This is a genomic window from Meiothermus sp., from assembly GCF_026004115.1.
In the GTDB taxonomy this organism is placed as follows: Bacteria; Deinococcota; Deinococci; order Deinococcales; family Thermaceae; genus Meiothermus.
The window spans coordinates 2238978-2296648 of sequence record NZ_BPIM01000001.1; the positions used below are offsets into that span (position 1 = coordinate 2238978).

At 62.5% G+C, this 57671-nt stretch carries 44 protein-coding genes and 1 riboswitch (2 of these 45 cut by a window edge); of the genes, 20 read left to right on the forward strand and 24 right to left on the reverse strand.

What is annotated here, in order from left to right; translation table 11 throughout:
* From Q0X23_RS10890 to Q0X23_RS10900, 3 genes are all read right to left on the reverse strand, one after another.
* Positions 1 to 174, reverse strand: partial view of a BTAD domain-containing putative transcriptional regulator gene (locus Q0X23_RS10890; RefSeq protein ID WP_297860311.1) — the 5' end (the start) only. Its footprint begins 3114 nt before the window's first position; 174 of the gene's 3288 nt are visible here — the first part of the coding sequence; its start codon is at positions 172 to 174; the stop codon falls past the left edge of the window.
* A 104-nt stretch (positions 175 to 278) separates the two neighbouring features.
* Positions 279 to 2798: a S8/S53 family peptidase gene (locus Q0X23_RS10895; RefSeq protein ID WP_297860312.1), complete on the reverse strand. Its 2520-nt coding sequence runs from the start codon at positions 2796 to 2798 to the stop codon at positions 279 to 281.
* Positions 2799 to 2945: 147 nt separating this feature from the next.
* On the reverse strand, positions 2946 to 4271 hold the full coding sequence (locus tag Q0X23_RS10900) for a hypothetical protein (protein WP_297860313.1): 1326 nt from the start codon (positions 4269 to 4271) through the stop codon (positions 2946 to 2948).
* A gap of 114 nt (positions 4272 to 4385) precedes the next feature.
* On the opposite strand from Q0X23_RS10900, the gene Q0X23_RS10905 reads away from it, so the two are divergent.
* Together Q0X23_RS10905 and Q0X23_RS10910 are read left to right on the forward strand one after the other, a co-directional pair.
* A complete protein-coding gene (locus tag Q0X23_RS10905) occupies positions 4386 to 6758 on the forward strand; it encodes an SARP family transcriptional regulator (RefSeq protein WP_297860314.1) in 2373 nt (790 codons plus the stop codon).
* Positions 6759 to 6828: 70 nt separating this feature from the next.
* Positions 6829 to 8415, forward strand: a complete 1587-nt coding sequence (locus tag Q0X23_RS10910; protein WP_297860315.1) for a S8 family serine peptidase — start codon at positions 6829 to 6831, stop codon at positions 8413 to 8415.
* Here Q0X23_RS10910 and Q0X23_RS10915 read toward each other — a convergent pair.
* From Q0X23_RS10915 to rimO, 7 genes are all read right to left on the reverse strand, one after another.
* Positions 8412 to 9356: a ribose-phosphate pyrophosphokinase gene (locus tag Q0X23_RS10915; RefSeq protein ID WP_297861210.1), complete on the reverse strand. Its 945-nt coding sequence runs from the start codon at positions 9354 to 9356 to the stop codon at positions 8412 to 8414. The genes Q0X23_RS10910 and Q0X23_RS10915 overlap by 4 nt on opposite strands.
* Before the next feature lie 222 nt (positions 9357 to 9578).
* Positions 9579 to 10256 (reverse strand): 5'-methylthioadenosine/S-adenosylhomocysteine nucleosidase, encoded by a 678-nt coding sequence (gene mtnN / locus Q0X23_RS10920; RefSeq protein WP_297861211.1) that lies wholly within the window; start codon positions 10254 to 10256, stop codon positions 9579 to 9581.
* Between the two features lie 225 nt (positions 10257 to 10481).
* Positions 10482 to 10958: an S-ribosylhomocysteine lyase gene (locus Q0X23_RS10925; RefSeq protein WP_297860316.1), complete on the reverse strand. Its 477-nt coding sequence runs from the start codon at positions 10956 to 10958 to the stop codon at positions 10482 to 10484.
* A gap of 108 nt (positions 10959 to 11066) precedes the next feature.
* Complete coding sequence (locus tag Q0X23_RS10930; protein WP_297860317.1) at positions 11067 to 12554, reverse strand: TrkH family potassium uptake protein; 1488 nt, start codon at positions 12552 to 12554, stop codon at positions 11067 to 11069.
* 12 nt (positions 12555 to 12566) lie between these two features.
* Complete coding sequence (locus Q0X23_RS10935) at positions 12567 to 14051, reverse strand: TrkH family potassium uptake protein (protein WP_297860318.1); 1485 nt, start codon at positions 14049 to 14051, stop codon at positions 12567 to 12569.
* Entirely contained in the window at positions 14026 to 15363 is a 1338-nt protein-coding gene (gene trkA, locus Q0X23_RS10940) for a Trk system potassium transporter TrkA (RefSeq protein WP_297860319.1), read from the reverse strand. Before trkA ends, Q0X23_RS10935 begins: the two co-directional genes overlap by 26 nt.
* Before the next feature lie 150 nt (positions 15364 to 15513).
* Positions 15514 to 16890 (reverse strand): 30S ribosomal protein S12 methylthiotransferase RimO, encoded by a 1377-nt coding sequence (gene rimO / locus Q0X23_RS10945; protein WP_297860320.1) that lies wholly within the window; start codon positions 16888 to 16890, stop codon positions 15514 to 15516.
* A 231-nt stretch (positions 16891 to 17121) separates the two neighbouring features.
* On the opposite strand from rimO, the gene Q0X23_RS10950 reads away from it, so the two are divergent.
* Entirely contained in the window at positions 17122 to 17706 is a 585-nt protein-coding gene (locus tag Q0X23_RS10950) for a DUF937 domain-containing protein (protein ID WP_297860321.1), read from the forward strand.
* Positions 17707 to 17787: 81 nt separating this feature from the next.
* Here the strand turns inward: Q0X23_RS10950 and Q0X23_RS10955 are convergent, their stop codons facing one another.
* The 3 genes from Q0X23_RS10955 to Q0X23_RS10965 all read right to left on the reverse strand — a co-directional run bounded on the left by Q0X23_RS10955 (position 17788) and on the right by Q0X23_RS10965 (position 21600).
* A complete protein-coding gene (locus tag Q0X23_RS10955) occupies positions 17788 to 18738 on the reverse strand; it encodes a RodZ domain-containing protein (RefSeq protein ID WP_297860322.1) in 951 nt (316 codons plus the stop codon).
* Between the two features lie 29 nt (positions 18739 to 18767).
* The gene (locus Q0X23_RS10960) at positions 18768 to 19679 is read right to left on the reverse strand and encodes a pseudouridine-5'-phosphate glycosidase (protein ID WP_297860323.1); all 912 of its coding nucleotides are present in this window, start codon (positions 19677 to 19679) and stop codon (positions 18768 to 18770) included.
* Positions 19680 to 19764: 85 nt separating this feature from the next.
* The gene (locus Q0X23_RS10965) at positions 19765 to 21600 is read right to left on the reverse strand and encodes a tetratricopeptide repeat protein (RefSeq protein ID WP_297860324.1); all 1836 of its coding nucleotides are present in this window, start codon (positions 21598 to 21600) and stop codon (positions 19765 to 19767) included.
* 435 nt (positions 21601 to 22035) lie between these two features.
* On the opposite strand from Q0X23_RS10965, the gene Q0X23_RS10970 reads away from it, so the two are divergent.
* The 10 genes from Q0X23_RS10970 to Q0X23_RS11015 all read left to right on the forward strand — a co-directional run bounded on the left by Q0X23_RS10970 (position 22036) and on the right by Q0X23_RS11015 (position 37682).
* Positions 22036 to 22671, forward strand: coding sequence for a hypothetical protein (locus Q0X23_RS10970; RefSeq protein ID WP_297860325.1), 636 nt, complete (start codon positions 22036 to 22038; stop codon positions 22669 to 22671).
* Positions 22672 to 22866: 195 nt separating this feature from the next.
* The gene (locus Q0X23_RS10975; RefSeq protein WP_297860326.1) at positions 22867 to 26286 is read left to right on the forward strand and encodes a BTAD domain-containing putative transcriptional regulator; all 3420 of its coding nucleotides are present in this window, start codon (positions 22867 to 22869) and stop codon (positions 26284 to 26286) included.
* 105 nt (positions 26287 to 26391) lie between these two features.
* Positions 26392 to 28521 carry a S8 family peptidase gene (locus tag Q0X23_RS10980; RefSeq protein WP_297860327.1) on the forward strand — a complete coding sequence of 710 codons (2130 nt, stop codon included), beginning with the start codon at positions 26392 to 26394 and terminating at the stop codon, positions 28519 to 28521.
* A gap of 304 nt (positions 28522 to 28825) precedes the next feature.
* Positions 28826 to 31396 (forward strand): hypothetical protein, encoded by a 2571-nt coding sequence (locus tag Q0X23_RS10985; RefSeq protein WP_297860328.1) that lies wholly within the window; start codon positions 28826 to 28828, stop codon positions 31394 to 31396.
* Between the two features lie 66 nt (positions 31397 to 31462).
* Positions 31463 to 32224: a DUF6683 family protein gene (locus tag Q0X23_RS10990; RefSeq protein ID WP_297860329.1), complete on the forward strand. Its 762-nt coding sequence runs from the start codon at positions 31463 to 31465 to the stop codon at positions 32222 to 32224.
* Between the two features lie 38 nt (positions 32225 to 32262).
* Complete coding sequence (locus tag Q0X23_RS10995) at positions 32263 to 32418, forward strand: hypothetical protein (protein WP_297860330.1); 156 nt, start codon at positions 32263 to 32265, stop codon at positions 32416 to 32418.
* Positions 32419 to 32472: 54 nt separating this feature from the next.
* Complete coding sequence (locus Q0X23_RS11000; protein ID WP_297860331.1) at positions 32473 to 33564, forward strand: hypothetical protein; 1092 nt, start codon at positions 32473 to 32475, stop codon at positions 33562 to 33564.
* Positions 33565 to 33578: 14 nt separating this feature from the next.
* Entirely contained in the window at positions 33579 to 34649 is a 1071-nt protein-coding gene (locus tag Q0X23_RS11005) for a hypothetical protein (protein ID WP_297860332.1), read from the forward strand.
* Between the two features lie 14 nt (positions 34650 to 34663).
* Positions 34664 to 35770: a YncE family protein gene (locus Q0X23_RS11010; RefSeq protein ID WP_297860333.1), complete on the forward strand. Its 1107-nt coding sequence runs from the start codon at positions 34664 to 34666 to the stop codon at positions 35768 to 35770.
* A 37-nt stretch (positions 35771 to 35807) separates the two neighbouring features.
* Complete coding sequence (locus tag Q0X23_RS11015; RefSeq protein ID WP_297860334.1) at positions 35808 to 37682, forward strand: carboxypeptidase regulatory-like domain-containing protein; 1875 nt, start codon at positions 35808 to 35810, stop codon at positions 37680 to 37682.
* A gap of 12 nt (positions 37683 to 37694) precedes the next feature.
* Here Q0X23_RS11015 and Q0X23_RS11020 read toward each other — a convergent pair whose 3' ends face one another.
* From Q0X23_RS11020 to Q0X23_RS11030, 3 genes are all read right to left on the reverse strand, one after another.
* Positions 37695 to 38816, reverse strand: a complete 1122-nt coding sequence (locus tag Q0X23_RS11020) for a YeeE/YedE family protein (protein WP_297860335.1) — start codon at positions 38814 to 38816, stop codon at positions 37695 to 37697.
* A gap of 291 nt (positions 38817 to 39107) precedes the next feature.
* Positions 39108 to 39566 carry a DUF427 domain-containing protein gene (locus Q0X23_RS11025; RefSeq protein ID WP_297860336.1) on the reverse strand — a complete coding sequence of 153 codons (459 nt, stop codon included), beginning with the start codon at positions 39564 to 39566 and terminating at the stop codon, positions 39108 to 39110.
* Between the two features lie 2 nt (positions 39567 to 39568).
* On the reverse strand, positions 39569 to 40030 hold the full coding sequence (locus Q0X23_RS11030) for a hypothetical protein (protein ID WP_297860337.1): 462 nt from the start codon (positions 40028 to 40030) through the stop codon (positions 39569 to 39571).
* A gap of 151 nt (positions 40031 to 40181) precedes the next feature.
* Here Q0X23_RS11030 and Q0X23_RS11035 point away from each other — a divergent pair, with 151 nt between their 5' ends.
* The 3 genes from Q0X23_RS11035 (at position 40182) to Q0X23_RS11045 (ending at position 42680) form a co-directional block, all read left to right on the forward strand.
* Positions 40182 to 41471 carry a sensor histidine kinase gene (locus Q0X23_RS11035; RefSeq protein ID WP_297860338.1) on the forward strand — a complete coding sequence of 430 codons (1290 nt, stop codon included), beginning with the start codon at positions 40182 to 40184 and terminating at the stop codon, positions 41469 to 41471.
* On the forward strand, positions 41468 to 42112 hold the full coding sequence (locus tag Q0X23_RS11040; protein ID WP_297860339.1) for a response regulator transcription factor: 645 nt from the start codon (positions 41468 to 41470) through the stop codon (positions 42110 to 42112). The genes Q0X23_RS11035 and Q0X23_RS11040 overlap by 4 nt, the downstream gene beginning before the upstream one ends.
* Before the next feature lie 190 nt (positions 42113 to 42302).
* A complete protein-coding gene (locus tag Q0X23_RS11045) occupies positions 42303 to 42680 on the forward strand; it encodes a hypothetical protein (RefSeq protein ID WP_240637189.1) in 378 nt (125 codons plus the stop codon).
* Here Q0X23_RS11045 and Q0X23_RS11050 read toward each other — a convergent pair.
* Both Q0X23_RS11050 and leuS read right to left on the reverse strand, forming a co-directional pair.
* Entirely contained in the window at positions 42677 to 43000 is a 324-nt protein-coding gene (locus Q0X23_RS11050) for a hypothetical protein (RefSeq protein ID WP_297860340.1), read from the reverse strand. The two genes, Q0X23_RS11045 and Q0X23_RS11050, sit on opposite strands and share 4 nt — an antisense overlap.
* Before the next feature lie 80 nt (positions 43001 to 43080).
* Complete coding sequence (leuS, locus tag Q0X23_RS11055) at positions 43081 to 45711, reverse strand: leucine--tRNA ligase (RefSeq protein ID WP_297860341.1); 2631 nt, start codon at positions 45709 to 45711, stop codon at positions 43081 to 43083.
* A gap of 482 nt (positions 45712 to 46193) precedes the next feature.
* On the opposite strand from leuS, the gene Q0X23_RS11060 reads away from it, so the two are divergent.
* Entirely contained in the window at positions 46194 to 46589 is a 396-nt protein-coding gene (locus Q0X23_RS11060) for a hypothetical protein (RefSeq protein ID WP_297860342.1), read from the forward strand.
* A gap of 63 nt (positions 46590 to 46652) precedes the next feature.
* Complete coding sequence (locus Q0X23_RS11065; RefSeq protein ID WP_297860343.1) at positions 46653 to 47495, forward strand: NAD(P)-dependent oxidoreductase; 843 nt, start codon at positions 46653 to 46655, stop codon at positions 47493 to 47495.
* 148 nt (positions 47496 to 47643) lie between these two features.
* On the opposite strand, the gene Q0X23_RS11070 is transcribed toward Q0X23_RS11065, so the two are convergent.
* Positions 47644 to 48621 (reverse strand): ABC transporter substrate-binding protein, encoded by a 978-nt coding sequence (locus Q0X23_RS11070; RefSeq protein ID WP_119341208.1) that lies wholly within the window; start codon positions 48619 to 48621, stop codon positions 47644 to 47646.
* A 145-nt stretch (positions 48622 to 48766) separates the two neighbouring features.
* A riboswitch (FMN riboswitch) is annotated at positions 48767 to 48914 on the reverse strand.
* A 76-nt stretch (positions 48915 to 48990) separates the two neighbouring features.
* Here Q0X23_RS11070 and Q0X23_RS11075 point away from each other — a divergent pair.
* Positions 48991 to 49419 (forward strand): SWIM zinc finger domain-containing protein, encoded by a 429-nt coding sequence (locus Q0X23_RS11075; RefSeq protein WP_297860344.1) that lies wholly within the window; start codon positions 48991 to 48993, stop codon positions 49417 to 49419.
* A 158-nt stretch (positions 49420 to 49577) separates the two neighbouring features.
* Here Q0X23_RS11075 and Q0X23_RS11080 read toward each other — a convergent pair whose 3' ends face one another.
* The 4 genes from Q0X23_RS11080 to proB form a co-directional block, all read right to left on the reverse strand.
* Complete coding sequence (locus Q0X23_RS11080) at positions 49578 to 51056, reverse strand: ABC transporter permease subunit (protein ID WP_297860345.1); 1479 nt, start codon at positions 51054 to 51056, stop codon at positions 49578 to 49580.
* 594 nt (positions 51057 to 51650) lie between these two features.
* A complete protein-coding gene (locus tag Q0X23_RS11085) occupies positions 51651 to 52550 on the reverse strand; it encodes a YhjD/YihY/BrkB family envelope integrity protein (RefSeq protein ID WP_297860346.1) in 900 nt (299 codons plus the stop codon).
* A 97-nt stretch (positions 52551 to 52647) separates the two neighbouring features.
* Positions 52648 to 53940 carry a glutamate-5-semialdehyde dehydrogenase gene (locus tag Q0X23_RS11090; protein WP_297861212.1) on the reverse strand — a complete coding sequence of 431 codons (1293 nt, stop codon included), beginning with the start codon at positions 53938 to 53940 and terminating at the stop codon, positions 52648 to 52650.
* 12 nt (positions 53941 to 53952) lie between these two features.
* Positions 53953 to 55092 carry a glutamate 5-kinase gene (proB, locus tag Q0X23_RS11095; RefSeq protein ID WP_297860347.1) on the reverse strand — a complete coding sequence of 380 codons (1140 nt, stop codon included), beginning with the start codon at positions 55090 to 55092 and terminating at the stop codon, positions 53953 to 53955.
* Positions 55093 to 55165: 73 nt separating this feature from the next.
* On the opposite strand from proB, the gene Q0X23_RS11100 reads away from it, so the two are divergent.
* Positions 55166 to 56854, forward strand: a complete 1689-nt coding sequence (locus Q0X23_RS11100; protein WP_297860348.1) for a peptidase M66 — start codon at positions 55166 to 55168, stop codon at positions 56852 to 56854.
* Between the two features lies 1 nt (position 56855).
* On the opposite strand, the gene pepF is transcribed toward Q0X23_RS11100, so the two are convergent.
* On the reverse strand, positions 56856 to 57671 hold the final stretch of the coding sequence (gene pepF, locus Q0X23_RS11105) for an oligoendopeptidase F (protein WP_297860349.1). Its footprint extends 1008 nt past the window's final position; the window shows 816 of its 1824 coding nt (coding positions 1009–1824); its start codon lies beyond the right edge, outside the window; its stop codon occupies positions 56856 to 56858.

A 57671-nucleotide genomic window follows, 5' to 3' on the forward strand; every position in this document is an offset into this window, starting at 1 on the left:
CCTGGCCCGCTCTTCCTCGGCCTCCCAGAACAAAGCGGCCAGGGTGCTGCGGGGGGTGGGGCCTTCCAGGGCCAGATAGGCCAGAAGCCCCAGCAGCTTGCGAGTGGGCAGGTGCAGCCGCTCACCCCCCAGCCAGGGCTCGGGGCTTCCCAACAATAGCAGGCGAACCTTCATGGCCTTGGGGTTAGTGTACGTACAAGTTAGCGCATTTGTTTTTTTATAAAGAAAGAGGGCCCTAGGGGGCCCTCCTGAAAGACCGGATCAGGTTCTTAATCAAGCTAATCAAGGGTGCAGCGATATACCTTGATATCCGGCAGGCTGCGGGTGCTCGAGTTGCCCAGCGAGTCGGTAGCGGTCAGGGTTAGCCGCACGACCTGGCCGTTGTAGGCGTTGGTCACCGAGCAGGCTGCAAACAGCGATGGAGTGTTGGAGGGTGTCCAGGCTAGGTTGCCGCTGGTGGTGGTGGGGCCGCTTACAACCACATTGCTGGCGAAAACCGTGGAAGTGCTACCGCCGGGTGCGTAGGAGGTGGCCCGCCAGGTGTAGGTAATGGGGGTGTTGCCCTCGGGGTCGGTGGCGCTGGCACTGGCGCTAAGGGGGGTCGTCCAGGTGTAGCCATCACTGTTGTAGTTGATGCCAGGGGACAGGTTACCCAGCGTAATGTTGGGTGGCAGGTTGGGTGGGGCGGGGTTGATGGTGATGCTAACGCTGGCCGTTGCGCTGAGCCCTTGGGGGTCGGTGGCGGTGAGGGTGAGGGTGCGGGCGCCGGTACTGCTAAAGCTAATCTCGGTATTGCAGCCGGCGCGGGGGAAGGTGGTATCGCTGGGGTTGCTGCTGGTCCAGCGGCAGGCGATGGGGCCGGGGCCAGGGTCGGGGCCTTCGTTGAGGTCGGTGGCTGAACCCAAAAGCTGTACGGTTTGCCCCACAAAGAAGGTGGCACCGGTGGTGGGCTGGGAGATGGAGACCACAGGAGCCGAGTTGATCACGCTCACCGTCCGGGTTGCGCTGCTTTCGCGGCCCAGCAAGTCCCTGGTCGAGACCCGTAGCGTGCGGCTTCCTGCCGTATTGAACCGGTAAAAGGCGGTGTTGCCCACAACCCGTGTGGGGGTCGGTTCAAAAGTCAGGGGGCAGTACACGGGGGGGCAGTTGCTGCCGGCGAAATCGGTCACGTTGGCGGTAACGCTCCATTCGCGGTTGAGGTTGGCGTTGGCCGGGCCGCTCAGTGCGATGCTGGGGCCGCTGGGGCCCGCATCCAGGGCCCTGGAGACCGCGGCAAAGGCATTCACCCGCCGCTCGTGTCCCCGCACCCCCACCCCGCCCACATGGGCGGTGTCGCGCAAAATAGTCCAGACCTGGCCGGCATTCAGGGACGGGTTGGCGGCCCAGACCAATGCTGCCACGCCCGCCACAAAAGGGGAGGAATAACTGGTACCGGCACTCAGGCGGGCCTGATTGGCCCGGTTATCGGGGTCTGGGCCGACCCAGAGCCAGTAAGGGCCATAAATGTCCACGCTGTTGTCGTCGAGCTTGCTGCCAAAGTTGGAGCCGGCGTCGCGGGCCGTGGCGTCGTGGGCCATGCCGCCCACACAAATCACCGAGCGTGATTCACAGGGAATGAAGGTGGAGCCTTCGATGCCGCCGCCGTTGTCCACGTCCTTGCCCGCATTTCCTGCCGAAGCAAAAATCAGCTTGCCGCTAGCCGCAACCGCCCAGGTAAAACCGTCTATAATCTCGCTGGGTGCGGGGCAAAGGCCAAAGCAGGCAACCTTGACCGCGACGTCCCAGCCCAGATCGAGCTCGAAGCCAAAGCTCATGTTGATGATTTTGGGATTGCCGAAAAGGGTAGCGGTGATGATGCGCTCGAGGGTGGTGATGATGCCGATAAAGTCCCCCTGGAAAGGCACCGCCAAGAGCTCCCCTACCGGCCCGGCGGGGCCGGCCACGCCAAAGGCATTGTCGGGGCGGCCCATGGCCGAGGTGGTGACATGCGTGCCGTGCCAGGGGCAGGAAAAGCCCCCCGAGCATTGTAGGGCGCTGGGTTCGTTCCAGCTTCCCACCACCTGGCGGGTCTCGGGGAAGTCGCCGCTGGGTGCGAACCCGCCGTCCAGAATCATGATGCGAACCTTGTTGTCAAAACGCCCGGCCCGTTCGAGCAAACGCCAGGCCTCGCCCACCCCAATGTCCTGGGCGCTGCCCCGGCTCATGTAGGGCCACTCGAAGGCGTTGGGGCTATACGGGATGTCGGGGGTGCTTGAGGTGGCAGCTTCGCTGGTGCTTCCGCTCGAAATGGCCCCGGAGGTGAGCACAAAGTTGGGGGTGACGGTCATTTTTTCCTGGTTGGCTTCGGCCAGCGCAACTGCCAGCAACTGAGCGGCGGCTGGGCTCGAGGTGCTGAACCGTCCCTTCAGGTCGGGTACGTTCTGGTTGAGCTGTTGCAGGATGCGCTCCACCTGGGCCGCCGAGGGGTCGAGTTGCACCTGGTAGGTTTTGGGGGCGTCGCCCACCTTTTCCACCTGGCCGATTACCCGCCCGCCCCAGCGGGCCAGGAAGGCGTTGAGCCGGGACTCGTCATCGGTGCTGACCACCAGCTCGCCCAGCACAAAGTCCATGGCAATACCGCTTTCGCCCACCATGCGGGCCAGCGGGCGCGGGCTGCCATCGGGGCCGGGGAGGGTGGCTTGTGCGGGGGCCAGGCTGGTATCTACCGGTATTTGCAGAGTACCAGAGGGCTTGTTGCTTCCGCAGGATGCCAACAAGAGCAGCGAGCTGACAAAGATTGCTTTCCAAAGGTGTTTCATTTACTTCCTCCTTCTAGGTCTTCGACTTGCTTCCGAAGCTGCCCTAAGGGTAGAGGGAAGGGGTTGAACGACCCATGAACGGTTTGGAGTGCAAGGCCTAGATAAAAAATCCCGCCCAGGGGCGGGATTGAGGAACTGGCCCGGGGTCTATGGCAGCTTGTGGTAGAGCGGTAGGCCTGCCGGGGCAGGGTAGAGCGCCAGGGCTCCTGCACTTCCAATGCTGGAGCTGGTGATAATCCGCTCGGGGGTGGTGGGGCTACCCGAGGTGCTGCTGGTGCTAAGCTGTGTTGAGGAGAGCCGGGCAAACTTGCCAGCGGAGTAGGTGATCCATAGCCCGCCCCCCTCGTCAAAAGCCATACCTTCCAGTACCGCTGATACCGGCACACTGACCTGAATGGCCGGGGTTAGGGTCTTGGTTCCACTGCCCCCCTGGTCGCTGCTGGTCAGGCGGTACAGCACATTGCCGCCAAAAGCCATGACCCACAGGTTCCCCGAGGCATCGAAGGCCAACAGGTTAGCGTCCAGGGTGTTTATGACCGGGCTTGGGGTCTGGGACTGGATGGTCAGGTCGGGGCCGCTGGTGCTGGCATTCAGGCGACTGGCATTGAACTTGACCACGCGCTTAGCGCCCGCATTGGCGATCCAGAGATTCCCCGCCGAATCAAAAGCCAGACCCTCGGGTCCATCGAGCCCCGTGATTTCGACCCCTGGCGTGACCGTAGAAGCACTGAGCTGCGCCGCAGCAATGCGCACGACCTTGTTGGCGCAGGGCACGCTGACCCAGAGGTTGCCGTTTGCGTCAAAGGCCAGCCGGGCAGGCCCGGGCAAGCAGCTAATACCACTGATATTGATGCTGCGGTCGCGGGTTTTGCTGCCCGAAGTGCCCAGCGCGCTGGCCGGGTAGCGGGCCAGGTTGGGGTCTGCCGTGGTACCCCCGATGCCCCAGAGGTTGCCGTCCTGGTCGAAGGTCAGGTCGCGCAGGTTGATGGTGCCGGCACTCACGCTGGGGCTCTGGGTGGCGGTGCTGCCCAAGAGCGATGCGGCAAAGGCCAGCACGGGCGAGGCCCCGCTGGGCGGGTTGCTGTTGTCCATCCAGAGCTTGTTGCTGCTGGGAATGGGGCTGTAGGAAACGTTTATGGTGGCATTCTGGCCGTTGCGTACGCAGGCTGGGCTATCACTTACACTGGGGCTATAGGCGGTGCGGATGAGGGGGTCGCTCTGGGCCACTTTTTCCGCAGTGGCGCTGTAGCTGCCGGCAGGGGTACCCGTAAAGGTCTGGCTGGCGGTAAGGGTCTGGGTACCCGAGGGGCCGACAAGCGTAACCTTGGCGTTTAGACCTGCGGGCAGGCCGCTCACGTTCACGACCAGATTGCCGGTGCCGGTGGGGTCGCAGGCGGTGGTGGGACCGCCTGCGGGACAGGCCGTAAGCAATAGAGAAATCACTACGAATAGGCCGAACCAGGATTGTTGCATTTATTCCCTCCTTTAACGCTTTACTCTAGTGTGCCATACTCGAGCACCCCCGAAGATTAACGAAACGCCCCTTAACGCTCCATGAACGCAGGCCAACCCCAGTAGACTAAGGTCATGCTGTACACGCTGGGCGGCTTGCGGCTCGAGGGCAGCAACTTTGGCCGGGAAAAGCCCTTGCTGCTCCTGGCCTACCTGGCCCTGGAAGGCCCCAAACCGAGGCGCTTTCTGGCCGAGCTGTTCTGGCCCGAGGCCGCCGACCCCATGAACTCGCTGGCGGTGGCCTTGAGCAAACTGCGCAAGCTGGGGGCCATCTACGGCGACGAGAGCCGGGCCTGGGTAGACCTGGACTGCGACGCCCTGGACTTGCAGGATACCCTGCGCTCCGGGCGCTGGGAGGAGGGTTTGCGGCTTTACCGGGGGCCTTTTGCCGAGGGACTCAAGGAAGCCCTGGGGGCCGAGCTGGAGGAGTGGGTTTTGGAAGTGCGCGAGCGACTGGCCCTGGAGGTGCGCCTGGCCCACCTGGTGCTGGCCGAGCGGGCGGCCACCCAAGCCGACTTTGCCGAGGCTGCGGCCCAGGCCGAGCAGGCCTACCGGGTGGCGGGCGCGCCGCCCCTCGAGCCCGAAGTTCTGCCCAAGCTGCACCGGCTGTTGCTGGCGGCAGCACACCCCCTGGCCGAAACCCTCGAGCGGGAGGCGCGGGAGCTGGGCCTGAGCCTCTCGCGCAGCACGCCTTCGCGCAACCCGGCCCAGCCGGGCCTGGTGGGGCGCGAACAGGAACTGCAAAGCCTGCTAAACACCCCGGAGGGTGCTTGGGTCTGGGTGAAGGGTGGGGCTGGATTGGGCAAAAGCGCTTTGTTGCGGGAGCTCGAGGTTCGTACCGGTTGGCTGTACCTGCCGGCCCGCTCGGGGCTGCCCTATGCCACCCTCGAGCCCTTGCTGGAGTCCGTGCAAGGGGGTGAAGAAACCCTTTTGCGCCGACTGGCTTCCTTGGGCGAAAACCTGATGGTAGACGGATGGGAGCAGATAGACCCCGAAAGCCAGCGCCTGCTCACTCGCCTTCGCAACCTGCGGCCACCCGGGCGGGTGCTGCTGGCAGGCCGGGGCGAGCCCCCCTTTGGGGTAGAGGTGCTGCTGGAATTGAAACCGCTGGGCCCGGGGGAGCTGAGCGCTTTTCCGGGAGCCTACGAGGCCACTGGAGGACTCCCGGCCCTGGTAGCGGCCTGGCTGCGGGGTGAGCCGCTCGAGGCCGCCCTCGAGACCCGCCTGCTGGCCCTGGGCGAGGAGGCCCGGCAGGTCTACATGGCCCTGGCCCTGCTGGAGAACCCCGACCTGCTCCTGGCCCGCAACGCCGCGGGACTGGGTGCTACCGCCATGGCCCAGGCAGTCGACGAACTGCTCTCGGCGGGCCTGATTGACCTGAACGGAGCCGTGTATGGGCGCGAGGCGGCCTTGCGCTTCGTGGCCGAACGCCCGGCCCAGGAGGCCCGCCTGAGCCTGGGGCTGGCCCGCCAGCTCAGGCCCCAACAGGCCCTGCCGTTTTTCCGGCGGGCCCGCGCCCTCATTGAAAAAGCAGACCTGCCCCACCTGCTGCAGGCCTACGCCACCTGGGCCACCGAGCTCATCCGGCGGGGCTTTCCCAGACGGGCTGCCGAGGAACTGGCCGAAGCGCCCCAGCACCCCGAACTGAGCCTGCTGCGGGCCCGGGCGCTGGAGCGGGCCGGGCTCTACAGAGAGGCCCTCGAGGCCATGCGCTTTTTGCCCGATACGCCCGAGCACCTGGCCTTGAAGGCCGCCCTGTTTCACCGCTCGGGCCGCGCCGACGAGGCGCAGCAGGCAGCCGAAAAAGCCCTCTCGGGCGGCATAGAATCCCGCGCCGAGGCCCACAACACCCTGGGCCTTATCCATCTGGCCCGGGGCCAGCTGGCCGAGGCCTCGGCGGCTTTCCGGCGGGCGGCGGCGCTGTGGCTGGGGCTGGGGGACGAAAGCCGCCGGCTGGGTGCCTTGGGCAACCTGGCCATCGTGCGGGCCCGGCAGGGCCAGGATGCCGCCGAAGCCTTCGCCGAGGTGCTGGAGGCCGCGCAAGACAACCCCCAGGTGCAGGCCCAGGCCCTTATCAACCTGGGCAAGGAGTACGAGCGCAAGCGCAACCTTGTAGAGGCCCTGCAAAGCTTTCTCCAGGCGGAGCAGGTGGCCCTGGCGTCGGGCAACCTCAAGCAGCTGGCCCTGGCGCTCAACAACGCCGGGGCCGTGCAGCACACCCTGGGGCAGACCGACACGGCCCGAACCTTCTACCAGCGGGCCGTGGCCGCCGCGCGGGAGGCCGGCGAGGCGTATGTGCTGGCCCTGGCTCTTTCCAACCTGGCCGAACTGGAGGGCGACCTCGAGGTCTGGCAGGAGGCCATTGCGGTCTCGGAGAATGCGGGTTACTCCGATCTGGCCCAGCAACAACGCGAGCAGCTAAGGGTGTTCATGGAGCGTTCAGGGTAGGTCGTGCACGATGGGTTTATGCCGAAGAGCGCGTACTTGCTCGAGGAAACCCTGTGGTTGGAGGTTCAGGATGCGATGGATAGCGGTGTGGGCTGTGTTGGTAGCGCTGGCGGCTTGCGACCTTTCGGGCAGTGGTGGGGAGCCGGTCTCGGCCACGGTTTACCCGACCCCGCGGCGGGCTACCTGGGGCGAGGAGGTGCGATTGAACCTGCCCTGGCGGGCCGGCTCGAGCCTGCGCCTGAGCCTGGCGGGGGAGCCAACCCCGATAGTTCGCAGCGAGGTTCTCGGGACGGGTAGCACGGTAATCTTTCAGGTGCCCAGCAACTTGTGGGGCGGCCCCCAGACCCTCGAGCTTACCGAGGGTGAAAACCGCGCCACCGGCAGCCTGACGGTGCTGGGCGAAGGGGTGGGTACCGAGGCCCTCCTGGTTGTGCGGCCTGAAGTAACCGAGGCCAGCCTGAGCCAGAAGATGGCCAGCGCTGGTCTACGCCTGGTGCCCAACACCAAGGGGGAAGTGTTGGTGCCGCTGGGCGGGGCCAGCGGGCCCTGCGCCGGACGGCTGGCCCAGGTGGCCCAGGCCTCCGGTGCACCCCTGGCCATCGGGGCTTTGTTGGAGCGCCTCGAGGCGGCTGCTGCGGGATTGGTGGTGGATCTGGACGGCATTGTGGGCATAGACCCCCTCACCGGCTACGACACCGACCAGAGCCCGTCTCCGGGTACCAGCCCCATCGACGCGCGGCAGGCTATAAGGCGCAACCCGTCCAGCAACTTCACCGGGGCCGGCACCACCATCGCCATTGTGGACACCGGGGTGGCCAGCCTGGCTAGCCTTAACCTGCGCCCCGGGGCCGACTTCACCAATCTCGAGACCCCCAACCCCAACCAGGACGAGTACCAGGATGGCCTGGGCCACGGCACGGCTGCGGCCGTGCTGGCCGCCGACGCTGCCTACGGGGTGGCCCCCGCTGCCGGGATTCTGCCCATCAAGAGCTGCGATAAAAACGGCAAATGTGCGCTAGCCGCCGTCATCCGGGGTATCTGCTATGCGGTAGCCTATGCCGAACAGAACAAGAACCAGAAGCTCATCCTCAACCTGAGCTTAGGCAGCGACACCCCCAGCGAGATCGTCTACATCCTGCTCAAGGATGCCCTGATGAAGCGCGGAGTAAACGGGATTCCGGTGGTGGTGGCCGCCGGCAACCAGTGGGCTATTCGCACCAGCAAAAAAGGTACGCTGCACCACTTCCCGGCCTCCTTTGGGGGGAACCGTGGGCTATCGGTGAGCCGCGACCCCGCGCGCCGCATGACCCCGCTAAAGGGCCTGCTGAGCGTGGGGGCGGTGGGACTATTTGGTTCTGATTATCGGGTCAGCAGCTTTAGCAACAACGGCGACTTTGTAGACCTGGTGGCCCCCGGCGAGCGGGTACGCAGCCTGCGCCCCAACAACACCCAGGCCGAGTTCACCGGCACTTCGTTTGCCGCCCCTCTGGTGGCTGGTGCGGCTACGGTTGTGCGCCAGGCCAGCGCCCTCACCCCCCTGACCCCGGAGGCCCTGGAGCTCACCCTGCTGACCAACCTGACCGACCCCAGCGGGCTGGGAGACGCGCCGGTGGAGGCCCGGGGTCAGGGCTTGCTGGATATGACCCGGGGCCCTTAAATGAGCACACTCACCGACTGGTTGGTATGCACCCGCCGGATGGCCTGGGCCAGGAGGGGTGCGGTGGGCAGAATGGTATAGCCCAGCGCCGGGCTGAGGGCAATGGTGTCGGTAAAGACGACCTCGAGGATGGCCGGGTGGGCCAGGTTCTCGCGAGCATTGCCCACCAGCACTGCGTGCGAGGCCATCACCACGACTTCAGGAGCGGCACCTGCGGCCACCAGGGCCTCCACCCCGCGCCGGATGGTGCCGCCGGTGGAGATGATGTCATCAATAATCAGGGGGCGTTTGCCGGCCACGTCCCCAATCACATAGCTGACCTGGGTTTCGCGGGGGCCGGTGCGGCGCTTGGCCAGGATGGCCAGGGGCAGGCCCAGCCGCTCGGAAAGCCGGCGGGCCTGTTCGGCCCGCCCCGAGTCGGGCGAGACCACCACCGCATTCTCAGTCAGATTCCGCTCTTCCAGGTACTCGGCAAACAGGCGCACCGCCGAGAGTTCGTCTACGGGTTGATAAAAAAACCCCTGGATCTGGGGGGCGTGCAGGTCTACGGTAATCACCCGGTGGATGCCCACGTGTTCCAGCAGGCCGGCCACCAGCCGGGCCGTGATGGGTTCGCGGCCCTGGGTTTGCTTGTCCTGGCGGGCATAGCCAAAATAGGGAATCACCGCGTTGATGCGCCCTGCGCTGCTGCGGCGCACTGCGTCGGCCAGCACCAGCAGCTCCATGAGGTTGTCGTTGACCGGGGGGGCGGTGGGCTGGATCAGGTACACATCGTCGCCGCGGATGCTCTCCAAAAGGCGCACCCGTACCTCGCCGTCGGGGAAGCGCTCGACGGTGGCTTGCCCGAGCTGGATGCCCAGAGCCCTGGCGACGGCCTCGGCCAGGGGACGGTTGGCGTTGCCGCTAAAAAGTTTGACGTGGCCGCCATTGCTGTGCTGCATTTCCTCTTGTGGTGTTGAACCCAGCCGCTCAGTTACGGATGCGCCCCCCATACTCCCTCCCCCAATTCCCGCACGCCCAACCATGTACTATCCAGATACCTCAGTATACCTGTGGATCTTTCCCAGCATCAGTGGGGCAGCCAGGATGAGGTCTTAATCCAAAACAAAGTCCATAAACCCGTGTGGAAGCGGTACAACCCCGGCTGGCTGCCATTGGTTGGCTTAAGTGCTCAATACCTGGCCGATGAGACCAGCCAGGCGCTTGGACGCACTTTCTAAAAAGGTTTCAAAGGCCACGGGGGCTTCGCTGCCGGCCTGGTCGGTAATGGCCCGCAGCAGGGCCATGGGCATCCCCATGCGCTTGGCCGTCCACAAAGCCGCGGCACCTTCCATTTCTACGGCGTCTGCGGCGAACACCCGGCGCACCTCCTCGGCCTCGCTGCGGAGGGCCAGAAAACGGTCGGCGCTGGCGATGCGCCCCAGGTAGATGGGCAGCCCCATAGCCAGCGCGGTGCGCAAAACCCTTGAGGTGAGCCCCGCATCGGCGGGAATGAAGCGCTCGCCGGTGGCCAGTTCGCCCGGTGCGCGGCCAAAGGCCGTAATGTCCACGTCGTACTGCACGGCATCCTGGGCCAGAATTAGATCCAGGGTCTTAAGGTCGGGGTTCAAGGCCCCCGCTACGCCTACCCAGAACGATTGGGACGGGTTGAAGCGAACCTTGGCGTAGGCCACAGCAGCGGCGGCGGCCGCTTTGCCCACCCCGGTTTCGATCAGTACCACCGGATAGCGCCCCAGCTCGCCCTGGTGGATAACCCAGGGGCCATCCAGGGCCTCTTGCAAGCTAAGCTGTCCTCGCAAAGCTTGGGCTTCGGCGCCTTCGGCAGCAAACAAGGCAACCATCGACATACCGGGTAGCCTAGCATTCACAAGGGTGAACTTCCAACACCAGGGCTTCGGAAAATGCCCAAATCTCAAGCAGCAAAACCGGGTATATGTATCTAACCGGCTAGTGGTCAGGTAACCAGGAAATCGGTATGCACTACTGTCCCCTTCAATAAGCCGCACATCGCAACTATGGGCAATCAATGTGCTTCAAAACACGCCGCCAAATAAGTTACCGGTGCACTAGGACGAAATTTCAACGGTTTCTTGCACATGCAGACCCTCATTCAGTACCCGCTTGGCCCAGGCCCTGGCGCCCTGGGGGTCGTGGTCGCGGTAGTTGCCGCACTCGAGCTCGCTTACCCCGGGTACGGGTTCAGTATGGTTCACCACGTCTTTGAGCGTTTCCCGGAAAGCCTCCAGCACCTTCTGGGGCCCCGGCTCCCCCAGCACCACCATATAAAACCCGGTGCGGCAGCCCATGGGCGAAATGTCTACTACCCCCTCGAGGTGACCGCGGATATAGGTGGCCAGGAGGTGCTCGAGGGTGTGTACCGTACCGGTGTTCAGGGCTTCCTGGTTGGGCTGGGCCAGACGCAGGTCATACTTTTCTATCCGGTCGCCCTTAGGCGTCTCCTTCACCCCTGCCAGCCGCACGTAGGGGGCCCGAACTTTTTTGTGGTCAAGGCGAAACGATTCTGGGATGGGTGGCCTGGACATCGGTTTCAGTCTACCGCAGCGCGATGGCTGAAGAAAGCCATAATTCAAGGGACAAACGCTGAAGGCTGGGCGAGATGCGGGCAGGAGTGAACCTCAATGGCCATGGCCCTAGCCCCGCAGCTTTTTCCAGAGTTCTGGCGTCAGCAACAAGAATACCGGTATCAACTCAATGCGCCCCGCCCACATTTGAAAAATCAGAATGACCTTCGAGAGCGGCTCCAGACCGGCATAGCTCCCCATGGGCCCTACCTCGCCCAGCCCGGGCCCGATGTTGCCTACGGCCTGTGCGCTGGCGGTAAAGCCAACCACAAAGCTGTTCTCCAGCACTGAAATAAGCAGGGCCCCCGCGGCCACCAGGGCCGCATAGAGGGTGATGAACGCTGCTACCGAGCGCATCACGTCCTCGCCCAGGATTTTGCTGCCCAGGCGAAGGGTGATGATGGCCTGGGGGTGCAACGAACGTATAAGTTCTCGCCGCACAATGGCCCCTACCACCAGCCAGCGGATCACCTTGATGCCCCCAGCCCCCGAGCCCGCACACCCGCCCACAAACATGGCCGCGACCAGGATGGCCTGGGCGGCCGGAACCCACAGGGCAAAGTCGGCACTGGCGTAGCCGGTGGTGGTGATGATGGAGGTGACGTTGAAGAAGGCATGGCGCAGCGCATCGCCCCAGCTATAGTTCATGGCCTGGGTGTGATGGGTCATCAGGAAAGCAGCCAGCGACAAGCTAAAAACCAGCACAATCAGGGTATAGACCCGCAGCTCTACGTCCTTGAGCAAGGGCCGGGGGTCTTTAGTAAAAAAAAACTTGTACTGCAACACAAACCCTGCACCGCCCAAGAACATGAACAGGGTGCCGAACCACTGGGCCAGCGGGGTGTACTGTTCAAAGCTACGGGGGTTGGGGCTGAAGCCGGCTGCGGGCAGGGTGGTCAGGGCGTTACAGACGGCCTCAAATGCTGGTACACCCGCAATCCAGTAGCACACAGCGGCTGCCAGGGTGAGGACAGCGTACACCTTGAGGATGCTCAGGGCGGCCGTGCGCAAACGAGGGGTGAAGGGTTCTTTTTGGACCCCGGTGCTCTCGGTGATAAAAAGCTGGCGCCCGGCCACGGCCAGATGGGCCAGCAGGGCCACCGCCAGCACCAGGAAGCCCACCCCCCCAAACCACTGCATCAGGCTGCGCCAGAAGAACAGGCTGTAGCCAAACTGGGAAAAATCGGCTAGAGCGGTAGCCCCGGTGGTGGTAAAGCCCGACATGGACTCAAACAGCGCATCCAGGTAGGGCATTCCGCCGGCAATCCAGAAGGGGATAGCTCCCAAAGCGGGCACCAGCAGCCAGACCAGGGCGATGGAGAGCAGGGCTTCGGCCCGGCCCGGCTCGTGTTTGGGGTCGCCCAGCTTGCGAAACCAGGCGCCCAGCCCCAGGCCCACCACCGCTCCGGCCAGGAAACCCCAGGGCGATTCGCGCAGGAGCAGCGAGAGGGCCTCGAGCCCCAGCATCACCACCCCCATAGCCAGGTAGACCACCCCCAGAAAGTAGTAGGCAAAGCGCAGGTTTTCCAGTAGCCAGGGTTTCGCTCTGTTGCGCATAAGCATTTCACTTCAAGTCCTAAGGCGGCGCCAAAGCTCGGGTGTAAACAGGGAAAAGACCGCAATTAGCTCAATGCGACCGGCCCACATTTGAAAAATCATGACGGCTTTGGAAACAGGGTGCAGATTGCCGTAATGGGCCATGGGCCCCACCTCCCCTAACCCAGGCCCCACGTTGCCGATAGCCGCTGCCGAGGCGGTAAAGGCCACCACAAAGTCTTCTTCCAGAACCCCCATTACCAGCACACCCAGGGCAAAAAGGCTCACATACAGGGTGATAAAAGCCGCCACCGAACGCATCACGTCCTCGCCGATGTTCTTGTTGCCCACCCGCAATGGCAGCACGGCCTGGGGGTGCAGGGCCCGCTGCAACTCCCGCCGCACCAGGGCGCCTATCACCAGCCAGCGGATGACCTTGATGCTCCCTCCCACGCTGCCGGCGCTGCCCCCGATGAACATCAGCATGACCAGAAGGGTCTGGGCAGGTACCACCCACTGGGCAAAGTCGGCCGAGGCAAAGCCGGTGCCGGTGATGATGGAGGCGGTCTGAAAGAAAGCGTGGCGCAGAGCCGGCTCCAGGCTATAGTCGTGCCGCAGGTAGAGCACGCCTGCCATGAGCAGCGCTACCGTAAGCACAATCAGGGCGTAGGCGCGAAACTCGGGGTCGCGCAGGGGCGCGGTGTACTCGCGGCCAAAAATAGCCCGGTACTGGAGCAACAGGTTGACCCCGGTGAGGAACATGACGATGGCGGCAATCCACTGGGTGAGGGGGGCGTAGGCAGCAAAGCTCTGGGGGTTAGGGCTAAAACCGCCAGCGGAGACGCTCGAGAGGGTGTTGGCTAAAGCTTCGAAGACGGGCACCCCGGTTGCCAGATACGCGGTCAGGGTGAGCAGGGTCAGCAGCAGGTAGACCCGCAGGATGTAGTTGGCAGTCTGTCGCAGTTTGGGGGTGAGCTGCTGCTTTTGTACGCCGGTGGTCTCGGCAAAAAACATCTGCCGTCCGGCCAGGGCCAGGTGGGGCAAGACTACAATAAAGAGCAGCAGGATGCCCAAACCACCAAACCACTGGCTCAGGCTGCGCCAGAAAAAAAGCCCGTAGCTAAAATGTGAAAAGTCGGCCAGGATGGTGGCCCCGGTGGTGCTGAAGCCCGAGGTGGCCTCGAACAGGGCGTCCAGGTAGCTAAGCCCCCCGGAAATCCAGTAGGGGATGGCCCCCAGGATGGGCACCAGAATCCAGAGGCCGGCCACTGTGAGCAGGGCTTCGGCCCGGCGCGGCTCGGCCTGGGGGCTGCCCAGCTGCCGGAGAACCCAACCAAGGGCCAGCCCAATGGCCGCCCCAACGAAAAAGCCCAGGGCATCTTCGCCCATGAGCGTATCGGTCAGGCCCAGCAGGCCCATCACCGCGCCCAGCGCCACATATACCGTTCCGGTCATGTAGGTAGCCACCGGGATGGGGTTGGCCGCTTTGGACTTAGCGAACCTGGGCCAAGACTTCATCGGCCACCTGCCGGTCGGTGAGCACCAGGAGCTTGTCGCCTGCCGTAACGGCCAGCATGGGAGAACGCAGATAAACCTTGGTGCCGCGCTCGAGGGCCACCGCCACCGCGCCGTTGGGCATGGACAACTTGTCGAAGGGGGTCTCGCGGAAATCGGGGGGCACCTCGAACTCCAGAAGCTCGACCTGGTCTTCGATCAGGGCCAGGTGGTCTACGTTGTCGGGAGCGATCCAGTCCACCACCTCACGCACCGCAGCGGCGCGGGGAGTGAGGGGAATGTCGATACCTACGTGCTCGAAGAGGCGGCGGTTTTCGCCCCGGTTGACCCGGGTAATCACCTTGGCCACCCCCACCTGCTTGGCCAACAGAGAAACCAGCAGGTTTTTCTCGTCGTTTTCCGTGACCGCTACCATCACATCTACTTGGTCGAGGCCCTCGGACTCCAAAAGCTCCAGGTCGGTACCGTCGCCCTCGAGCACCAGCGCCCCCGGCAGGTGCTCGGCCAGCCAGGCGCAACGGTCGGGGTTGTGGTCGATGATGGTGACCTCGAGGCGGTGTTTGATCAGCTCTTGGGCCACCATAAAACCCACGTTGCCACCCCCCACTACCATCACCCGCCGCACCCGCTCGCGGGGGGCAAAGCAGGCCTGAATGGCATCGAAGCCCTGCGGGGTGGTCATGAAGAAGATGCGGTCTTCGGGCTCGAGGGTCAGCTCATTGAACTTGGGGTCGGTCGCGGCGTAGAACCTACCCTCGCGCAGAATGCCGGCCAGGAAACTGCCAGGAGGCCAGTCCAGCGAAGCCAGGGCCTTGCCTGCATAGGGGCCGCCCTCCCGCACCTGATACTCCACAAAGCGCAGCCGCCCTCCGGCCAGCACCTCGGTATCGACCGCCCCGGGGATTCGGATGACCTCGACAATTTCCCTGGCCAGCGAGCGCTGGGGCCAGAAGACCTGGTCGATGCGGGTGCCCAGAATTTCCACCGTGCGGGGGTCGGTCAGGATGTCCACATAGGATTGTTTGCCCACAAAACACAGGGTTTCCTTGGCCCCCAGCCCCTTGGCCAGCATGCAGGCAATCAGGTTGACCTCGTCCCAGTTCGTCGTAGCCAGAAAGGTGTCGCAGAGATCTACCTTGGCCTCGCGCAGGGTTTCGGGGTCGGTGACGCTGCCAATCACCACCTGCACATCCAGCCCCCCGAGGCGTTCTTTGGCCTCGGGGTTGGTATCCACCACCACCAGATCGTGCTGGGTGTGGAGCGCTTTGGCAATCTGCGAGCCGATCTCGCCGCCGCCGGCAATCACAATGTACATAGTGGGCTCCGCTTTGCTAACTGCCAAAAGCTGAAAGCCAAAGGCTGAAGATCCCTGTGGCGGTTTTCAGGGGTTTCAGTCTCCCGGTTTTGTCGAATGCTCAAGTCCAGACAGACCTGAAAAGGTTCCATAGGCCAAACCGGGTTCAGCTTACACCTGAATTGTTTCTGTGGCTACGTTGTGCATCACCGGCACCCCTGGTTTCCAGGACACCCGACCCACCATCTGGCCATGCAGGTCGTAGGCTTCGGCCTGCGTGACCCTAACCCGGATGAGGTCGCCGATCTTGACCGTTGCGTCGGTTTCGGCGTACACCAGGCCATCGATGCCCGGCGCGTCGTACTTGGAGCGGCCCACCACCTGGCCCGGAAGCTCGCCGTAGTCGTCCACAATGACCTCCAGGGTCTGGCCTACCCTGGCCTGGTTTTTCTCGAGGCTAATCTGTTGCTGCAAGGCCATCAGGCGAGCCCGGCGCTCCTCCTTGACCTCCTGGGGCACCGCGCCCGGCAGGGCGTTGGCGTCGGCCCCTTCCACCTCGGAGTAGGTGAAGCAGCCCACCCGGTCAAGCCGCGCCTCAGCGAGGAAGTCCAGCAAAAGCGCAAAGTCTTCCTCGGTTTCGCCAGGGAAGCCCACGATAAAGCTCGAGCGGATCGCCAGGTCGGGGGCGACGGCACGCCATTCCCGGATGGTTTTGAGGTGGCTTTCGGCCCCCCCCGGGCGGCGCATAGCCCGCAGGATTTTGGGAGAAGCGTGCTGCAACGGCACGTCCAGGTAGGGTAGCAGCTTGCCCTCGGCCATCAGGGGAATCAGGTCGCGCACATGGGGGTAAGGGTAGACATAGTGCAACCGCAGCCAGGCCCCGAGCCCCGTGAGTTTGTTAACCAGATCCACCAGGTGGGCCCGCACCGGTTGGCCCGCGTAGTCCGATGGGCGGTGGCGGATGTCCACCCCGTAGGCCGAGGTGTCCTGGGCAATGACCAGTAGCTCTTTGGTGCCGGTGCCCACCAGCCGGGCCGCCTCGAAGAGGATATCGGCGGCGTCGCGGCTTTGTTGCAGGCCGCGCAGTTTGGGGATGATACAGAAGCTGCATTTGTGGTTGCAGCCCTCGGCAATTTTCAAGTAGGCGTAGTGGCGGGGGGTGAGCTTGACCTGGGGCGGCACCAGGGCTGTGAAGGGGTTCGTGTCGATCGGGGCCACCCGCTGCACGGCGGCCAGTACCTTGTCGACTTCGCCGGGGCCGGTGACTTCCAGCACCTGCGGATGGGCCTGCTGAATGACCTCGGGGCGGGCCCCCAGGCAGCCGGTCACGATCACCTTACCATTCTCCGAGAGGGCCTCGCCAATGGCGGTGAGGGACTCTTCCACCGCCGGGGTGATGAAGCCGCAGGTATTCACCACCACCACATCGGCGTCCTGATAGGTGGGGGCGGTCTCGTACCCCTGGGCCCGCAAACGCGAGAGTATCTGCTCCGAATCCACCAGGGCCTTGGGACAGCCCAGACTCACAAACCCAACCTTGCCTGCCATTCGATCTCCTGCGCGCCTTTCGCGCGACAACGCGCTCGAGTATAGCAGCAATAGCTCTGATTAAGTGTAAAAGGCAAAGTTGAGGGGGTTACGTCTGTTGTAGCCAAGCCATTGGCCCGTCAGCGCACCAAACGCCAGGAACCACCTACAAATCTCCTGCAAGGGGTAATGCTAGAATCTGTGGGGTTTCTAGGAATCTGCATTCGTAGCCAGTGGAAACCGGAGGTCAATATGGCAGGACTCATGGATTTGCTTGGAGCGGCCCTCAACGAAAACACCATCCAGCAGATGGCGGGCCGACTGGGGGCTTCGGACACCCAGGTACAGAGCGCGATCGGGATGGCACTACCGGCCCTTTTGCAGGGCTTGCAGCGCAACGCCGCCGACCCCCAGGGGGCCAAGTCGCTGGCGAATGCTTTAGAGCGCGATCACGATGGGAGTGTTCTGGACAATTTGATGGATTTTTTAGGCAATGCCCAGCAGGGACCGGGGGCAGGCATCCTGCGGCACGTGCTGGGTGACCAGCAGGTGGTGGTGCAGCAAGGCATTGGACAGGCCTCCGGCATCAACCCCAACCAGATTGGCGGTTTGTTGGAGATGCTGGCCCCAATCGTGATGGGAGCGCTGGGCAAAACCACCCGTCAGCAAGGTGCGGGTACGGGAGGATTGCTGGATTTGCTGGGGCAGGCCACCGGGCAGATGCAGCAGCAACAGCCCCAGGCCTTCAATTTAGTCACCATGCTGCTCGACCAGAACCGCGACGGCAATGTGATGGACGATGTGGTGCGGATGCTAGGCAATTTCCTGAAGCGATAGGGGGCTGAAAGAAATAAGGCCGGACGCGTGCTCCGGCCTTTATTCACATGAAATCACTGTCTTTATCGCTTTTTTACCGGATCACTGTCCGTAGCGCTGGGTTACGACCTGCCCTACGTTGCCCATGCGGCCGCGATCCTGGCCGCCCACAACGACCCGCACCACCCCGGCATTACCGGCCCGTACCACCACCGGGAGGGGGAAGCTGAGCTGGGTTCCGCCGGGGGCGGTGCCCTCGTAGAGCTGCCTGCCGGTGCGGGCATCGGTCACGCGGATCCAACTGGTGCCCTCGAGCCGGAGCACCAGGCCGGTGGTGGGCGTGGGTGTGGTTGGATTGGCGGGGGGCGTGGTTCCTGGGGGTGGTTCGGGGGTGCTGGGAGTAGGCGCAGGGGGAACGGGGGTCAGGGCGAAGCTCAGGTTGCGGTCGTTTTGCAAGGTGAGTACCTGCTCGTACTTCTGGTAGCCGGAGGCCTCGATGCGAAGGGTACGTTCGCCGGCCTCCACACGGGCCTCGAGGGGAGCCTGCCCCAGCAAAAATCCATCCAGGTAAACCCGCGCCCCGGTAGGCTGGGTGGCAATGCGCAGGCTGATCTGCTTGGGGGGCGGGGGTGTGACGGGGGCCGCTGGAGGAGGGACTGGGGTAGAAGTGCTGGGGGGGTTCAAAGCCCGGTAACCCAGCCAGCTCAGGATTGCCAGGAGCAAAACCAGTGGCACCAACCACATCCAGCCAGCGCCGGAAGGTGAGGCCGGAGCTTTTGGGCCCGGCGTGGCTTTGCTCGAAGCAACAGGCCCGCCCAGCTCGGGGATGCCGATGGGGTACAGGGCCAGCAGGGGGGCGGGCTCGAGGCCCAGCAGCTGGGCGTAGCGTTTGAGGTAGCCTCGAGCCAGGGCGGGTTCGGGCAGTTCGTCGAAACGGCAGTCTTCCAGGGCCTCCAGAATGGCCCGCCGCACCTTGAGAACCTCCGCTGCCTGGGCTATTTCCAGGCCCTTAGCCTCGCGGGCTTCCCTTAACCGCTTCCCCAGCTCACACATTGCGTCTTATTCTATGCTACAAAATCAGCTCACGTGCAGCCAATCTGTTCTGGCTCGGATAGCTGGGCAAGAGCCAGCGCAATTTGGGCCGCCAGCCGCGCATTTTCTTCAAGCAGCCGCAGATTGGCCTCGTCGGTCTGGCCCCCACTCAGCTCGGAGATGCGCCGCAGCAAAAAGGGTGTCAGGGCTTTGCCGCCCACCCCGGTGCGGGCGGCCTCCTGGGTGGCTTGCTCAACCCAGCGCTGTACCTGGCTAAACTCCAGCCCTTTGGAGATGGGGTTGAGTACCAGCGAGGCGCCCGGCAATCCCAGATCTCGGGCGGTTCGAAAAGCCCGGGCGGCCTCCTGGGCAGATTCCACCCGGGCAGGTAGGGGATAAGGGCTGGTGGGGCTGTGAAAGGCGGGAAGATGGTTTGTTTTGTAGCCCAGCAGGGCCACGCCCAGCGACTCCAGGCGCTCCAGGGTGGCGGCCAGATCCAGGATGCTTTTGGGGCCCGCCGAGACCACCACAATGGGGGTTCGGGAAAGCTCGAGCAGATCCGCCGATTCGTCGTAGGGATGGGGGTGCACCCCGCCGATACCCCCGGTGGCGAAAACCTGAATTCCGGCCTTGTGGGCCAGGAAGGTGGTGGAGGCCACGGTGGTGCCGGCGTTTTTGCCCTGGGCCACCAGGGCACCCAGGTTCCACAGACTGGCCTTGTCGGCGGTGTCGTCGGCAGCGATGGCCTGCAGCTCGTCCGGGGTCAGGCCCACCACCACTTCGCCCTTGAGGATGGCAATGGTAGCGGGGATGGCCCCGGCCTGCCGCACGGTGTCCTCGAGCTTCTGGGCCAGCTCCAGGTTGAGGGGGCGGGGCAGGCCGTGGGTGATCACGGTGGACTCGAGGGCCACCACCGCTTGGCGGGCTCGCAGGGCCTGGGCAACTTCGGGGTGTACGCGCATGTGTACAGCATAAGGGAGGGAACCGGGGATTGGGGGTGAGGGAGAAGTCTGATCCCTGGTTGCTGGTCAGCGCGCTTCGGTTCCTTTATCCCGTTACTTGCGGGAATACCCGATTGCGCCCCGCTCGCTTGGCCGCGTAGAGTTGCTCATCGGCGGCGGCGAGGAGTTTTTCGTGATCGGAGAGAGTGGGGTCGTTGCTCACCCCAATGCTCACCGTGACCTTCAGATGGGGGTGAATGGTGCTCCAGTCGTAGCTCTCCACGCGTTGCCGCAGTCGTTCACAGGCCACCAGCGCACCCAGCAGGTCGGTCTGTGGAAAGACCAGGGCAAATTCTTCACCCCCGTAGCGGGCTGCAAAGTCTACGCCACGGCAGTTGGACTCGAGCATCTGTGCCACCAGCCTCAGCACATCGTCGCCTACCTGATGGGAAAAGCGATCGTTAATCTGCTTGAAATGGTCAATATCCACCATGGCGATGCTGAGGGGGAAGTTATAACGTTTGGAAGCGGCAAACTCGCGCCCTAGGTTTTCCTCCAGGTAGCGGCGGTTATAGAGCCGGGTGAGGGGGTCCTGACGGGCCAGGCGCTCTAGCTCTTTAGACTGCTGGCGCAGCTTGTCCAGCAGGCGGGTCTTTTCGGCGTTGGCTTCCTTGAGGCTTTCGATGGCACGGGCCAGCTCGCGGTTGGCGCGGGCCAGCTCGGTGTTGCGCAGGCGCTCGATTTCAGCTTCCTGTCGGGCTTTTTCTACCTGGAACCCGGCCAGCAGGGCGGCGGTTTTTTGGGCTTGTTGTTCCTTGTGCAGCCTGCGCTCAATTTCAATGGCCTGCTTGAGGTGGTAGAGGGCGAGCGCGGGTTTGTGAAGCTGTTCAAACACCTTCGAAAGCGCCTGGTGGAACTCGAGCAAAGGCTTTTGGGGTCCTAGCTCCTCGGCCATTTTGAGCCCTTTTTGCAGGGCCAGGGTGGCGGCTTCCGCTTGTTCTAGGTGGCCGAGGGTCGCGCCTATCTGCAGCCATGTGCTGAGCTCACCCAGCCGATTGCCCTGCTCCTGGTAGAGATTTTTGGAAGCCTGGAATAATTCCAGAGCTTTTTCCAGGTTGCCCAGGGTGGCATGGGAGAGGCCCAGGTTTTCCAGACAGGTAGCCCGTACCTGGGGGCTACCCAACCGGCTGGCAATTTCCAGGGCCTGCTGGTGGTAGTCCAGGGCTTCCTGGGTGCGGCCCAGCCGCTGGAAAACCACACCCAGGTTGGAGAGGGCGTTGGCCTCGCCCTGGAGGTCGCCCAGTGCACGCTTAATCTCCAGGCTTTCGCGGTAGAGCTGTACCGCCCCTGGATAGTCGCCCATCTCGAGGTAGACCAGTCCCAGGTTGTTCAGGGTGCCCGATTCGGTCAGGCGGTCGCCGATCTCGCGCTTGAGGGCCAGGCTGCGCAAAAAATACTTGGTGGCCTCCTGGTAGTTGCCCAGGGTGTACTGGATGATGCCTACCCCGCTCAGGGCGTGGGATTCCTGGGCTTTGAGTTCGTATTTACGGCTTTGCTCGAGGGCTTCCAGATAATACTCAAGGGCTTTGGGAAAAGTACCCTGAAAGTAGTAGAAGTTGCCCAGGGCATTCAAGGTGTCGATCTCGCCCTTGACTTCACCGGCCCTGCGCAAGATGGCGAGGGCTTCCTCGAGACACCCCTGGGATGCCGGCAGGTTGCCCTGGCGAAAATGAAAATCGCCCAGGTTTTTGAGGGCCAGGCCGCGCCCGGCCGGATAGGCGGGGTTCTGCGACAGAATCAGCATTTCTTCCACGGTCTCTTTGGCCCGATGCAGGTCGCTCAGACGCAGAAACTGGTAGAGCTGATCAAGCAACTCCAGTTTCTCCGATAGGGCCTGGGTCTGGCTGAGTTGGGCCTCGAGGGCCTGGAGGGTTGGATTCATAGCCCAAAAGTCTTGAACTTAATAATACTGTTTTACGACCCAAAGCAAACCTGGTTGCCACGTATGCCCTTGGCCTAAGGGGCTGGTGCATAAAGAAAAACCACTCCTTCTTCCCCAGCGGGGGAGGCTGGGTGGGGGCATAACACCCTGTTGGGTAGCCGAGTTGCGGGCATTTTTTACAACGCCAAGCACTCGAAGCGCTCCTTCGCGTTTCCCACCTTTACGCTGCACGCGATGCAGCGTAGATTACCCCCCCTCGCCCTAGCTTCCAAAGGATGCCGTAGGGGGTATTCTTGGGAACCGCTCCTGGCTGAGGTTTGCGAGGGTTCACGCACCGCCCCTGCCCGCACTGTCGAAGAGATACTGGTCGGCAGTTGTTAAACAATTGAACCAAAAACCGCAGTCTTGCGACCCAGGGTATGTCATCCTGCGCTCATGGCACGATGGCTCATGATGGGTTGTTTTGGTTTTTTACTTTTTTTGGGGCTGGCGGGCTGGGCAGCGTATTCGTTCCTGATTCGTCCGGCCCAGGCCCTGGTCAACAATTTTCAGCAGATTATCGCCCTGGACAGCGATGTAAAACGGCAGACCGCGTATACACCCGCCGCCAATGGGTTGCTGAGTCCCGATCAGGTACAGCGCTTTTTGAGGGTGCAGCGTAGCGTTAAGCAACAACTGGGAGAGCGCTACCAGCGCGTGGAGGCCCGGCTTAACCAGTTGGCCAACCAGCAAGTTGGACAGCTTACGCTGGACTACCGCACAGCACTGGACTTGTTTCGTGAAGGGGGCTCGCTGGTGCTGGATGCCAAAGGGATGCAGGTACAGGCCCTGAACCGGCAGGATTTTTCGCTCGAGGAGTACGCCTGGGTGCGCTCGCAGGTCTATGCTGCGCTGGGCTATGGGGTGCCCAACCTGAACCCCCAGGAGATACTGCGTCAGATAGGGGCCCGAGACTTCAACCCCAGGGTCGAGCTGGCCAGGCCCGAAGCCCCGGCGGCCAATGTGCGCTTGGTGGAGCCTTACCGCGACGAATTGGTGAGCTACTATCCTTTAACCTGGTTTGGCTTGTAGAGCAAGACCCCGAGTTGAAGGTAAGGGCAGCTGAGCCCAGAAAAGGTAAAGTATTCAGGCTCGAATGACCACAGCATGGCTCAATCCTACGATCAGGCTCCAGGAGCCTGGACTTGGCTCGTGAATGGCGCTGGAGTGGGATGCTATTGTGCCAAACGAACATCCGGCCTTGACGCGGGTTCCTACAATGCTTAAATGCCGGAGCGTAAACGCCCCCAGCAGGTTCCTGTAGCAAACGAGGCCCCTACGACCCGGGGACGCCTCGAGCTGCTGGGTGTACCGGTTTTGCAGATCCAAACGCGCCAGCTTCGCCCGGTTGAGCGCAAGACGGCGGGCATCCTGGCCTACCTGACCCTGGAAGGCCCCACCAGCCGCTCTAAGCTGGCGGGCTTGCTTTGGCCCGAGTCCTCCGAGGCCACTGCCCGCAACAACCTGGCCCAGGCCCTGCGGCGGCTCAAACAGGCTACGGGGTTCGAGCTGGTAAGGGGTGCGGATGTCCTGGAGTTGCAAGGGCTGGAGGTGGACGTGGCCGCCCTCGAGGTCGCCCACTTTGCGGGCCGCCATGGCGAGGTGGTACAAGGCCAGGGCCGCTTGCTCGAGGGCCACGACTACGACGACTGCCCCGACTTCGACGACTGGCTCTTGATCAGGCGCGAACGCTTGGACGATTTGCGTCGCAACTCGCTAACTGCGCTGACCGACGAGCTCGAGCAGGCCGGGCAGTACCGCGAGGCCCTGAGCTACGCCGAGCGCCTCCTGGAGTCCGATTCTATCTCCGAAACCGCCCACCGCCGGGTGATGCGCTTGTGGTACTTACTGGGCGACCGGAGCGCAGCTATTGCGGCCTTTGAGCGGTGTCGGGGGATGCTGCTGCGGGAGATGGGGGTAGAGCCCTTACCCGAGACCCGAGCGCTGCTCCGCTTGATCGAGTTGGGGGAGCCCATCACCCCCCACGGACCCACGCCCCGCCTGGAAATCCCCCTCTCGGTGTTGCGCCCCCCCCGGCTTCTGGGGCGTGAGGCCGAATGGATCGAGATGGAACAGGCCTGGGCCCAGGGGCAGGCCATTGTGCTTTCGGGTCCGCCTGGGGCGGGTAAAAGCCGATTGGTACAGGATTTTCTGAGTAGCCTGGGTCAAGCTTTTGTTTTTGAAGGCCGCCCGGGCGACGTGGGTATTCCCTACGCTACCCATAGCCGTATTTGCCGCCAGATCCTGGGGTATTTTCCGGGTCTGGCCCTACCGGACTGGGTGAGGCTCGAGCTGGCCCGTTTGCTGCCTGAGCTGGGCCCAGCCCAACCTCCCCTGCAAACCCAGGCCGAAAAGCTTCGATTTTTCCAGGCCCAAGCCGAGCTGGTGCGGCTGGCGGTGGCCGAGGGAATGGGGCTGGTTTGCCTGGACGACCTGCATTTTGCCGACATGGCTAGCCTCGAGGTGTTGCATTTTGTGTATAGCCCTTACTGGGGTCGCCCAGGCCCGCTGCGCACGGCCCTGTCTTTTCGTACAGGCGAGCTTCCGGCAGGAATAGAGGAGCTACTGAGCCAGGCGGTTCAGAGCGGCCTGGCCGTGCGGATAGAGCTACAGCCGCTGGACGCTGCTGCGGTTCAAAGCTTGCTGGAGAGCCTCGAGCTACCAGGGCTGCAAGAGGTGGCGTCGGACTGGGCCCAGGCGCTCTGCCGCCATACCGGTGGCAACCCTTTTTTCCTGCTCGAGACCCTGCGCAGCCTGTGGGAATCGGGCGGGCTGGGCCAGCGCAAACCGGGCCGCCTGCCGGTTTCCAGCAAGATCACCACCCTGGTCCAGTCCCGCCTGCAGCGCCTTTCCCTGAGCGCCCAGCGGCTGGTACGCACGGCGGCGGTGGCCGGGCCGGACTTCTGCCCCGAGCTGGCCGCTGCTGTGCTCCAGAGTACGCCAATGGAGCTGCTCGAGCCCTGGGCCGAACTCGAGGCGGCTCAGCTACTGCGCGGCCCCACCTTCGTCCACGACCTGCTCTACGAGGCCACCCTGAGCAGTGTTCCGGCCAGCATCAAAACCTATTTGCACCAGCAAACCGCGCTGTATCTGGAAAGCCAACAGGCCGACCCGGCCCGCATTGCCGGGCACTGGCTCGAGGGCGAGCCCCCCCGGGCCATTCCCTTTCTGGTGCAGGCTGCCCGCAAGGCCGAAGAAGCCTACCGGCTGACCGAGGCGTCCCAGTTCTACCAGCGGGCCCTCGAGCATGCCAGCCAAACCCAGGCCTTCGAACTACTGGAGGCCCTCAGCCAGGTGATGAGCCGCTTCGATACCGGCCAGCGGCACGCGGCCCTGGTCGAGCGCATGCTGGCCCTGGCCGCTACCCCCGCCGAGCGGGCCCGGGCCTGGCTGTGCGAGGCTATCCGCCTGGGCGAGCACGCCTATGGCTCCGAGGCCGAGCAGGCTGCTCGCCAGGGCTTGCAGCAGGCCGAGGAGGCCGGGCGGTTCGACCTGCGGGTTCGCTTGTTGGACGCCCTGGCTCAGTCGCTTTTTGTCCAGCGCAAGACCCCGGCTCTGATAGAGGCCCTGGAGCAGCTCCGGCAGCTTCATCTGGAGCGGGGCGATGCGCTGCAGGCGGCCATCTGTACTTCGCGGCTGGGCATTGCTTACGACCAGCTCGAGCGCCACCGCGAGGCCCTGGGGTTCTACCGCGAGGCCGAGCCCCTTCTGGAGCAGTCCGGGAACCGGCTGATGCGGGTCGGCTTCCACCACAACCGTGCGGTCTGCCTGGCCGCGCTGGGCTACGCCGAGGCGGCTCTGGAAGCCCAGTTGCAGGCGCAGCGCTTGCTCGAGGGTATGCAAGGCGTGGTCGGCCGTGAGGTGCACCACCTCAACAACCTGGCCCTGCGCTACTACGACCTGGGGCGCTACGCTGAAGCCCAGCAAGCCCTGGAACGCGCTTTGCAAATTGTGCCCGAAGAATGGGGCTGGACACGGGCTTTCAGCGAGTACCAGATGGCCCGCTTGTACTGGGTGTGGGGCGAGTGGAAGCTGGCTTCGGACTGGCTGGGTCGGGCCTTGGGCGAGCCCGATCTTCCGCGGCGGGACGAGGCCACCTACCGGGTTCTGGAAGCCCTTCTGGCCCACCAACTGTGCGAGCCGGTAGGGCCGCTGCTGGAGCGCCTCGAGGCCCTGTTTGCCGGGTACCGGGGCCTGGCGTATGGCCGCTACCTGCTGGCCAGAGCCCGCACGAGCCTCTCGGGGCAGGCTTTACAACTTCTTCAAGAGGCCCTGGCCCTGGCCCAGCAGAACGACTGGCCGAGCCTCGAGATCGCGGCCCACACCCTCTGGGCTAAAGTTTGCCTGGAAGTGCCCGCTTCTTCCCGACATTTGAAAGAAGCCCAGCGCCACATTCAGGCGGCAGTGGAGAAGCTAAAGACGTACTGGCCCACAGGCTGTACAAGGCTCGAGGTGCTGTGGGTTCACTACCGGGTTCAGGCGACCGGCCACAAGGCCGATAGCACCCAGCTTCGACCGGTGGTAGACTACCTGCTACAGGTTGCCGAACAAGTACCCCCTGCGCACCGCCCCGGCTTTCTGAGCCAAAACCCCCTCTGCAAGACGATACTCGAGGCGGCCCAGTCGGCGGGGGTTGCTACTTTTTAGCGCCTGTCATCTTTCAGTCATGCCCCGGGGGTTATTTTCCATGACATGGTTGTCGGATTTTTTTCTAAAGCAAAAGGGCTTTTGATCAGGAACAGGAGGCAGGCCATGTATGCAAGGTACGCAAGGTGGTTATTGGGTGGGGTGTTGTTGACGCTTCTGACGGCTTGCCCGGGGGGAGGGTCGGGCAGTATTGGGGGTACGGTCTCGCTGGGCTCCAGCATCACCGGGCAACGCCTTCAGATTGACTCCCAGCCGGGCAAACTCCGGCGCACGGGCGAGGCGCGCTTTGTGCCGGGCGAGGTGTTGGTGGAGTTTCGGGGAGGGGTGAGCCTCCAGTCGGTGAGCAGCCTGCGGCTTGAGGTGCAGGGTAGGCCGGTGGAACTCCAGCAGGTGCGGCCTCTGGGTCTGGCCAACACAGCCCTCTACCGCGCCGATTTGAGCGAGGCCGAGACACCAGCCTTGCTGATCGCCCTTCGCAGTCGTTCGGACGTGGCTTCCGCCGACCTGAACTGGCTCGAGCAGCCCTTGGCCGCGCCCAACGATACGCTTTACAACCTGCAGTGGCACTACCCTGCCATCAACCTGCCCCAGGCCTGGGATCGAACCACGGGCTCCAACAGCGTAGTGGTGGCCATCCTGGATACCGGGGTACTCTTCAACCCGAGTAACGCTGCCCAGTCGCACCCGGATATCGGCACTCGCTTGCTGCCCGGCTACGATATGGTTTCGCCCATCAGCGGCCCCAACCCCTTTGCCAACGCGGGCGACGGCAATGGCCGTGACCCCGACCCCTACGACGCAGGCGACGAGCAAAGCACCAGCTACCACGGTACGCATGTGGGTGGAACCGTGGGGGCCGCGACCAACAACAACCTGGGTGTGGCCGGGGTAGACTGGACGGCCCGCCTCCTGCATGTGCGGGTGATAGGCCTGCTGGGGGCCACCGTGGCCGACCAGATCGATGCCATCCTGTGGGCCGCAGGCGAGCCGGTGCCCGGCCTGCCCGCCAACGCCAACCCGGCCAAGGTCATCAACATGAGCCTGGGAGGCAAGGGCCCCTGCACCACCGCCCGCCAGAACGCCATTAATCTGGTCACAGGCAAGGGGGTGGTGGTGGTGGTGGCCGCCGGCAACGAAAACGACGATGCCTCGCTCTATAGCCCGGCCAGTTGCGCCAATGTGATTACCGTGGGGGCTACCGACTATGCGGGGGCCCGCGCGCCTTACTCCAACTACGGTCCCCGCGTGGATGTGATGGCCCCCGGGGGCGACGTCAGCAAAGACCTCAACAACGATAACTTTATGGATGGGGTGCTGAGTCTGGGGTTCGACGACCAGGCCCAGCAGTTCAACTACAAGTTCGAGAACGGTACCTCGATGGCCGCGCCCCACGTGGCGGGTGTGGTGGCCCTGATGAAGGCCCTCAGCCCCAGCCTCAATACCGCGCAGACCCTGCAGATCTTGAAATCCACGGCCAGACCCCTGAACGCCACCCAGTGCAACCGGCCCAGCGGCAACGACTGCGGCGCGGGTCTAGTTGATGCCAATGCGGCCCTGGCGGCGGTGCAGGGCGGCAGCACCTCGAGCTTTAGCCTGTCCACCGCCAATACCATCCTGACCGCTCAGCCAGGCGGCAGTGTGAATGTACCCATCACCATTAGCCGCAGCGGTGGATTCAGCGGAGCGGTGAGCCTGAGCCTGCAAGGTGCGCCCACCGGGGTGAGCGGGAGCTTCAACCCGGCCAACACCACCTCGAACGACAGCACCCTGACCCTGAATGTAGCCGCCAGTGTCCCCAACGGAACCTATGCCCTGACGGTGCGGGGCACATCGGGCAGCACCTTTGCCAGCCTGCCGCTGAGCCTGAGGGTGGGGAGTGGCACCAGTGCCAGCGTGCAAGATACGGTGGTACTGGCCTGTTATGTAGCACAGGGCGACTGCGATCCGAACCGCTCCAAGGCCATCCAGGTCAATCAGGGCGGTACCTCGGCCAGCTACACCATCGCCGATCTGACCGACGGCGACTATGCCGTGCTGGGCTGGAAAGACCTCAACAACAACGACGATGTAGACCGAGGCGACTACCTGGGCGCGGTGGTGGATCAAAGCGGCAACCTGGTTGCTGTGCGGCCCGGCAACCTACAGGCCAACTTCCAGCTCGACGCGCTGAGCGACGACTTATCGCAGCTCGCCCCAGGGGTGTTGCGGAGCCTCGAGCAGTCTAAAATCAAGTAGGCTCCCAATCCTTCCAACAGACCCCTGCGGGGGTCTGTTCTTGTTTAGCGTGGGAACCGCTCCAGTCATCCTCCAGTCATGCGGGCTGTTCTACCTTATACCAGATTCGGTTAGTTTGGCGCCGGATGGCGGCGAACTAACAGGGCCGAAGTTATCCGCGTAGCGGAGGGCGATACCGCCCCTTGGAAGGGAGTGCTCTAGGATTCAAAAAGATAGCCTCTGGGGGTCTTTGGTTTGGATGATTATCTTTTTGAATCCGGTATTAGCTGCACACTCCCCCAGAGGGTTGAGCAAGGAGGAAGTCATGCAAGGGATGCGAAGGCTGGCTGTGGGTATTTTGCTGATGCTTGGTTTGTTAGGCTCCAATGCCCTGGCGGCTCGTGCTTTCTTCGACAGTAATTTTGTATCAGTCAGCACAATTTGCCCGGTGACCGGCAACATGGTGGTCGCAACACAGAATACTGTAGGCTACTTTACCGACCCTAACGAACCCTACCCCAAGACAGGTGATTTGGCCTATGTGCGGGCCAGCTCTACCAATGTAAGTCCGTGTACCAACGATGCAGTCGGTTTTGATTTTTTTCTGCCCGAGGGAGCCAGCTTTGCCGTTAGCAACCAGCATCCGGTGTATTGCTACCTAATTAGGCTCTCGGACGGCTACACCATCGATGTTTCCAACAACCCCCAGGGTTTTCAGGGAAATTGCTCTCAAACTCCACAAACTGCTGGAGCCGGGGGAACCGCTTATGGCTGGGCTGTACTTCCGTCGGGTTGGCAGTTTCAGGTGCGCGTGCCTGTGCAGTTCAACAAACAACTTTTGGGCCTTGCTGGCCCCAACACCCACCGCCTGAAGGCGACGGCCGTCACGACCTACGGTAATGCCACCCCAGAGCAGCCTGTGACGATCTTCTATCGGGCTGACTTCCAGAATTTGCAGAGCAGCGGTATCACGACCAACTCGGCTACTTTGGGCGTTAACCTTTATAGCTATTATAAGGGCGGCCTGCTGTATGTGGATTACGGAACCACCAGCTCATTTGGCTCGAGCACCCCTTCCACCAGCGTGCCCACTGCCCTTAATTTCCCCAACGTCAGCGCCAACCTTACGGGCTTGAGCCCCGGCACCACGTACTACTGGCGTTACCGCTTCGTCACCGATGCAGGAACTTTCAATAGTTCCACCCAGACCTTCACCACCTCGGCGGCTCCTACCTTTGCCCTTTCGGTCAACAAAAACGGTACGGGCTCGGGCACCGTGACGAGCAGTCCCTCAGGTATCAACTGCGGCGCTACCTGTTCGGGCAGCTTCACCCAGGGCGCTACGGTCACCCTAGCTGCTGCACCTGCGTCGGGCTCGGTATTTGCCGGGTGGAGTGGATCCGGCTGTAGCGGTACGGGTAGCTGTACGGTAACCATGAGCGCAGCTCAAAGCGTCACCGCTACCTTCAACACCGCGCCCGCCTCTACCTTCAACCTGACCGTCAACAAATCCGGCAGTGGCAGCGGTACCGTCACCAGCAACCCAACTGGCATCAACTGCGGTGCTACCTGCTCGGCTTCGTTCAACGCCGGGGCCTCGGTAACCCTAAGTGCAGCGGCGGCCAGCGGCGCTACCTTTGCCGGTTGGAGTGGGGCCTGCACGGGTACGGGTACCTGCACCGTCACCATGAATGCCGCCCAAACCGTGACCGCTACTTTCAACACCGCGCAAAGCTTCGGCACCCTCAATCTACAGGTGTCGGGCCTGCCCAGCGGCAACAGCGCCACCCTCACCATCACTGGTCCGGACGGCTTCAATCAACAGCGGACCATTTTGACCGGCACCGGCCAATCGCTATCCGATGTGGTGACCGGTGTTTACACCGTCACGGCTCCCAGTGTGGTGGTGAGCGGTACTACCTACAACCCCAACCCGGCCAGCCAGAACGTCACTGTGACCACCGGCAGTGCCACCGCCAGCGTGAACTACACCCAGGCACCTGCTGCCACCTTCGCGCTTTCGGTAAGTAAGGGTGGAACAGGGGGTGGAACCGTCAGCAGCAGCCCAGCAGGCATCAACTGTGGCGCGACCTGTTCCGCCAACTATAGCTCCGGGGCTAACGTGATCCTGAGCGCGGTTGCCGACACAGGCTCGAGCTTCGCCGGCTGGGGTGGGGCCTGTAGCGGTACGGGTACCTGCTCGGTCACGATGGACGCAGCCAGGTCGGTCATAGCTACCTTCAACACCGCACCCGCAGGCGCCTTGACCATCAGCGCAGCCAAGCCCGCCAACGCCCCCACCGATGCCACCCGCAACAAAGGCCAGAGCAGCGTCTTGATGCTGGCCTTCACCCTCAACCCCTCGCAGGCCACCCAGTTGCAAAACATCACCCTGCAGGCCAGCGGCAGCGGCAACGACAGCCTCGACCTCACGGTGGTCAAGCTGATCCGCGATGCCAACGCCAACGGCCAGATTGACAGCGGTGAAACCCCCATTGCCAGCGGCACCTTTAGCGCCGACAATGGTACCCTTACCCTCACTTTGTCCACCCCGCTGGCCCTCGGTACGGGCGACAGCCAGTTCCTGGTGGCCGCCGATATCGCCAGCACCCTGGCGGCCCGTCCGGCGGTACTGAAGGCCCAGAGCCTCCCGGCCCTGCCCACGCCCTTGCTGCTTACCTTGCTGCCCCTGGTACTCCTGGGTGCGTGGCGGATGCGCTCGCTGCGGGTGGGACTCCTGGCCCTGGCCCTGAGCCTGGCCGCCTGCGGCGGCGGTCAGAGCACCACCCCGGTTAACAAGACCTATCAGATCAACCTGACCGCCGTGAGCGCCCAGGGCAGCCCCACCCTGAGCGGCCTGCCCATTACCGGTGCCACCATCACGGTGCAGAAATAAAGCCCTGGGGTGTCGGCTCCGGGCTGCCTCCTCAGGGCCGACACCCACCTTCTGGAAGGGAGAATCATGAGTCAGACTCGAAAAGCCCTGGCTTTCCTCGCCACCCTGGCAGCCCTGAGCCCTGTCCTGGCCCAGTGGGTTGCGCCAGGCACCACCTTCGGCGCACCCAGCGGCATGAGCTATTCCCAGGCCATGGCCTACGCGAGCGTTCAGACGAATACAGCCGCAGTTCGGCGGGCCCAGGGAGAACTGAACCGCATCAACAGCCTCAACCGCAACAACCCCAGCGCCCAGGCCACCGCCCGCACCCAGGCCCAGACCGCCCCCCAGACCCGCTTCCGTCCCGGCCCACAGCGGCTGATGGTGAGTGGGTTTGTCCGCAGCCTGAGCCGCGACCCCGCCACCGTCCGCGAGATGACTATGGCTTTCAATGAAGCCTTCAAGGCCTTCGAGGCCGAGGCCAAGCGGCTGGGTAGGCCCAACAACGTGGCCATGGCTTTCACCTATCTAGTGGGGGTCTGCTACATGGTGTACTACGGTGAGGAGCCCAGCGAGACCGCACTCATGAACCTTCAGGCCAATACCGATGCGGCCTTTGGGAGGTCGGCGGCCTTCATGGCGCTGTCGGCCCAGGATCGCCAGAAGCTCTACGAGACCTTTGTGCTGATGGCTACCCTCCCGCTTTTGGGCTACACGGTGGCGGTGCAGGAAAGCGACCCGAAACTCCTGGAGACCTACCGCGAAATTGCGGGGGTGGCCCTCGAGAGCGCCCTGGGGGTGCGCCCCGACCGTCTGAAGTTCACGGCAACGGGCCTCGAGCTGCGCTAAAGGTGGAAACCGTGGCGCCTAACAGCACCCAAGTATACGTGGTTCGCATCTGGTACGAGCCCACCTCCCAAGGGGAGGTCTGGCGGGCTTCGATCAGCCAGGGTGAGGAGCGCCGTTACTTCACTGAACCCAGCGCCCTGGCGGCGTTTTTGCAACAAGAGATAGAAGAGTCCAGGGAAGAGGCGACCGAGTAGCCGGTCATGCCTCAGTCATGCTGGATTGTCTACCCTTGGCACCAGGAGGTACGGATGTACAGAATTCCCATCACGCCGGCGCTGTTGCTGCTCTTGGTCGCTTGTGGGGGTGGCGGGGGAAACAACCCTACCAACCCTAACCCAAGCAACCCCCCCAACCCTACCGGCAGCTTCCCCGCCGAGCTCTCGGGGGTCTGGCAGGACACCCTGGCCAGCAGCGGCAACTTCAAGAACCCCCTTACCGGCTTCGAGTTCACCATGACCGAGGGTTATTCGGCCCAACTCAAGGTGAAGCCCAATGGCGAGTTCTACTTCGCCCACTACTCCCAGGGGGTTGCGTCCAACTGTAGCCTGGTGAGCTTCTTTGACCAAATGGTGGGGCTGGCCGAGTGGAACAACAACCGGCTCGTCCTGCGCCCCCGCGAGCGCCGGTTGGACGTGCGGAACTGCGCCCAGTCGGGCACCTTCAACCAGCGGCTCGACCCGGTGGTGTTCGAGGCTTCGGTGAGCGAGTACCCCACCTTCCTGGATACCAGCTTGCTGATGAAACTCTCCGGCGGGCCCTATCCCCTTCGCTTCAAGCTGCTGAACCGTACCCCGCCCGCCAACCTGCCCCAACCGCCCCAACCCCCTGACTTCGAGTTGGGTCAGGACGGCCCCTACGACGAAATCCTGGGGCTGTGGGGCCGCAACGAGACCAACTTCTACAACCCCCAGACCGGGGCCTACCAGTTTCCCGACTGCTGCGGGGAGAACCGCTTTGTGCGCTTCTCGCCCGAGGGCTACGAGCTGGGCATGGCTTTTGTGCGGGTGAACCTCGAGGGGGTCTGTGAGAAAGACCTGATCTACTACGAAAAGGGCCAGGCCCTGTTCAAAATCACCTACCAGCGCGACAGCGACACCTACCAGGGGGATGTGCGTCTGGCCGCCAGCGAGGCCCGGCTAATCGTGCGAATCCGCGAGTGCGGGGCCGACGACGGGGTGCAAACCTATACCTTGCAGCCCCTTACCCGCTACCACCGCTGGAGCTACACCCTGCCCGTCGGGGGGGAGAGCTTCATGCTGGGCTGCCAGTACCCCACGCACTTCTGGGGGTTTGCGGTCTGCTACGGAGCCTACCCCTGGTACACCTACCAGCGGCGGTAAAGGAAGAAGGGTCTATGGTCACACCTAAAGCCACTATGTTCACCCTGGGGTGTTTGATTTTGGCTGGAAACCCCAGCCCGATTCGGGCACAGAACCAGGGTTTCCCCGCTCTGCTGGTGGGGGTCTGGCGGCAAACAGCAAGTTCTGCCGAAGACTACACCAACACCGTAACGGGCGAGCGGTTCCGCCTGGGCAGTGGTTTTTCGGTCAAGCTGATTTTGCATGCCGATGGGCGCTACGTCTTGCAGCACTACACCCAGGGGGTGAGCTCGAGCTGCGCCCGCGTCAGCTACCTAGACGACTCGGTGGGAACCGCAACCGTTCAGGATAACCGGCTTGTCATGCGGCCCAGCCAGCGCACCCTGACCATCGTCAACTGCACCAGCCCCGGCAAACGCACCCTGCCCAACAACCCCCTGGTGTTTAATGCCAGCCTCGAGTACTACGAAACCCTGATCAAGGAAGTCACCCTGAAGCTGGAACTCCAGGGGGGGCCCTTTCCCTTGAGTCTCAAGCTGCTGCAACTCGACCCCATGCTGGAGCTACCGCCGCCCGCCCAGCCCGAGGGTTTTCAACTGGGCCAGGATCCCCCCTACCGCGAACTGCTGGGTTTGTGGGCCGACGCCCAGGATTCCGATACGGGCTTTTATAACCCGCAAACCGGGGCTTTTTACATTCCCAAATACAACGCAAGGGAAAACCGCTGGCTGCGCTTTGTGTCGGGTGGCTACGAACTGGCCAAGGTCTTTGAAGATGCCAACACGGAGGGGGTTTGCAAAAAAGACCTGATCTACTACGAAAAGGGCAGCGCCCTCGTCCAGGCGTTGAACGTAAACAACGATACCTACTCGGGCGACGTGCGCTTCCAGGCCAGCGAGGCCCGCCTGATCGTCCAGGTTCGTGGCGAGGGCTGCGGCAGCTTTGCGGGGACCAAGCGCTACAACCTCAAACCCCTGACGGCTTATTACAAGTTTGGCTTTACCGAGTCGGTGGGGTTTCAGTTGGGCTGTGAGTGGCCCCAGCATCGGTGGCAGTTTGCGGTCTGCGTCAACCGCGCGGGCTGGAACAGCTATCGCAAGCGGTAGTAGGGGGATCCTTGATGCGTATTGGAATGCTCCTGGGTTTGGTTGGGTTGGTGGCTTGCTCGAGCCCCCCTCTGGCCCGCCCCCACTATGTGCTGGTCAGCCAGGCGGGCTCCAGCACCGTGGCGGTGATAGACCCCACGCAGGGTAAAACCATCCAGCACATCACGGTGGGCGGATTGCCGCACCGGATGATTCTGAGCCCGGATGGCCGCAAGGTGTATGTGGTGCTGGTGGGCTCGCAGGCGGTGGCCGAGGTAGACGTTCGTTCGCTGGCGGTAACCCGTACCTTCCTGACCGCTCCCGTGCCCGAAAGACGCGCCGACGGCACCCTCATCCAGGCCCACTTCGACCAGGGCGCATTTACCCATACCACCTGCTTTGCCTGCCATAACCCTGGCGGGGCCAAACCCTTCATTGTGGGTGCGCGGCCCGTGGGGATTGCGCTCTCGAGCGACGCCTCCAGGCTTTTCATTTCGCACATCCGCCAGGGGCTCCTGAGCGAGATTAGCCTGCGAGATGGCGCAGTCGTGCGCTCAGCAAGCCTGCCGCCCTCCGGTTCGGCCAACGAGGCCGCCGATGTAGCCCGCGTGGGTTCGAAATTGGTGGTGGCCCTGCGCCCCCGCCAGCCCAGCACCGAAGCCAGCGCAGTACGCTGGCTGGACGAGCAAAACTGGCAACCCCTGGCCGAAGCCCCTACCGGCTCCGACCCCGCGTTTGTGTTGCCGCTGAAGGAGGGGGCTTTGGTCTCCAACTTCGAGTCCAACACCCTCAGCTTGCACGTGCCGGGTGCCGCCCCTCAACGCTTTACCGTCACACCGGGGCCGCTGGGGATGTTGCGGGTAGGGGAGGGGCAGGTTCTCTCGCTCAACTACTACTCCAACGCGGTTTCGCTGCTCGACCTGGAGACCGGCCAGAGCGAAAACCACCGGCTCGAGCTTGCGGGCACGACCTTCGTCAACCCCACCCACGCGGCCCTCTCGCCGGATGGACGCCTGGCCTACATCGTTAGCAGCGGCACCGAGGGTCGCCTGCTGGTATTCGATTTGAAAAGCGCCAGGGTTCTGCGGGCCATTCCGATTGATGGCCTTTCGTTTGATGTGGTGGTGGTCGGGCGGCACTAGCGCTGGGAAGGGGCTTTGGAAGTCCCAGGAGGATACTATGAAGAACAACCTTGGTTTAGTGGCGTTGCTGGGCTTTTTGGTGGCTTGTGGCGGTGAAAACAATGGTGGAGGTAACACTGCCCCCAGCGCCCCCAATACCGTGGCCGGTCTGGTGACCGATATTGGCTCCGGGGTGCGGCTTGCGGGCGTGACGGTGCGGGTGGTGGGCAGCAGCCGAAGCACCACCACCGACAACCGGGGCGAGTTCATCCTGCAAAACCTGCCTGCCGGCCTGGTCAAGCTGGACTTCGAGAAGGTGGGCTACGCTCCAGGCCACGGCATCGCCGAGTCCACCAGCAGCGCCCAAACGGTGGTGGTAGCCCTCAAGAAGGAGGGCACCGAGCAAGGCTACGACCCCACCCAGGCCCGCACCCTGTTCCAGCGCACCGAGGCCGGCCCTTATGCCGTCATCTTCCAGCCCAATAGCCTGGACACCACCGATACCAACCTGCGGGTGGTGGTGACACCGCTCGACCCCACGAAGGAAGATACCGCCCTGCCTGGCGACCTGGTGGCCGGCGGGGCCAGTCCCACCCCCCTGGCCCCGGTGACCTTTGCCGAGTTTAGCATCCTGGACTCGCAAAACCGCCGTATCAACCTCAAGCCAGGCTCCAGCGCCATAGTGGAACTGCCCATTCCTCCTGAACTGCGCAGCCGCTACCGGATAGGCGATAAGATTCACTGCTACGCCTACAACCCCCAGACCGGGCGTTGGGAAGACTTTGTGGAGGGTACGGTGGAGCGCTCGAGCGTGGATGGCACCACTCCGGTGCTCAAGGCCAGCATCCGGCACTTCTCCTGGTATGGCGGGGCCCCGGCGGTGCAGGATCAGGAGTGTGTGGCTGTCGAGGTGCGCAACCGCTTTGGGCCGCTGGAAGGCGCAGTGGTTACGGCGCGTCCTGGGTTGCGGGCGGTAACCAACCGCTATGGACAAGCCTCTATCACTATAGAAAAGGGCGTGCCGGTCAACTTCACGGCCACCAAAACATATACCGATACCTTTGTGGATAACAACGGCAATCTGATTCCAAAACCTGGCGCGAAGGTCATAGTCATCGGCAAGGTCTACGAGGACGACTTGATCGGCCTCGACGGCAAAAACTACAGCCGCACGCCGGGGCCGTGTCCGGGTGCTTCGGTGCAGTCGGTGCGGCCTGCCGCCACCAACCCCCTCCCGATTCGCGTGGCCCCCGCCCCGGAGGGTTTTTTCCAGGCCACCGCGCTATTGCAGCCGGGGGGTGTGGCTCTTGTGCAGCTCGAGAAGGGCATCCCCAACGCCGACGGCGACCTGGACAACGCCGAACCGGCCAGCGGCGCCCAGATCATCATCAGCGATAACACCGGTAAGACCGCGACTCTGAGTGAACTTGCACCGGGCAGCGGGGCGTATTTTGCGAATAACTTCACCGTCGAACCTGGCAAACGTTACACCCTGAACATCGACGCTGACGGTAACGGCAGCTTGGATGGCAGCGGATCGGCCTTTGCGGTGGGCAATGTGGCCTGGAGCAACCTGTCGAACGGCGGGAGCTACAGTGCCTCCAGCCTAACCGCTACCTGGAGCGATAGCGCTGCTGCCCAGCCCGGCTACAACGCTTTGTACCAGGTCACCTTGCAACGCAACGGCGGCTCTGGGGTTTCCGACCTCGCTTTTTATGTGGGCTCAGAGCGCAGCTTCCAGCCCCGTGCCCAGACCAACCCACCCACCCCGCTGGCAGCGGGCACCTATACCGTCACGCTCAATGTGTTTAGCGGTGCATTCAGCGGAAGCAACCTCGACATCACCGACAATATCACCGGCGTGGGGATGCAGGGCCAGATTTACAGCATTCAGCCGGTCAATCCCATTACCATCACCCTCACCGCCCCTTGAAACCCCTTCTGGCTAGCAGATCGAGTCGGTGGGCTTGGGGTTAGACAGCCCAAACCACGGGCGTAGCAGCAGCCCGGCCCCGGTGCCCAACAGGGCCATGACCAGCCAGACCCAGCCGTGCAGGCTAAAGGAAGCCACCCCGCCGATGTAGGCCCCGATGTTGCAACCGTAGGCCAGCCGGGCCCCGTAGCCCATGAGGAGACCCCCCACCACCGCTGCCACGAATGGCTTCCAACCAAGGCGCGGGTTTTTGCCAAATACCCCTGCAGCAGCAGCGCTCAAAAGTGCGCCCAGCAGAATGCCCAGGTTGGTGAGGCTGGTGGGGTGGCCCAGAGGAGAAAGATCCAAAGGCGACTGACCGTTCCAGAAACTCCAGAAAGCAGGTTGGGCCAGGCCCAAGGCTTCTACCGCCTGCGAACCCCACAAGGTCAGGCCATAGGTAACCCCCCAGGGACGCCCACTCACGTAAAGCACCGCCCCATTGAGCGCGGCCAACACCAAAGCCGCCACCCAGAGCGGCCAGGTGCCACGCAGCACCCGGGCCCACCCTTGGGGCCCAGGAGGTTGGAAAAGAAGGGGAGGCCGCCGCTTGCGAACGATCCATTCGGCCAGGAGGGCCAGTCCCCCTACTAAGGCCAGCGTTAGGGCCAAGGCCCCCCAAAGCCCAAAGCGCTCGGCCAGCGAGATGGGTGCCAGGCTCCCTGCTGCTCCCGGCCCAACGGCCCAGAATTCCAGGTTCCAGGCTCCGATCACCGAGCCGGCCATAAAACCAACCAGGGCCACCAGCCCAACCCAGCTACCCCCGCCGGTGGCGTAGAGCGTCCCCGAGGCGCAGCCTCCGGCCAGTTGCATGCCCACCCCAAACAAAAAGGCCCCCAGCAGCAGCCCAGGTCCAATGGGAGCCAGGTAGCCAGCCAGGGGCTGGCCGCCCAGCCCCTGGCCCATGGCAAACAGCAGGGCAAACAGGGTGGCGGTTACTGCCAACAACAGCATGTGAGCTTGCAGAGCCCGCCCCTGCCCCACGCTCAAAAGTTGGCGAAAGGCCGAGCTGAAGCCAAACCGGGCGTGAAACAGACCAAAGCCCAGCCCTACCCCTAGCAAAAGTAAAATACCCTGAGCAGTTGGTAACTGCATATACAAATATCCCGTCCCCAACAACCCAAGTCCAAGCAAACCATACTGCGGGCGAGGAGTTTCCTGGTGCTGAGCCCCAGCAGACCTGGATGGCGAACGTTTGTGCGCTAGCGACATGAATACCTCCTTTGGGGGCAGTAGTGGCCTCGAGCCTGCCTGCCCATCAATGGAGTTCAGCCTAGCAAAGTTGATAACTTTTGTAAACTAATCAGATTTTGATGCCTCTACACTTGGGCACATGTAAAAAGCTCAGGTAATGCTTCTGGCGAGCGAGGTCGCCTCATAAGGAAATTACCAACCTGAGCTGCCCGGCCCACCCTTGAAAGGCCCTGCGATGCCCTGGGTGATCCAGCCGCCGTAGAAGCGGCCCGGCTGTGGCTTGGCTTTTTCTCCGTCCACAAAGCCTTCGAGGGGTTCCAGATAAAATGCCAGGTAGCCCCGGATGGCGGAAAAACTGGACGTGGGGTCGGGATAGCTCCAGGCCGCGTTGGTCAGCACCGTGTCGCGGGTTCGCAGGGTCCAGTAGCGGGCCCGGCCCTTGAACTCACAGTGGGTCTCGCGGGCGGTGGCTTCCAGCAACTCCATGCGAATATCGGCGGGGGGGAGGTAGTAGACGGGCGGATGGCTGGTTTCCAGCACCCGGTAAGCCCGGTTGCTATCGGCAATAATCAACTCACCCAGCCGAACCTGAATGCGCCGCGAAGTGGGCTCACAGCGTGGGGGACGAGGATAATCCCAAACCGATTCCATAATCAAGGCTGCTTTTTATGCAGGGCCTCGAGAAAAGCCCAGACGGTACTTTCCATGTCTTCAATGGCCTTTTTGCTACCCGTTACTAGCAGGGGAGATGCGTTGCCGTCATGTAAAAGCAAGATCCGGATGGGAAATAGAAAATAAGAAACGAAAGCAATCAGGGCCAGCGCAAAAGCGCCGTACTCCAGTGCTTGTGGACTGATTTTCAGAAGCTGGGGGATGTTGAGCCAGCCCAGCCAGCGCAGCCCCAGGCTGGCCAGCCCTACAAAGAAGCCCACAAAGGCAAAAGCCAAAAGCCAGTCTCGCATCTGGTAAGAGAGCTCGAGCCGGGTTACCAACGGTAGGTATATGCGGATCGTGACTGTGCCGCTTTGGAAGCACAGCCAGCCGGTTTCTATAGAAGCTTCACGAAAACGGGAACCGCCAGCGGAATAGCGATGAGGCAAGGTGATTTTCTGCATCTAAGCTCCTTGAGGGGCAGGCCTGTTCGTTTGCGGACAGGCACTGAACACAGGCATATTTTTGCATGACAAATGCGCTTGTTTGAGCCAAAGCCGCTAAATGAATATTGTTATGCAAATAAGCTGCCTCGGATAAGCTACAATTTTTCCGATGATTTGGGCCTTCAAGCGCCTTTTTGCGGGCCGTCCGGTGGCGCAGGTGGTGGTGCTCCTTACCGCACTCAACCTGTTGACGGTGCTGGGATTTACCTTGCTGGTTCCGGCTCGCCCACTCGAGGTGCCCACTGTACTCCCCTGGCAAGACCTCGTCCAGACCGTCTGGCGCCTGGGGGCAGCTCTGGCCTTGTTTGCAGTGGTGTTGTGGGCGGTTCGCCCAGGGCAACGCCGGGCCTGGGAGTTTGGGGTCTTGATCGGGATTGGGGTAGCGGTAGTGGCCTGGCTGAGCCAGAACTACCTGCCTTTCCTGGCCCTGGGGCTGATACCGGTGGTGGCCCGCTACTGGCTGCCGCTGTGGGCTGTGCTGTTGATTGTGCTGGGTTTGGGCGGCCTGTCGGTGTGGTGGGCTCAGCAAGAACCGCTGCAAATCACCTTCGAGATTCTGCTGAGCCAGGGACCCCAGGGCAATACCGCCTGGAGTGCTTTGCCCACCCCCGCCGAGTACCCCAACCTGAACCTGGCCTTCTTCATCTTTATTGCCTTTTTGTATTCGGGTTATGCGCTATTTACCCTCGAGCTGCTGGTGCGGGAGACCAGAGCCCGGGAGGAGCTCGAGCGCACCCGCCGGGAGCTCGAGCAGACCTCGCGCCAGGCCGGGGTGCTGGAGGAGCGCCAGCGCCTGGCCCGCGAGATTCACGACACCCTGGCCCAGGGCTTTGCCAGTATCGTGGTGCAGCTCGAGGCCGCCGAGATGGCCGCCCAAAACGAGACTTTGGCCGGACGCTACCTGGAGCAAGCCCGCACCGCCGCCCGCGAAGGCCTGTCGGAGGCCCGCCGCATGGTCTGGGCCATGCGCCCGGAAATCCTGGAGAACACCTCGCTGCCCGAAGCGCTGGGTCGCCTGCTCCAGCGCTGGCAGGAGGAGAGTGGGGTCAGGGCCCAGTTCACCCTGACCGGCGAGGCCCGCCCGCTGCACCCCGAGCTCGAGGTCGGCCTTTTACGCATTGCCCAGGAGGCCCTGGCCAATATCCGCAAGCATTCCAAAGCCCGGCACGCCACCCTGACCCTTTCGTACCTGGACGATGTGGTACTGATGGACGTACAAGACGATGGGGTGGGCCTGCAACCGCCCATCTCGGGCAGCTTTGGTCTGCGTTCCATGCGCGAGCGGGTTGAGGCGCTGGGAGGACATATGACGGTGGAAAGCGAACCCGGACAGGGCACCACCCTGGCCTTTAGTCTGCCCCTGTATCGGGTAGTGCAAGCAAGGGTGAAGACCACATGACAGGCTCGGCAACCATTCGAATTCTGCTGGTAGACGATCATCCTGTGGTGCGGGCGGGCCTTTCGGGGTTGCTTTCCTCCCAGCTCGACTTTGAAGTGGTTGGCGAAGCTTCGAACGGCCTGGAGGCGCTTGACCTGCTGGAGAAACAGAGGCCGGATGTGATGCTGATGGATTTACGTATGCCCCAGATGGATGGGGTAAGCGCCATCCGGCAGATCCGGGCCAAATTCCCCAGAGTTCAGGTTCTGGTACTCACCACCTACGACACCGATTCCGAGATTGTTCGGGCGGTCGAGGCGGGGGCTACGGGCTATTTACTCAAAGACGTACCCCGGGAGGAACTCTTCCGGGCGGTTCGGCTTTGTGCCCGGGGCGAAGCTGTGCTTTCTCCCCCCATCGCTGCACGCCTGCTGGGCCGGATGCGCGGCCCCGCCGAAGAAAACCTTTCCGTGCGCGAGCTCGAGGTGCTCTCGCTGGTAGCTAGGGGTCTTTCCAACAAAGAAATTGCCCGCAAACTCAAAATCAGCGAGGCCACCGTTAAGACCCACCTGCTTCATGCTTTTGCTAAGCTAGGGGTTGATGATCGCACGGCGGCGGTCACGGTAGCGCTGGAAAGAGGTATTCTCCGGCTGGAGAGTTGAAGCAGGTGGTGCGATACCAGATTCGGTTGATTCGTTACCGAACGGTGGCGAATCAACCCGACCGAAATTACCCGCCTAGCGGAGGGCGATAGCGCCCCTGGGGTTTTTTGCCTTCTTTGAATCCGATGTGATACCTCCCCTGACCAAAAACCGTTATTGTAAAGTTATGGGCCCCGGCATTCAAAGGTTCATGCGCTACCTCATTCCAGCAGGCATTGGTTTACTGGTCGCGCTGGGCGACCTGGGCAATGTGGACTTGCTCTTCGCTGGAACCCTGCTGCTCCTGATGGGTTTTTTGGTGGGGTGGTGGTGGCCGCGGCAATGGTGGCTCAGTGGGCTCTTGATGGGCGGCATTCTACCCCTGGTCCAGCTGTGGGCTACGGTGGCCCGGTTTCCCATGCCCTACGTGCCCGACCCTCTACAGGGCGTGTTGCTGCTGATACCAGCCCTGCTAATGGCGGGGTTTGGGGCTGTTGTGCACCAGAAAACACCCTACACGCCAGCCGCGCTGCGTGCACGCCTCCGCCGGGCGCAACAGGCCGACTACCACGATTACGAGCAACCCTAGGCCACTTCAGCCGCTTTGCGAACCTCGCGCACAAATTGCTGGGTTTTGTCGTCCAGATCGTGTACAGCCCAGGGGATGGTTTTGGCCCCCGGCCAGCGGTCGAACATGGTATCCAGCCATTTCAGCAAGAGATCTGCGGTCATGGGGCCCGAAGACTGGTAATGGACGCTGGCATTGCGAAGGGTAACCTTGCCCAGGGCTTCGTAGTGGCTGGGGGAGGTGTGCTTGACTACAATGCGGAAGGTATCGCCTGCGTCCTGCCCTACACACTCGAGAACCTGCCCCTCGGCCAGGTTGTTGATTTTATGTAGCGTGATCATGCCCCTATGGTACGAGGCTGCGCCGCCCGTTTCCAGTGCCATTTGTCCACAGCACCCAGGGGGCGGTTCGGCGCACTGGCTTACCCCCTTACCACGATGTTCAGCAGTTTGCCCGGAATGTAGATTTCTTTGACTACTTCTTTGCCCTCGAGGTACTGCTGTACGTTGGGAATCTCACGCGCGCGCCGCTTGATTTCTTCTTCGCTGGCCTGTGCACTAATGGTTGTTTTGCCGCGCACCTTGCCGCTAACCTGAACGACCAGCTCAAAGCTATCGGCCACCAGCGCAGCCTCATCTACCTGTGGCCAGGGAGCACTAAATACCGAAGAGTTGTGGAACTCGTGCCAGAGTTCTTCGGCCAGGTGGGGGGCGAAGGGGGCCAGCATCTGCAAGTAGCAGAGCACCGCGTGGCGGTAGACCGGGGTGATGCCCTGCTCCTTGCGGTAGTCGCTCAAGGTGTTGAGCAGTTCCATCAGGGCCGCGATGGCGGTGTTGAAGCGCATGGCCTCGAGGTCCTCGGTCACTTTCTGGATGGTCTGGTGCAGCTTCTGGTAGAGGCCCTTGTGGGCCCCTTCTAGCGCAGAGGGCTCGTACAGGTCGCTTTGGGCCTTAAGCTCCATCCGGTGCTCGGCTACCATGCGGTAGACCCGGTTCAGGTAGCGCCATGCGCCCTGTACCCCCTCTTCCGTCCAGATCATCTCGTTTTCGGGTGGAGCGGCAAACAGGATGGTAATGCGGGCGATGTCGGCGCCCTGCTCTTTCACGAAGGGCCCCACCATCACCCCGTTGCCCAGGCTTTTGGACATGGTGGCGGCCTTCCAGAAGTGGGTGGTGCCGTCTTCGTGGATGCGAAGTTCTGCACCCGATTTTCGGGCTTCTTCCAGCGTGAGGGTCTCGGGGATTTCCAGCTTGGCCCGCCGCTCGGGGTTTTTGAAACGGATGATATCGCCCCGGACTTCCACTTCGCCCACGTCCGTCCAGCCCTGCACCATGCCCTGGGTGAACAGGCCTTCGAAGGGCTCCTCGGCCTCGACCATCCCCAGGTCGTGCAAAAACTTGGTGAAAAAGCGGCTATACAGCAGATGCAAAATGGCGTGCTCAACGCCGCCGATGTACTGGTCTACCGGCATCCAGAAGTTGGCCTTCTCGGGGTCGAAGGGCAGCTCGAGGTTTTGGGCGTCGGTATAGCGCAGAAAGTACCAGGACGAGTCAATAAAGGTGTCCATGGTATCGGTGTCGCGCCGGGCCTTGCCGCCGCACTTTGGGCAGGTGCATTCATAAAACTCGGGGTGGGCCGCCAGGGGGCTTTTGCCCTTGGGGCGAATGTCGTCTACATCGCGCAGGGTGGGCAGCTCGACCGGCAGTTGCTCGTAGGGTACCGGTACGATGCCGCAGCTTTCGCAGTGGATCATGGGGATGGGGGTGCCCCAGTAGCGCTGGCGGCTAATCAGCCAGTCGCGCAGGCGGTAGTTGACCTTGCCCTCGCCTATGCCTTTTTCTTCCATCCAGGCGATGATTTTTTTCTTGGCTTCCTCCACATTGAGCCCATTCAGGAAGCCCGAGTTGATGGCCGGCCCGTCTTCGGTGTAGGCCTTGCCCTGCCAGCCCGCCGGGGGCTCGACGGTACGGATAATTTCCAGGCCGAATTTCTCGGCAAACTCCCAGTCGCGCTCGTCCTGCCCCGGCACGGCCATAATGGCCCCGGTGCCGTAGCCCGAGAGCACATAATCGGCAATCCAGACCGGGATCTCCTTGCCGTTGGCCGGGTTGATGGCGTAAGCCCCGGTAAAGACCCCGGTCTTCTCACGGTCTTCCATCTGCCGCTCGACCTCGCTCTTCATCCGGGTAGCGGCTACATAGCTGTCTACGGCGGCCTTCTGCTCGGGCGTGGTGATAAGTGCCACCAGCTCATGCTCGGGGGCCAGCACCATGAAGGTGGCGCCAAAAATGGTGTCGGGACGGGTCGAGAAAACCCTGATCCTGGCCTCGTGCCCTTTAACCGGGAAGTCGAACTCGGCCCCAGTGCTCTTGCCAATCCAGGCCCGCTGCATGGCCTTGACCTTTTCGGGCCAGCGGGGCAGCTTGTCCAGATCGTTCAACAAGCGTTCAGCATAGTCGGTGATTTTGAGATACCACTGCTCGAGCTCCCGCTTCTCTACGAGTGCTCCGCTGCGCCAGCCCCGGCCATCAATGACCTGCTCGTTGGCAAGTACGCTCTGTTCGACCGGATCCCAGTTGACAAAGCTCTTTTTACGATAGGCCAGGCCGCGTTCGTACATCTTCAGGAAGATCCACTGGTTCCATTTGTAGTAGTCGGGCGTGCAGGTAGTAACCTCGCGGCTCCAGTCGTACTGAATGCCCATCAGGGCCAGCGATTCTTTCGACTGTTTAATGTTGCCAAAGGTCCAGTCGGCAGGGCTTACGCCAAACTTCAAGGCGGCGTTTTCCGCCGGCAGCCCAAAGGCATCCCAGCCGAACGGGTGCAGCACGCTGTAACCCCGCTGTACCCGGAAACGGGCCAGGACATCGCCCATGGTGTAGTTCTTGAGGTGGCCCATGTGCAAGTCGCCCGAGGGATAGGGAAACATTACCAGGATGTAGGCTTTTTTGCCGCCTTTGCTCTCGGTGGCCCTCAGAAGCCCAATCTGCTCCCAGTACTTTTGCCATTTGGGCTCGAGCTCGTGGGGGTTGTATTTGTCGGTTGTGACCATGGTTCAATTCTCCACTTCTTGACAGGCCATTGTATTGGTTGGGAGGTTGAAAAAGGAAACGAGGGGCCAGAGTCTGGTGACCGGTGTCTTGTGGGGTAGTCCCTGGAGGTCAATAAAAACCCCCTTCAGCGCTGAAGGGGGAGCCTCCCAAACACGGGCCCCCTAAGGTAGTTCTAGGTAGATGAACCACTGCATGGTTTCATCATAGCATGTGCGGCAAAACAAAAAACACTTTTCGGTAGCCCTGCAACCCTTGACCGATGGGCATTTGGGGTTACAGGGTTCTTGGTTTGACCCGCGAAGAATTCTAAAGAAGTGAGCGAATCGCTTAACGCTATCGCCTAAAGCAAAGTTCAGGACTCAGTTTTGCTGCGTAACGTTCTAAATGATCTAGAAAGCATGTTCATATTTGGATGATCACCTCTATATCTTCTGCATAAACTATTTTTCGGTCATTGGTGACTTTGGAAAGGATCGCATTGATGCACAACCGTCTGCCTTCCAGGACTTACCCACAGCCAGGGCTGGTGTATCAGGCTATTCTGGTGATGGACTCGAGGAACGTGCGCACGTCCTTGCGGCGCGAGGCCCAACCCAGGTCGAACTGGTCGCAACTCTACCAGGCTGGGCCTTACCACCTGGATCTGAGCCTCAAGTGGGAGGAGTGCGGGCCTCGTTTGGTGGGGCAGGTGATCTCGAGGGAACGCATTTCTTTTGAACAAGCCCGGGTTTACTTGAAACAAGATGCAGTGCAGATACAAATACCCCTGGATCTGTCCGGGCGTTTCAGCCTGCAACTGGGGCCAGCAGACCATTGCAATCTGGAGCTGCATATTCAGGGTGAAGTGGTTTGTCTGGATGGGCTCAGGTTGAGTTAGAGCCCAATACGCAACAACTGGCCGGGTGGCGGGGGTTTGCTAAAACTCCCGTATGCTTTTTATATGCAAATAGCCTTGCTGGGTCTGGGACTGATGGGCCGCCCGATGGCGCGGGTGCTGCTGGCCAGGGGGTTTCAGGTCAAAGGGTGGAACCGCAGCACCCTGTGCCCTGAGCTGGTGGAGGGGATTCCCTTACTTGATTCGCTGGAGGAGGCCGCGAAGACTGAGGTGCTGTTGCTGATGCTGGCGGACTCGGTGGCAGTAAATGCTGTGCTAGAACAGCTCGAGCCCCATCTGCGCCCCGGCCAGGTGGTGCTCGACATGGGTTCGTCCGACCCTGCGTATTCCAAGCTCCATGCCGAGCGGCTTAAATCCAGAGGCGTCGGCTGGGTGGATGCCCCCGTTTCGGGTGGGCCGGAGGGGGCACGGAGCGCCACGCTGGCCATCATGGCCGGGGGTGACCCGGCCGACTATGCGCGGGTTCTGCCCATCCTGGAAGCCCTGGGAAGGCCCACCCATGTGGGCGAGGCCGGCGCGGGCCATACCGTCAAGGTCATTAACCAGCTCATGGTGGGCCTGTACATCGAGGCGGTGGCCGAGGCGCTGCTCCTGGCAGAACGCCAGGGCCTCGAGCCCCGCAAGGTTCAGGAGGCCCTCCAGGGCGGGTTTGCCGACTCGAAGGTCTTGCAAATCCACGGTACCCGCATGATCGAGCGCCGGTTTGTACCGGGGGCGCGGGTCAAGACCCAGCTCAAGGACTTGCGCCTGGCCCAGAAGCTGGCCCAGCAAGCGGGTCTGAATCTACCCCATCTCGAAAGCACCCTGGGGTTTTATGCCGAACTCGAGGCTCTGGGCGACGGCGACCTCGACCATTCCGCCTTGTTCAGGCGGTTGGAATCCAGGTGAGTGCTGGTTTTGTATCAGCCCTTTGTCGTTCGTCACCGTGCTCGAGGCCTGACTGCCTTGGTCCAGCAGACCTATGGCCAGCGCAAAAAAACCACCCCCCGAGCTTAATGTGGGGGTGGCCCTGGTACTCAATATAGGTAGATTTTTTCTAGCGTTGGGCAGTTGTTTGAACCTGTACCCCCCGTTGCAAGAACTCGTTGGTGTAAAAAGCCGTGGCGGGCAGGTCGGTGCGGACGCGCCCGGTCTGCTTCAGCAGGTTGAGGCCGCTCTGCCAGCCCTGGGGGTTGGAGAAGCCCAGACCGTTCTGGCGGGTATAGGGCGACTGGTAGAGTCTTAGCGAGACCTCGAGCACCCGCAAACGATCCTCGCCCAGGTTCTGCACGTACTTCCTGGAAGCCTCGAAGGCTTTGCGCGGTTCACGCAGGGTCAGGGCCATGGCCTCCTGGGTGGCCTGCACAAAGCGACGGGCCAACTCGGCGTTTTCCAGCACGCGGTCGGTGGAGATGACCCCTACCCCCGGCGAAAGGTTGTAGGGGCCAGCCGGTATCACGTTAAGCTTGATGCCCCGCGCCTCCAGCACAATGGGCTCGTTGTTGATAAAGCCGATGGCCACATCTACCCGCCCGGTCACGATGGCCTCGGCCTGGGTAAAGCCAATTTGTTCAATTTTTACATCCGACTCACGCAGACCTGCAGCCCGCAGCATGGCCTGGAGTGAGGTGTAGGAGGTGCCAAACAGCCCCGGTATGCCGATGGTCTTACCCTTGAGGTCGCGCACCGAGGTGATATTTTTTTCGGCCCGCGAGAAAAGGGCGTTGGGTACGCTTTGGTAAAGGGCCAGCACGTACTTGAGCGGGGTGCCCTGGGCCCGCAGGGCGATGACATCTTCGGCGTCGGCCACCACAAAGTCGAGCCGGCCCTGGGCTAACAGGGGATAGAGCTCCGAGGCAAAACCGTGCTGAAACTCCACCTCGAGGCCCCGCCTGGCATAAAGCCCCTCGACCACCCCAGCATAGAACGGGGCAAACTGCACATCGGGCAGGTAACCCAGCCCCACCCGTACCTTTTGCGTCTGTGCCATTCCGAGCGACAACAAGACTGCCAGCAAAACAACCAACTTTTTCATTGCACTCCTCAACACACCGTGCTACCCACACATCGCCAGGGCAGGCACGAACTGCCTCTGGCCAAGCGCCTGTTGCCCAAGTTGTGATTGAGGATTTACGAGGTATTACCCACTTTACTCGCCCAGGCACAGGGGCACCCGGGCTTCACTCCTTCTCCCATCCGGACTGTAACCGTCGGCTTGCGATTTACACGCAATCGGGCCTGGATGTGTGGCAGATTTCCAGGCTTCGCGGGCTTGGGCACAGGGCCCTCACCGCCGGTGGGGAATTTCACCCCGCCCTGAAGGAATTGGGCCAAGCGGCCCGATGTCAGTTTAGCCACAAAAGCGGAGCTTGCAAAGTGAAGCAGGCTGGATTTTGATGGATGGGTGCGCCTGGAACTGGAAAGCCTGCTGGCCCTGGCCGACGAGAGGGTATTGGAGCGGGGCAAGACCCTTTTTTTGCGTGGGGCCGTGCTCGAGGCGGCGCGCAGCCGGAACCGCTTGCAAGCGCGGGTGCAGGGGAGCGCACCATTTCCCTACCGGGTCGAGATTGACCTGAACAAAGGCGAGTGGCGCTGTTCGTGCCCCTACACCTGGGGGCCGGTGTGCAAGCACCTGGCCGCCGTAGCCTTCGCGGCCTTGGAAGCCCCCGAAATCTTCGCCCGGAAAAAGCTGGGCAGAAGCGCGCCGGTAAACCTGAAGCCCCTACTCGAGCTCTCCGACGACGAGCTGCTGCGCTTTTTGTGGCAACTCGCCGAGGAGCGCCCCGAGCTTATGGAAGAGTTTGCTTATAACCTGATGCAGCGCTACGAATAATCAGAGCTAGCTTCGACGCTAGGCGGCAAACCCACCGGGCCGGCGTGAACCGCGCAGCACAGGCCAATACCGCCCTGAAATGCCAGACGCTTTCTTCTGTCAGGAAGGGGTGTACCCCAAAGCGACAACCCTGCTGCTAAGTATTGGCAGGCCCTGCTCTACTTTCGCCGGTAGCGGAGCACATAGCTTTCCAGCAGGGCTACCAGCCCGTACAGCGAGATGCCCAGCAGCACCGTGACGGCCACTGCCGAGAAGGCATTGGCGTAGTTGAAGTTGCGCTGCTCGGTCTGGGCCAGGTGGCCCAGGCCCCCACCTCCCAGCACAAACTCGGCCACCACTGCCCCAATCAGGGCCAGCGAGACCGTCAGGCGCAGGCCGCCCAGGATGACCGGCAGGGCCCCGGGAAACTCGAGCTTCCAAAACACCCCCCAGGCCGTAGCCCCGATGGTCTGGAAGACCTCGCGGTAGGTGCGGTCTACCTCGCGCACCCCCACCATGGTCGAGACCAGCACCGGAAAAATGGAGATCAGGGTGGCAATGGTCACTTTGGAACCCAGCCCATAGCCAAACCAGATGATCAGCAACGGGGCCACAATGATGGTCGGAACCGCCTGCAAGGCCACGATGAAGGGGGAGAGCAGCCGCTCCAGAGAGCGTTTTTGTCCCATGGCGTAGCCGATGGGCAACCCTATGGCCAGCGAGGCCAGTATGCCCAGCCCGGCAGTCTGGAGGGTGGCCAGGGCGTTTCGCACGAGCAAACCGCTGTTTTGCTGCATGGCCTGCCAGACTTCCAGGGGTGAGGGGACGAACACCGGCACCCGGGCCGCCATAATGCCCCAGGCCAGGAAGAACGCGGTCAAAAGCCCCAGCACGCCAAAAATTTCCCAGGGTGGGCGCAGGGGCTCAGGCGAGGGCTCGATGAAGGTGGAGTCGGCCACGCCCAGACGCTCACGCAGCTCAGCCTCGAGGCCATCGGTAAATGCGGTAATACGCCCCTCCCCCCGGGTTTCCAGAATGGCCTCGACTTTGCCGCCGGTCAGCACCACCACCCGGTCGGCCAGGTAGACCGCCTCGCGGATGCTGTGGGTGACAAACACAATGGTTTTGCCGGTGCGCTCGTGGAGTTGTTTGAGCTCGAGGTTGAAGCGCTCTCGCACCAGGGCGTCCAGGGCCGCGAAGGGCTCGTCCATCAAGAGCACCTCGGCGTCCTGGGCCAGGGCCCGGGCGATGGCCACGCGGGCCTTCATGCCCCCGGAAAGCTGGTGCGGGTAAAGGTTCAGGTAGGGCTTCATGCCCAGGTGGGTCTCGATTTTGCCCCGGCCCGTCAGCTCGATGGGTAGCCGGATGTTCTGCTCCACGGTGCGCCAGGGCAAGAGGCGGTAGTCCTGGAACACCATAGCAGGCTGGCCCACCACTTCCACCGTGCCCTGTTTGGCCTTGAGCAGCCCCGCCATCACCCGAAGCAAGGTGCTTTTACCCCCGCCCGAGGGGCCGATGATGGCCACAAACTCGCCCTTGTGCACCTCGAGGTCTACCCCCTTCAGCACCTCCCGGCCCCCAAGCTCCACCGAAACCCCCGAGAGTCGGATGGCGGCAGGGGCCTGGGCGGGGGCCTGGGTCGGCACCGGGTGGCTCATGGCTCTAGCATACTGTTCTCAAGAGCCTCAACTGCATTTGGGCGCCCAAAAGCGGGGCCAAAAATGTAAACCCTCCACCTCTCGAATAAAGACATCAGAGACCTGTTGTAGCTTCGCCTTATACCGGATTCAAAAAGATAATCATCTAAACCAAAGACCCCCTGAGGCTATCTTTTTGAATCCTAGAGCACACCCCTCCCGAACGGTCGGCGAAAAAAGCGTCTCCCTTCCAAGGGGCGGTATCGCCCTCCGCTACGCGGATAACTTCCAAGGGGCGGTATCGCCCTCCGCTACGCGGATAACTTCGGCCCTGTTGGTTCGCCGCCATCCGGCGCCGAACTAACCGAATCTGGTATTATAAGGAACCTGCCTGTTGCATTCCATCTGGCCTTGGCAAAAAACCCTTTGTTCCTCCCCCGGCGGGGGAGGTTGGGTGGGGGCTGTGCCCACTTGAAGCGGAACCCTGTGTCAAGACCTTTTCTTTTTCTTGCGAGCAGCATTTGGGGTAACCGTTCGGAAAATTGGGAACGAAATAAACGGATTTCTCATTACTCGGGGACCAGAAGCGATACACCGGGGGTGCTGGTTTGGCCTTCATATGGTGTCGCTCGAGCGGTCGGTCAGGGTTTTGGCCAGCACTGCGCCCACCAGCAGTATCCACATGGTCAGGTAAAAGCCGGCCAGTGCCAGTAAAAAAGCGGCAATGGGGCCATAGATCAGCTCGTACTGGGTGCGGGGCAGCAGCAGCGGAAGCCCCAGGCGTACGCCCTCCCAGGCCAAAGCAGCCAGCGTCGCGGCCGCCAGCGCGGCGAGCACCCGGGGGGTGGGAATCGGTAGTAGCATATAGGTCAGGAAAAAAAGCAAAAGCGCCCCCAGAATGGGCACCACCACCTCCACCCCGTTTCGTAAAAAACTAAGCTCGGCGGGCAGGAAACGTAGCAAAAAGCCCATGGCCAGGCCCAGCAGGGCTAATAAAATCAGGGCCAGACCCAGCAGTAAGGGCGCCAGCAGGCCTGCAATGCGCCCCCGCATCACCTGCAGGAGTAGCCAGGCCCGTTGCAGCAGCCGGTGCAGGGGGTGGGGGTCGGGGGAGGCTGCCGCTTGCGAAGGTAGGGGGAGCTGGGAGAGGGGTAAGACCCCTCCAAAGATAATGCCCAGGGCGTAGGCCAGGGCCGCGAAAAAATTGCTGCTGGCCCAGAGCAAAATCAGCAGACTGGCAAAGGTGAGGGGGAAGGCCCCGCGGGTCAGGAAGTTCACCAGTGTCTGGGCCAGGTCGGGCTGGGTTGGAAAAAGCAGCACCACCAGTTCAACAAGCCTCACCAGCACAGCGTTGCGCAAATCTTCGTTGCCCGAAAGTACAAAGCCGAAAATGCCCGCCAGCAGAATCAGTAAAGGCATCAGGCTGAAGAGGGCGTAGTAGGCCAGCGCCGCCGAAAAGAAAGGGATATGCGAGCGGGTGTAAAGCTGGTAGACCTGGCCGAGGAAGGATTGCATATGTGCCTGGCGAGTGGGCCGTCCAAAGTTGAACACTGATGGTAAATGCCTGGTAGCTTACGGTCGCAATACTACGGCTACTTTTGACGCGCTTAGCTCACTCGCGCACCTGCCCCTGGCCCAGGGCCACAAACTTGGTGGTGGTCAGCTCCTTCACCCCCATGGGGCCATAGGCGTGGAGTTTGCTGGTAGAGATGCCAATCTCGGCCCCCAACCCCAGTTGGAAGCCATCGTTGAAGCGGGGCGAGGCGTTTACCAAAACCAACGAGGCATCCACCTCGCGCAAAAAGCGCAGGGCGTGGCCGTGGTGCTCGGTGCAGATGACTTCGGTATGGCGCGAGCCGTAGCGGGCGATGTGCTCCAGGGCTTCCTCGAGCGTGTCCACTACTTTTACGGCCAGAATCAAGTCCAGGTACTCGGTATGCCAGTCCTGCTCGCTGGCGGGCCGGGTGGGGATGAAGGCGCGGGTGCGCTCGTCGCCGCGAAGCTCGACTTGGGCCTCGCGCATGGCCTGGGCCAGCCTGGGCAGAAACACCGGGGCAATGGCGCTATGCACCAGGACTTTCTCCAGGCTGTTGCAGGTGCTGGGGCGCTGGGCTTTGCCGTTAACGGCGATGCGTACGGCGTTCTCCAGATGGGCGCTCTCGTCGACAAACAGGTGGTTGACCCCCTCGGCGTGGGCCAGCACCGGCATCCGGGCCTCGCGCTGCACCAGCTCGATGAGCTCTTTGCCGCCCCGGGGAATGATCAGGTCGAGCAGGCCGCCCAGGTGGCACATCTCCAGGATGGCGCTGCGGTCGGTGGTGGGCACCAGCTGAATGGCTTCCTGGGGCAGACCGGCCTCGTGCAGTGCTTCCTGGAGCAGCCGTACGAGAGCGTTGTTGGAGTGCCAGGCCTCTTTACCGCCCCGCAGCAGGATGGCGTTTCCGGCCTTCAAACTCAGGGCGCTGGCCTCCACGGTGGCGTTGGGGCGCGATTCGTAGATGAAGCCAATCACCCCCAGAGGAACGCGCATGCGGCCTACCTGAAGGCCGTTGGGCCGAATCTGCAAGCCCTCAATCTCGCCCACTGGGTCGGGCATCTCGGCTACCTGGCGCAGGCCGGTGCGCAGGTCTTGCAGCACTTTTTCGTTCAGGCGAAGCCTATCGAGCTTGGCTGCCGGGAGCCCGGCGGCCTGGGCGGCTTCCAGGTCCTTTTGGTTGGCAGCGTACAGGGCTTCGCGCTGGGCCTCGAGTCTCTCTGCTATGGCCAGCAAGGCTGTGTTTTTGGCGCTGGGCGAGGCTGCCGCCAGCGCCCTGGCGGCCAACCGGGCGGCCTGGGCATAGGTTTGGAGCATGGGGGTGCCGATCATAATAACCTCAAAGATACCACTGCTTTGGCGGGGCTCTATGCATGAAACCAACTACATCCCCTCGAGTTCCGAAACCAGGGCAAAGTAGTCGCGGTGGATGGCCTCGTCGGTGTTTTTGTAACCTAGAATGGCCTCGATATCTTTGGTTTTCTTGCGCCGGATACGGGCAAGCTCGGTAGCGCTGTAGTTCACCAGGCCAACCCCTATCAGGTTATCCTCTTCGTCCAGGCACCTGACCGCCTCGCCTACCCCAAACTGTCCGCGCACCTCGAGGATGCCCGCCGGCAGCAGTGAGGCGCCGCCCTGGCGCAAGGCCCGGGCTGCACCGGCATCTACTACGACCTCTCCCTGGGGCTTGGGGAGTTGGTACAGCCAGAGCTTCCGACCGCTGTACCGGCGGTTGCCCCCGGCAAAAAGCGTGCCAACCGGCTCGCCGCGCAGGGCTTTGGCAATGCTCTGGGGGTGGGTTCCGGGCAGCAGCAGGGTAGGGATTCCGGCAGCCTGGGCCTTTTCGGCTGCGAGCAGTTTGCTTTTCATGCCCCCGGTGCCCACCCGGCCCGGGCTGTCGCCGGCCATGCGCAGCACCCGGGTATCCACCCGCTCTACGTAGGGGATGGGTTTGGCCTGGGGGTTGGTGCGGGGGTCGGCCTCGTACAGGGCCTCGATATCGGAAAGCAAAACCAGCAAGTCGGCTCCCACCAGGGTGGCAATCAGGGCCGAAAGCTGGTCGTTGTCGCCAAATTTGATCTCCTCAACCATTACCGTATCGTTCTCGTTGATGGTGGGCACAATACCCCACTCGAGCAAGGTTTCCAGGGTTTGTCGGGCGTTCAGGTAGCGGTGTCGGTGGCCCAGGTCTTCGGCGGTGAGCAAAACCTGGGCTACCTTCAGGTCGTACCAGCTAAAAGCCTGCTCCCACAGATACATCAGGGTGGGCTGGCCCACCGCGGCCAGGGCTTGTTTTCCCGGCATTGACCTGGGCTTCTCGGTAAGCCCCAGCTTTTGCATCCCGATGGCCTGGGCCCCGGACGAGACCAGCACCACTTCACGCCCCTCGCTGCGCAGAGCGGCGATCTGGGCGGCGATGGCCAGTTGTTGCTGCCTTCCCCTGGGCCCACTGAGCACGGCGCTGCCCACCTTGACGACCAGGCGGCGGAAAGTCTGAACCTCGAGGGGCCTGCGAACCTTCATTGCCGTTATGGTAACGCTTCTTGGGCTTTTTCTCACTCGGCTAATGCGCTGCTTATGTTGATATGGGGGCATCATGCGTGCCTGGTTTGGGCTGGCTTTGTTATCTTTGGCGGCTTGTAACCCCTCTCCGTCGGTGCCGGGGCCGGAGGTGCCCCTGGTCTCGGGCGAAGTCACCATTCAAAAAACCGAGTGGGGCCAGAGCGTCCTCAAAACAGGCCTGCGCCTGGTAGCGGGCAAACCTGCGTTGCTACGCGTGTACATGACCGCAGACCGCGAGGGCCTGCCTGGCCATCTCAAGGCGGAGGTGTTTCGGGGTTCCAACCGGCTGGGCGAGCTAAGCTTTACCGGCCCCGCCACCCTCCCCACCGCCATCAACCCTGCCGACCTAGCCCAGACCTACCGTGCCACCCTTCCGGCGGCCTGGGTAATCGCCGGAATGGAAGTACGGCTGCTGGCCGACCCCAGCAATCAGATTGGCGAAAACAACGAGGCCGACAACCGCCTGACCCTCACACCGGCAGTGGGGGTGGGCACGGTGCTCCCGCTTACTCTGGTGCCGGTGCTACAACCGGGGCAGACCGCCCCACCCACCCTTCCCGGCGTGGACTTGTTGCGGGACATGCTCCCGCTGCAGGGCGTACAGACCTCCACCCGGGCCCCATTTAGCTACGGCGCTACGGTGGGCAGTGCCAGCAGCGACTGGAGCAACCTGCTCAGTGCCCTGCGCAACCTGCGCACCAGCGACGGAAGCAGCCGGTACTACTACGGTGTGGTGCGGGTGGGTTACACCAGCGGCATTGCCGGGATTGGGTATGTGGGGTTGCCGGTCAGCGCCGGGTGGGATTTTGCCAGCTCTGCCGCCCGCATTATGGCGCACGAAATTGGGCACAACTTGGGCCGGGGGCATGCGCCCTGCAATGTGGCGGGTGAGTCGGGCTACCCCTACCCAGGCGGCTTTATTGGCACCTGGGGCTATAGCATGGCCAGTAGCGTGGTGTTCAACCCAGGCCAGTACAAGGACGTGATGAGCTACTGCACCCCACAGTGGATTTCCGACTACATGTACGAGGGGATGCAAAGTTTTCTCGAGCGTCAGTCGGGGCTTGCGCAGTGGGCCGAGGTTCGATCCGCAAGCAGTGGGCTCGCGTCGGTCGGCCTCGAGGCCAACCTGTCTAGCGCGCAGTTGCAAAACCTGGGGGTAGCACAAGAGGTGCTGCTCGTCAGTGGGCGCATTCGTGGCAGCGAGGTCATCCTCAACCCCATTGTGAAAATGAAGGCCGTCCCCGAAACGCCCCAGCCCGGTACGTATCGCTTGCGGCTCGAGGCGGCGGGGGGTCTGGTGGAGGTTTCGTTCCGAACCGAGCGCGTGGAAGCGCCACATGGGCCTGAGCAGCCCCCAGACGAATCCTGGTCAGAGGAGCACTTTAGCCTGCTCCTGCCCGACCCCGGCCCGCTACGGCAAATCGAAGTGGTACGCGAGGGTTTGTCGCTTTATCGCCGCGACCTACGTCTGACCCGCCAGAGTACCGACAACCCCGCCGTGCGGCTTACCGAATCGGGCAGCAGCCTCACCCTTACCTGGATGCCCTCGGTCTTCCCCTACGCCTCGGTGGCCCACCTCGGCCAGGCGCGTACTACCCTGGCCTTATGGCTTGCGGGTGGGGAGGCCCGCCTTTCTACCGTGGGTCTGCCTTCGGGCGGACGCTGGGAGATAGCCCTGTCGGACGGCTTCAACACACAGCGCCTGGAGTTTGCGCGTTAGGCTAGCCCACCAGCTTCTCCAGCTCGTCCACCATGCTTTTCAGCACCCCAAACCCTCGCTCCACCGGCTCGAGGCTGTGCATATCAATCCCCGCGATTCTGAGCGCCTCCAGCGGATACACCGAGTCGCCCGCCTTGAGAAAGTCCAGATAGCGCTGGGCAGCGGGTTCGCCCTGCTCGAGCACATCCTGGGCCAGCGCATTGGCGGCGGCAATACCGGTGGCGTACTGGTACACATAAAAGGGGCTATACAGGTGCGAGAAGTGCATCCAACCCGCTCCGAGACGCTCTTTGTCTAGTTCTACTTCACCGCCATAGCCCTCGGCGAAGAGTTCGGCCAGACGTTCCATCAGGTAGGGAGCCGTGAGGGCCCCACCCTTTTCGATGCGGGCGTAGAGCTCCTGCTCGAAGCGGGCCAGGGTGGGCATTACAAACAAGTAGCGGTGGAAGTTGGCAAAGGCTTCCTCCAGCACTGCCAGCTTGTATTCCGGGGTTTGCGCCTCGCGCAGCAGCCGGGCCCGCACCAGGGCCTGGTTGAAGTTGGAGGCCACCTCGGCAATAAAGAGGCTGTAGCGGGCGTAGACGATGGGCTGGGTTTTGCGGGTGAAGTAGCTGTGCATGGAGTGGCCGAGCTCGTGGGCCAGCGTACTCAGCGAGAAGAGATCGTCCGACCAGCTCATCAGGATGTAGGGGAAGGTGCCCTTCAGTCCGGATGAAAAAGCCCCAGCGCGCTTGCCCTGGTTTTGCCCCCAGTCCACCCAGCGCTCCTCAAACAACCCCCGCCGCATGAGCTCTACGTATTCCCGTCCGAGGGGCTC

What these genes read in the sequence shown, in the direction of transcription:
- Q0X23_RS10955 (WP_297860322.1), bottom strand. Translation starts at nt 18,738, where the DNA reads ATGTGTGAGCTGGGGAAGCGGTTAAGGGAAGCCCGCGAGGCTAAGGGC.
- Q0X23_RS11050 (WP_297860340.1), bottom strand. Translation starts at nt 43,000, where the DNA reads ATGATCACGCTACATAAAATCAACAACCTGGCCGAGGGGCAGGTTCTC.
- Q0X23_RS10925 (WP_297860316.1), bottom strand. Translation starts at nt 10,958, where the DNA reads ATGTCCAGGCCACCCATCCCAGAATCGTTTCGCCTTGACCACAAAAAA.
- Q0X23_RS10985 (WP_297860328.1), top strand. Translation starts at nt 28,826, where the DNA reads ATGCAAGGGATGCGAAGGCTGGCTGTGGGTATTTTGCTGATGCTTGGT.
- Q0X23_RS10935 (WP_297860318.1), bottom strand. Translation starts at nt 14,051, where the DNA reads ATGAAGTCTTGGCCCAGGTTCGCTAAGTCCAAAGCGGCCAACCCCATC.
- proB (WP_297860347.1), bottom strand. Translation starts at nt 55,092, where the DNA reads ATGAAGGTTCGCAGGCCCCTCGAGGTTCAGACTTTCCGCCGCCTGGTC.
- Q0X23_RS10960 (WP_297860323.1), bottom strand. Translation starts at nt 19,679, where the DNA reads ATGCGCGTACACCCCGAAGTTGCCCAGGCCCTGCGAGCCCGCCAAGCG.
- Q0X23_RS11010 (WP_297860333.1), top strand. Translation starts at nt 34,664, where the DNA reads ATGCGTATTGGAATGCTCCTGGGTTTGGTTGGGTTGGTGGCTTGCTCG.
- Q0X23_RS11080 (WP_297860345.1), bottom strand. Translation starts at nt 51,056, where the DNA reads ATGAGCCACCCGGTGCCGACCCAGGCCCCCGCCCAGGCCCCTGCCGCC.
- Q0X23_RS11020 (WP_297860335.1), bottom strand. Translation starts at nt 38,816, where the DNA reads ATGCAGTTACCAACTGCTCAGGGTATTTTACTTTTGCTAGGGGTAGGG.
- Q0X23_RS10990 (WP_297860329.1), top strand. Translation starts at nt 31,463, where the DNA reads ATGAGTCAGACTCGAAAAGCCCTGGCTTTCCTCGCCACCCTGGCAGCC.
- Q0X23_RS11000 (WP_297860331.1), top strand. Translation starts at nt 32,473, where the DNA reads ATGTACAGAATTCCCATCACGCCGGCGCTGTTGCTGCTCTTGGTCGCT.
- Q0X23_RS11025 (WP_297860336.1), bottom strand. Translation starts at nt 39,566, where the DNA reads ATGGAATCGGTTTGGGATTATCCTCGTCCCCCACGCTGTGAGCCCACT.
- Q0X23_RS10900 (WP_297860313.1), bottom strand. Translation starts at nt 4,271, where the DNA reads ATGCAACAATCCTGGTTCGGCCTATTCGTAGTGATTTCTCTATTGCTT.
- Q0X23_RS11060 (WP_297860342.1), top strand. Translation starts at nt 46,194, where the DNA reads ATGCACAACCGTCTGCCTTCCAGGACTTACCCACAGCCAGGGCTGGTG.
- Q0X23_RS10965 (WP_297860324.1), bottom strand. Translation starts at nt 21,600, where the DNA reads ATGAATCCAACCCTCCAGGCCCTCGAGGCCCAACTCAGCCAGACCCAG.
- Q0X23_RS10980 (WP_297860327.1), top strand. Translation starts at nt 26,392, where the DNA reads ATGTATGCAAGGTACGCAAGGTGGTTATTGGGTGGGGTGTTGTTGACG.
- Q0X23_RS11065 (WP_297860343.1), top strand. Translation starts at nt 46,653, where the DNA reads ATGCAAATAGCCTTGCTGGGTCTGGGACTGATGGGCCGCCCGATGGCG.
- leuS (WP_297860341.1), bottom strand. Translation starts at nt 45,711, where the DNA reads ATGGTCACAACCGACAAATACAACCCCCACGAGCTCGAGCCCAAATGG.
- Q0X23_RS10930 (WP_297860317.1), bottom strand. Translation starts at nt 12,554, where the DNA reads ATGCGCAACAGAGCGAAACCCTGGCTACTGGAAAACCTGCGCTTTGCC.
- Q0X23_RS11030 (WP_297860337.1), bottom strand. Translation starts at nt 40,030, where the DNA reads ATGCAGAAAATCACCTTGCCTCATCGCTATTCCGCTGGCGGTTCCCGT.
- Q0X23_RS11015 (WP_297860334.1), top strand. Translation starts at nt 35,808, where the DNA reads ATGAAGAACAACCTTGGTTTAGTGGCGTTGCTGGGCTTTTTGGTGGCT.
- Q0X23_RS10905 (WP_297860314.1), top strand. Translation starts at nt 4,386, where the DNA reads ATGCTGTACACGCTGGGCGGCTTGCGGCTCGAGGGCAGCAACTTTGGC.
- Q0X23_RS10915 (WP_297861210.1), bottom strand. Translation starts at nt 9,356, where the DNA reads ATGCAGCACAGCAATGGCGGCCACGTCAAACTTTTTAGCGGCAACGCC.
- Q0X23_RS10895 (WP_297860312.1), bottom strand. Translation starts at nt 2,798, where the DNA reads ATGAAACACCTTTGGAAAGCAATCTTTGTCAGCTCGCTGCTCTTGTTG.
- rimO (WP_297860320.1), bottom strand. Translation starts at nt 16,890, where the DNA reads ATGGCAGGCAAGGTTGGGTTTGTGAGTCTGGGCTGTCCCAAGGCCCTG.
- Q0X23_RS11100 (WP_297860348.1), top strand. Translation starts at nt 55,166, where the DNA reads ATGCGTGCCTGGTTTGGGCTGGCTTTGTTATCTTTGGCGGCTTGTAAC.
- Q0X23_RS11045 (WP_240637189.1), top strand. Translation starts at nt 42,303, where the DNA reads ATGCGCTACCTCATTCCAGCAGGCATTGGTTTACTGGTCGCGCTGGGC.
- Q0X23_RS10975 (WP_297860326.1), top strand. Translation starts at nt 22,867, where the DNA reads ATGCCGGAGCGTAAACGCCCCCAGCAGGTTCCTGTAGCAAACGAGGCC.
- trkA (WP_297860319.1), bottom strand. Translation starts at nt 15,363, where the DNA reads ATGTACATTGTGATTGCCGGCGGCGGCGAGATCGGCTCGCAGATTGCC.
- Q0X23_RS10970 (WP_297860325.1), top strand. Translation starts at nt 22,036, where the DNA reads ATGGCACGATGGCTCATGATGGGTTGTTTTGGTTTTTTACTTTTTTTG.
- mtnN (WP_297861211.1), bottom strand. Translation starts at nt 10,256, where the DNA reads ATGGTTGCCTTGTTTGCTGCCGAAGGCGCCGAAGCCCAAGCTTTGCGA.
- Q0X23_RS11040 (WP_297860339.1), top strand. Translation starts at nt 41,468, where the DNA reads ATGACAGGCTCGGCAACCATTCGAATTCTGCTGGTAGACGATCATCCT.
- Q0X23_RS11085 (WP_297860346.1), bottom strand. Translation starts at nt 52,550, where the DNA reads ATGCAATCCTTCCTCGGCCAGGTCTACCAGCTTTACACCCGCTCGCAT.
- Q0X23_RS11005 (WP_297860332.1), top strand. Translation starts at nt 33,579, where the DNA reads ATGGTCACACCTAAAGCCACTATGTTCACCCTGGGGTGTTTGATTTTG.
- Q0X23_RS11070 (WP_119341208.1), bottom strand. Translation starts at nt 48,621, where the DNA reads ATGAAAAAGTTGGTTGTTTTGCTGGCAGTCTTGTTGTCGCTCGGAATG.
- Q0X23_RS11035 (WP_297860338.1), top strand. Translation starts at nt 40,182, where the DNA reads ATGATTTGGGCCTTCAAGCGCCTTTTTGCGGGCCGTCCGGTGGCGCAG.
- Q0X23_RS10910 (WP_297860315.1), top strand. Translation starts at nt 6,829, where the DNA reads ATGCGATGGATAGCGGTGTGGGCTGTGTTGGTAGCGCTGGCGGCTTGC.
- Q0X23_RS10950 (WP_297860321.1), top strand. Translation starts at nt 17,122, where the DNA reads ATGGCAGGACTCATGGATTTGCTTGGAGCGGCCCTCAACGAAAACACC.